Source organism: Cytobacillus purgationiresistens, from assembly GCF_030813235.1.
GTDB classification, from domain to species: Bacteria; Bacillota; Bacilli; order Bacillales; family Cytobacillaceae; genus Cytobacillus; species Cytobacillus purgationiresistens.
The window spans coordinates 1-57,671 of record NZ_JAUSUB010000014.1 but is presented as its reverse complement, the minus strand read 5'-3'; the positions used below and the strand labels follow the sequence as shown (position 1 = coordinate 57,671).

61 protein-coding genes and 14 pseudogenes (1 of these 75 running past the window's edge) are annotated in these 57,671 nt (G+C 37.9%); 70 read left to right on the top strand and 5 right to left on the bottom strand.

Translation table 11 applies throughout. The features are described 5' to 3' along the window. On the top strand, positions 1-5,491 hold the 3' portion of the coding sequence (locus tag J2S17_RS15755) for a DNRLRE domain-containing protein (protein ID WP_307476429.1). It extends 2,900 nt beyond the left edge of the window; 5,491 of the gene's 8,391 nt are visible here — the last part of the coding sequence; its start codon lies off the left edge, out of view; it ends in the stop codon at positions 5,489-5,491. 13 nt (positions 5,492-5,504) lie between these two features. Beyond that, positions 5,505-5,984, top strand: a complete 480-nt coding sequence (locus J2S17_RS15750; RefSeq protein ID WP_307476428.1) for a hypothetical protein — start codon at positions 5,505-5,507, stop codon at positions 5,982-5,984. Positions 5,985-6,304: 320 nt separating this feature from the next. On the opposite strand, the gene J2S17_RS15745 is transcribed toward J2S17_RS15750, so the two are convergent. After that, a complete protein-coding gene (locus tag J2S17_RS15745; protein WP_101579565.1) occupies positions 6,305-6,505 on the bottom strand; it encodes a helix-turn-helix domain-containing protein in 201 nt (66 codons plus the stop codon). A 164-nt stretch (positions 6,506-6,669) separates the two neighbouring features. Here J2S17_RS15745 and J2S17_RS15740 point away from each other — a divergent pair. From J2S17_RS15740 to J2S17_RS15680, 13 genes and pseudogenes are all read left to right on the top strand, one after another. After that, positions 6,670-7,062: pseudogene (locus tag J2S17_RS15740) on the top strand (recombinase family protein); the annotation flags it as partial. 154 nt (positions 7,063-7,216) lie between these two features. Next, complete coding sequence (locus J2S17_RS15735) at positions 7,217-8,458, top strand: IS110 family RNA-guided transposase (RefSeq protein ID WP_307476425.1); 1,242 nt, start codon at positions 7,217-7,219, stop codon at positions 8,456-8,458. A 111-nt stretch (positions 8,459-8,569) separates the two neighbouring features. Next, positions 8,570-8,851 carry a hypothetical protein gene (locus J2S17_RS15730; protein WP_307476423.1) on the top strand — a complete coding sequence of 94 codons (282 nt, stop codon included), beginning with the start codon at positions 8,570-8,572 and terminating at the stop codon, positions 8,849-8,851. 13 nt (positions 8,852-8,864) lie between these two features. Then, positions 8,865-9,236: a hypothetical protein gene (locus J2S17_RS15725; protein WP_307476422.1), complete on the top strand. Its 372-nt coding sequence runs from the start codon at positions 8,865-8,867 to the stop codon at positions 9,234-9,236. A gap of 417 nt (positions 9,237-9,653) precedes the next feature. Further along, positions 9,654-10,442, top strand: coding sequence for a recombinase family protein (locus J2S17_RS15720; protein ID WP_307476420.1), 789 nt, complete (start codon positions 9,654-9,656; stop codon positions 10,440-10,442). Between the two features lie 136 nt (positions 10,443-10,578). Beyond that, a complete protein-coding gene (locus J2S17_RS15715; protein WP_307476418.1) occupies positions 10,579-11,808 on the top strand; it encodes an IS110 family RNA-guided transposase in 1,230 nt (409 codons plus the stop codon). A gap of 81 nt (positions 11,809-11,889) precedes the next feature. Continuing rightward, the gene (locus J2S17_RS15710; RefSeq protein ID WP_307476417.1) at positions 11,890-12,237 is read left to right on the top strand and encodes a hypothetical protein; all 348 of its coding nucleotides are present in this window, start codon (positions 11,890-11,892) and stop codon (positions 12,235-12,237) included. Positions 12,238-12,245: 8 nt separating this feature from the next. Then, positions 12,246-12,554: an immunity protein CdiI family protein gene (locus J2S17_RS15705; protein WP_307476415.1), complete on the top strand. Its 309-nt coding sequence runs from the start codon at positions 12,246-12,248 to the stop codon at positions 12,552-12,554. A gap of 559 nt (positions 12,555-13,113) precedes the next feature. Continuing rightward, positions 13,114-13,431: pseudogene (locus J2S17_RS15700) on the top strand (recombinase family protein); the annotation flags it as partial. 153 nt (positions 13,432-13,584) lie between these two features. Further along, on the top strand, positions 13,585-13,788 hold the full coding sequence (locus tag J2S17_RS15695) for an HNH/ENDO VII family nuclease (RefSeq protein ID WP_307476413.1): 204 nt from the start codon (positions 13,585-13,587) through the stop codon (positions 13,786-13,788). Between the two features lie 29 nt (positions 13,789-13,817). Further along, positions 13,818-14,393 (top strand): suppressor of fused domain protein, encoded by a 576-nt coding sequence (locus J2S17_RS15690; RefSeq protein ID WP_307476411.1) that lies wholly within the window; start codon positions 13,818-13,820, stop codon positions 14,391-14,393. Between the two features lie 133 nt (positions 14,394-14,526). Continuing rightward, a complete protein-coding gene (locus tag J2S17_RS15685) occupies positions 14,527-15,687 on the top strand; it encodes an RHS repeat-associated core domain-containing protein (protein WP_307476600.1) in 1,161 nt (386 codons plus the stop codon). Between the two features lie 5 nt (positions 15,688-15,692). Continuing rightward, positions 15,693-16,079, top strand: a complete 387-nt coding sequence (locus tag J2S17_RS15680; protein ID WP_307476409.1) for a hypothetical protein — start codon at positions 15,693-15,695, stop codon at positions 16,077-16,079. 123 nt (positions 16,080-16,202) lie between these two features. Here the strand turns inward: J2S17_RS15680 and J2S17_RS15675 are convergent, their stop codons facing one another. Continuing rightward, the gene (locus J2S17_RS15675; RefSeq protein ID WP_307476598.1) at positions 16,203-16,367 is read right to left on the bottom strand and encodes a peptidase G2 autoproteolytic cleavage domain-containing protein; all 165 of its coding nucleotides are present in this window, start codon (positions 16,365-16,367) and stop codon (positions 16,203-16,205) included. Positions 16,368-16,592: 225 nt separating this feature from the next. Between J2S17_RS15675 and J2S17_RS15670 the strand changes: the two genes are divergently transcribed. From J2S17_RS15670 to J2S17_RS15460, 43 genes and pseudogenes are all read left to right on the top strand, one after another. Further along, the gene (locus J2S17_RS15670; RefSeq protein ID WP_307476408.1) at positions 16,593-16,856 is read left to right on the top strand and encodes a hypothetical protein; all 264 of its coding nucleotides are present in this window, start codon (positions 16,593-16,595) and stop codon (positions 16,854-16,856) included. Positions 16,857-16,878: 22 nt separating this feature from the next. Continuing rightward, entirely contained in the window at positions 16,879-17,454 is a 576-nt protein-coding gene (locus J2S17_RS15665; protein ID WP_307476406.1) for a hypothetical protein, read from the top strand. Next, positions 17,441-17,890, top strand: a complete 450-nt coding sequence (locus J2S17_RS15660; protein WP_307476404.1) for a hypothetical protein — start codon at positions 17,441-17,443, stop codon at positions 17,888-17,890. The genes J2S17_RS15665 and J2S17_RS15660 overlap by 14 nt, the downstream gene beginning before the upstream one ends. Positions 17,891-17,898: 8 nt before the next feature. Then, positions 17,899-18,270 (top strand): hypothetical protein, encoded by a 372-nt coding sequence (locus tag J2S17_RS15655; RefSeq protein ID WP_307476402.1) that lies wholly within the window; start codon positions 17,899-17,901, stop codon positions 18,268-18,270. Between the two features lie 30 nt (positions 18,271-18,300). Then, entirely contained in the window at positions 18,301-18,765 is a 465-nt protein-coding gene (locus J2S17_RS15650) for a hypothetical protein (RefSeq protein ID WP_307476400.1), read from the top strand. 85 nt (positions 18,766-18,850) lie between these two features. Next, on the top strand, positions 18,851-19,225 hold the full coding sequence (locus J2S17_RS15645) for a hypothetical protein (protein WP_307476398.1): 375 nt from the start codon (positions 18,851-18,853) through the stop codon (positions 19,223-19,225). Positions 19,226-19,233: 8 nt separating this feature from the next. Beyond that, complete coding sequence (locus J2S17_RS15640; protein ID WP_307476396.1) at positions 19,234-19,608, top strand: hypothetical protein; 375 nt, start codon at positions 19,234-19,236, stop codon at positions 19,606-19,608. Continuing rightward, positions 19,604-20,521 (top strand): annotated as a pseudogene (locus tag J2S17_RS15635) (transposase); the annotation flags it as partial. The gene J2S17_RS15640 and the pseudogene J2S17_RS15635, both read left to right, overlap by 5 nt. A 257-nt stretch (positions 20,522-20,778) precedes the next feature. Next, positions 20,779-20,919: a hypothetical protein gene (locus J2S17_RS15630; protein ID WP_307476393.1), complete on the top strand. Its 141-nt coding sequence runs from the start codon at positions 20,779-20,781 to the stop codon at positions 20,917-20,919. A gap of 9 nt (positions 20,920-20,928) precedes the next feature. After that, a complete protein-coding gene (locus J2S17_RS15625; RefSeq protein WP_307476391.1) occupies positions 20,929-21,183 on the top strand; it encodes a DUF7660 family protein in 255 nt (84 codons plus the stop codon). A 392-nt stretch (positions 21,184-21,575) separates the two neighbouring features. Next, positions 21,576-22,153: pseudogene (locus tag J2S17_RS15620) on the top strand (recombinase family protein). A gap of 147 nt (positions 22,154-22,300) precedes the next feature. Continuing rightward, a pseudogene (locus tag J2S17_RS15615) lies at positions 22,301-23,527 on the top strand (IS110 family RNA-guided transposase). Between the two features lie 62 nt (positions 23,528-23,589). Beyond that, positions 23,590-23,907: pseudogene (locus tag J2S17_RS15610) on the top strand (T7SS effector LXG polymorphic toxin); the annotation flags it as partial. Positions 23,908-23,918: 11 nt separating this feature from the next. Next, positions 23,919-24,314: a CDI toxin immunity protein gene (locus J2S17_RS15605; RefSeq protein ID WP_307476389.1), complete on the top strand. Its 396-nt coding sequence runs from the start codon at positions 23,919-23,921 to the stop codon at positions 24,312-24,314. Between the two features lie 123 nt (positions 24,315-24,437). Further along, positions 24,438-24,803: a recombinase family protein gene (locus tag J2S17_RS28895; RefSeq protein ID WP_370875036.1), complete on the top strand. Its 366-nt coding sequence runs from the start codon at positions 24,438-24,440 to the stop codon at positions 24,801-24,803. A gap of 126 nt (positions 24,804-24,929) precedes the next feature. After that, positions 24,930-25,527, top strand: a pseudogene (locus J2S17_RS15595) (IS110 family transposase); the annotation flags it as partial. Positions 25,528-25,628: 101 nt separating this feature from the next. After that, positions 25,629-25,769: pseudogene (locus J2S17_RS29035) on the top strand (hypothetical protein); the annotation flags it as partial. Positions 25,770-25,784: 15 nt separating this feature from the next. Next, entirely contained in the window at positions 25,785-26,249 is a 465-nt protein-coding gene (comJ, locus tag J2S17_RS15585; protein WP_307476387.1) for a competence protein ComJ, read from the top strand. Positions 26,250-26,429: 180 nt separating this feature from the next. Further along, complete coding sequence (locus J2S17_RS15580) at positions 26,430-26,624, top strand: hypothetical protein (protein WP_307476385.1); 195 nt, start codon at positions 26,430-26,432, stop codon at positions 26,622-26,624. Further along, positions 26,621-26,947: an IS66 family insertion sequence element accessory protein TnpB gene (tnpB, locus tag J2S17_RS15575; protein ID WP_307476384.1), complete on the top strand. Its 327-nt coding sequence runs from the start codon at positions 26,621-26,623 to the stop codon at positions 26,945-26,947. The genes J2S17_RS15580 and tnpB overlap by 4 nt, the downstream gene beginning before the upstream one ends. A 96-nt stretch (positions 26,948-27,043) precedes the next feature. After that, positions 27,044-27,223, top strand: coding sequence for a citrate synthase (locus J2S17_RS15570; RefSeq protein ID WP_307476382.1), 180 nt, complete (start codon positions 27,044-27,046; stop codon positions 27,221-27,223). Positions 27,224-27,227: 4 nt separating this feature from the next. Then, a complete protein-coding gene (locus J2S17_RS15565) occupies positions 27,228-27,476 on the top strand; it encodes a YxzC family protein (RefSeq protein WP_307476380.1) in 249 nt (82 codons plus the stop codon). A gap of 596 nt (positions 27,477-28,072) precedes the next feature. Beyond that, positions 28,073-28,645 (top strand): RHS repeat domain-containing protein, encoded by a 573-nt coding sequence (locus J2S17_RS15560; RefSeq protein WP_307476596.1) that lies wholly within the window; start codon positions 28,073-28,075, stop codon positions 28,643-28,645. Positions 28,646-28,733: 88 nt separating this feature from the next. Continuing rightward, positions 28,734-29,333, top strand: a complete 600-nt coding sequence (locus J2S17_RS15555; protein ID WP_307476378.1) for a hypothetical protein — start codon at positions 28,734-28,736, stop codon at positions 29,331-29,333. A gap of 21 nt (positions 29,334-29,354) precedes the next feature. Next, positions 29,355-30,077 (top strand): DUF4272 domain-containing protein, encoded by a 723-nt coding sequence (locus tag J2S17_RS15550; protein ID WP_307476377.1) that lies wholly within the window; start codon positions 29,355-29,357, stop codon positions 30,075-30,077. A 519-nt stretch (positions 30,078-30,596) separates the two neighbouring features. Further along, positions 30,597-31,319: pseudogene (locus tag J2S17_RS15545) on the top strand (transposase); the annotation flags it as partial. A gap of 399 nt (positions 31,320-31,718) precedes the next feature. Continuing rightward, positions 31,719-32,066 carry a transposase gene (locus J2S17_RS15540; RefSeq protein ID WP_307476375.1) on the top strand — a complete coding sequence of 116 codons (348 nt, stop codon included), beginning with the start codon at positions 31,719-31,721 and terminating at the stop codon, positions 32,064-32,066. Positions 32,067-32,287: 221 nt separating this feature from the next. Further along, positions 32,288-32,944, top strand: a complete 657-nt coding sequence (locus J2S17_RS15535; RefSeq protein ID WP_307476373.1) for a recombinase family protein — start codon at positions 32,288-32,290, stop codon at positions 32,942-32,944. Beyond that, positions 32,935-33,531, top strand: a pseudogene (locus J2S17_RS15530) (transposase); the annotation flags it as partial. The gene J2S17_RS15535 and the pseudogene J2S17_RS15530, both read left to right, overlap by 10 nt. Before the next feature lie 66 nt (positions 33,532-33,597). After that, positions 33,598-33,924, top strand: a complete 327-nt coding sequence (locus J2S17_RS15525) for an HNH/endonuclease VII fold putative polymorphic toxin (protein WP_307476594.1) — start codon at positions 33,598-33,600, stop codon at positions 33,922-33,924. Next, on the top strand, positions 33,908-34,405 hold the full coding sequence (locus J2S17_RS15520) for a YxiF family protein (RefSeq protein ID WP_307476371.1): 498 nt from the start codon (positions 33,908-33,910) through the stop codon (positions 34,403-34,405). Before J2S17_RS15525 ends, J2S17_RS15520 begins: the two co-directional genes overlap by 17 nt. Before the next feature lie 3 nt (positions 34,406-34,408). After that, positions 34,409-34,576, top strand: a pseudogene (locus J2S17_RS15515) (IS110 family RNA-guided transposase); the annotation flags it as partial. An 81-nt stretch (positions 34,577-34,657) separates the two neighbouring features. Continuing rightward, positions 34,658-34,948 carry an EndoU domain-containing protein gene (locus tag J2S17_RS15510; RefSeq protein ID WP_307476592.1) on the top strand — a complete coding sequence of 97 codons (291 nt, stop codon included), beginning with the start codon at positions 34,658-34,660 and terminating at the stop codon, positions 34,946-34,948. A gap of 22 nt (positions 34,949-34,970) precedes the next feature. Further along, a complete protein-coding gene (locus J2S17_RS15505; protein ID WP_307476369.1) occupies positions 34,971-35,219 on the top strand; it encodes a MafI family immunity protein in 249 nt (82 codons plus the stop codon). A 505-nt stretch (positions 35,220-35,724) separates the two neighbouring features. Next, positions 35,725-36,514, top strand: a pseudogene (locus J2S17_RS15500) (recombinase family protein). A gap of 136 nt (positions 36,515-36,650) precedes the next feature. Next, positions 36,651-37,876 (top strand): annotated as a pseudogene (locus tag J2S17_RS15495) (IS110 family RNA-guided transposase). A gap of 122 nt (positions 37,877-37,998) precedes the next feature. Next, positions 37,999-38,286 carry a hypothetical protein gene (locus J2S17_RS15490; protein ID WP_307476367.1) on the top strand — a complete coding sequence of 96 codons (288 nt, stop codon included), beginning with the start codon at positions 37,999-38,001 and terminating at the stop codon, positions 38,284-38,286. A 14-nt stretch (positions 38,287-38,300) separates the two neighbouring features. Beyond that, positions 38,301-38,684: a UCP019853 family protein gene (locus tag J2S17_RS15485; protein WP_307476365.1), complete on the top strand. Its 384-nt coding sequence runs from the start codon at positions 38,301-38,303 to the stop codon at positions 38,682-38,684. 9 nt (positions 38,685-38,693) lie between these two features. Further along, a complete protein-coding gene (locus J2S17_RS15480) occupies positions 38,694-39,077 on the top strand; it encodes an Imm50 family immunity protein (protein WP_307476363.1) in 384 nt (127 codons plus the stop codon). Between the two features lie 510 nt (positions 39,078-39,587). Beyond that, positions 39,588-39,716 carry a YuzL family protein gene (locus J2S17_RS15475; RefSeq protein WP_307476361.1) on the top strand — a complete coding sequence of 43 codons (129 nt, stop codon included), beginning with the start codon at positions 39,588-39,590 and terminating at the stop codon, positions 39,714-39,716. A 365-nt stretch (positions 39,717-40,081) separates the two neighbouring features. Then, positions 40,082-40,246 (top strand): Fe3+ hydroxamate ABC transporter substrate-binding protein, encoded by a 165-nt coding sequence (locus J2S17_RS15470; RefSeq protein WP_307476359.1) that lies wholly within the window; start codon positions 40,082-40,084, stop codon positions 40,244-40,246. A 69-nt stretch (positions 40,247-40,315) separates the two neighbouring features. Further along, complete coding sequence (locus tag J2S17_RS15465) at positions 40,316-40,858, top strand: GNAT family N-acetyltransferase (RefSeq protein ID WP_307476357.1); 543 nt, start codon at positions 40,316-40,318, stop codon at positions 40,856-40,858. A gap of 10 nt (positions 40,859-40,868) precedes the next feature. Next, positions 40,869-41,561: a class I SAM-dependent methyltransferase gene (locus J2S17_RS15460; protein WP_307476355.1), complete on the top strand. Its 693-nt coding sequence runs from the start codon at positions 40,869-40,871 to the stop codon at positions 41,559-41,561. A gap of 78 nt (positions 41,562-41,639) precedes the next feature. On the opposite strand, the gene J2S17_RS15455 is transcribed toward J2S17_RS15460, so the two are convergent. Further along, positions 41,640-41,870, bottom strand: a complete 231-nt coding sequence (locus J2S17_RS15455; RefSeq protein WP_307476353.1) for a hypothetical protein — start codon at positions 41,868-41,870, stop codon at positions 41,640-41,642. Between the two features lie 130 nt (positions 41,871-42,000). Between J2S17_RS15455 and J2S17_RS15450 the strand changes: the two genes are divergently transcribed. Further along, on the top strand, positions 42,001-44,379 hold the full coding sequence (locus tag J2S17_RS15450; protein WP_307476351.1) for a penicillin acylase family protein: 2,379 nt from the start codon (positions 42,001-42,003) through the stop codon (positions 44,377-44,379). A gap of 278 nt (positions 44,380-44,657) precedes the next feature. Here J2S17_RS15450 and J2S17_RS15445 read toward each other — a convergent pair whose 3' ends face one another. Continuing rightward, on the bottom strand, positions 44,658-45,614 hold the full coding sequence (locus J2S17_RS15445) for a helix-turn-helix transcriptional regulator (protein WP_307476349.1): 957 nt from the start codon (positions 45,612-45,614) through the stop codon (positions 44,658-44,660). An 81-nt stretch (positions 45,615-45,695) separates the two neighbouring features. Between J2S17_RS15445 and J2S17_RS15440 the strand changes: the two genes are divergently transcribed. The 4 genes and pseudogenes from J2S17_RS15440 to J2S17_RS15425 all read left to right on the top strand — a co-directional run. Continuing rightward, the gene (locus tag J2S17_RS15440; RefSeq protein WP_307476347.1) at positions 45,696-46,607 is read left to right on the top strand and encodes an SDR family oxidoreductase; all 912 of its coding nucleotides are present in this window, start codon (positions 45,696-45,698) and stop codon (positions 46,605-46,607) included. 237 nt (positions 46,608-46,844) lie between these two features. Further along, the gene (locus J2S17_RS15435) at positions 46,845-47,333 is read left to right on the top strand and encodes a hypothetical protein (protein ID WP_307476346.1); all 489 of its coding nucleotides are present in this window, start codon (positions 46,845-46,847) and stop codon (positions 47,331-47,333) included. Between the two features lie 266 nt (positions 47,334-47,599). Beyond that, positions 47,600-49,027: a serine hydrolase domain-containing protein gene (locus J2S17_RS15430; RefSeq protein ID WP_307476343.1), complete on the top strand. Its 1,428-nt coding sequence runs from the start codon at positions 47,600-47,602 to the stop codon at positions 49,025-49,027. A 249-nt stretch (positions 49,028-49,276) separates the two neighbouring features. Then, a pseudogene (locus tag J2S17_RS15425) lies at positions 49,277-49,627 on the top strand (nucleotidyltransferase); the annotation flags it as partial. Between the two features lie 104 nt (positions 49,628-49,731). Here the strand turns inward: J2S17_RS15425 and J2S17_RS15420 are convergent. Continuing rightward, complete coding sequence (locus tag J2S17_RS15420) at positions 49,732-50,190, bottom strand: DinB family protein (RefSeq protein ID WP_307476338.1); 459 nt, start codon at positions 50,188-50,190, stop codon at positions 49,732-49,734. Between the two features lie 369 nt (positions 50,191-50,559). Here J2S17_RS15420 and J2S17_RS15415 point away from each other — a divergent pair, with 369 nt between their 5' ends. From J2S17_RS15415 to J2S17_RS15385, 7 genes are all read left to right on the top strand, one after another. Continuing rightward, positions 50,560-51,675, top strand: coding sequence for a muconate cycloisomerase family protein (locus J2S17_RS15415; RefSeq protein WP_307476337.1), 1,116 nt, complete (start codon positions 50,560-50,562; stop codon positions 51,673-51,675). Positions 51,676-51,751: 76 nt separating this feature from the next. Next, entirely contained in the window at positions 51,752-52,081 is a 330-nt protein-coding gene (locus J2S17_RS15410) for a DUF3870 domain-containing protein (RefSeq protein WP_307476335.1), read from the top strand. Between the two features lie 408 nt (positions 52,082-52,489). After that, positions 52,490-54,148, top strand: a complete 1,659-nt coding sequence (locus J2S17_RS15405) for an SLC13 family permease (RefSeq protein WP_307476332.1) — start codon at positions 52,490-52,492, stop codon at positions 54,146-54,148. A gap of 117 nt (positions 54,149-54,265) precedes the next feature. Continuing rightward, positions 54,266-54,613, top strand: coding sequence for a PadR family transcriptional regulator (locus tag J2S17_RS15400; RefSeq protein WP_307476330.1), 348 nt, complete (start codon positions 54,266-54,268; stop codon positions 54,611-54,613). Continuing rightward, the gene (locus tag J2S17_RS15395; protein ID WP_307476328.1) at positions 54,594-55,229 is read left to right on the top strand and encodes an HAAS signaling domain-containing protein; all 636 of its coding nucleotides are present in this window, start codon (positions 54,594-54,596) and stop codon (positions 55,227-55,229) included. Before J2S17_RS15400 ends, J2S17_RS15395 begins: the two co-directional genes overlap by 20 nt. A gap of 121 nt (positions 55,230-55,350) precedes the next feature. Next, positions 55,351-56,808 (top strand): DUF4153 domain-containing protein, encoded by a 1,458-nt coding sequence (locus tag J2S17_RS15390; protein ID WP_307476326.1) that lies wholly within the window; start codon positions 55,351-55,353, stop codon positions 56,806-56,808. Positions 56,809-56,825: 17 nt separating this feature from the next. Beyond that, complete coding sequence (locus J2S17_RS15385; RefSeq protein ID WP_307476324.1) at positions 56,826-57,332, top strand: GrpB family protein; 507 nt, start codon at positions 56,826-56,828, stop codon at positions 57,330-57,332. The last annotated feature ends 339 nt before the right edge of the window (positions 57,333-57,671 follow it).

Here is a 57,671-nt window from a genome sequence, read left to right as displayed (position 1 = left end):
CGAATGGGATGTTTCTGCCCTGCCGAGAGGCGAATACAACCTCCGAATTTCAGCAACAGATGAAGCCGGACAGACCAATTTGGAGTATCGCACCATTTGGGTAGATACACTTGATAAGGATTGGTATGGCATCGAAGGCTATTTCCCGACTTATTCTGTTCCGCTGTTGACGGGAAGCGGATTTGTCAATTTATATAACGGAAGCCTAAATATCCAGGACATTGATTTTTCATTGACATCCGGCGGCTTTACCCTTAGCGCTGGCCGTTCATATGCCTCAAATAGAAGTGCGAAAGGGCTGCTAGGATCAGGCTGGATGACTGCTCTTGAAGAAAAATTGGACATTCAAAACAGTCAAGTCCAGTATACAGATGGGGATGGAACAATCCATGTGTTTGAAAAGGAAGCAAATAATCAATATCGCTCTCCTGCTGGAACAAGCTATAGCTTAACAGCTGTTGGCAGCGGATTTGAGCTGGATTATAAGGATGGAAGCTTAACTAAAAAAGTATTTGATGCGGCAGGTAAAATCACTAAGGTTACAGAACCGAACGGCAATGCCATTTTATACGAATATGACCAATCGGCTTTGAAAAAGGTTGCCTCTGGCAAGAAATCATTCACGATTCAGTATGGTGCAGATAACCTAATTTCGACGATTACTTACAGTCCCGGAGATAAGATCGGCTTTACTTATCAAAACGGCTATTTAACTGATGTGAAGCTTACCACCAAAAGCGGCAAAGCAAATGGCCATGTGAAATACGAATATAAAGACGGAAAAATGTCGGCTGTTGTATGGGAAAATGGCCTGCGTACAGAATTCACCTTTAATGGAAATCGGGTAGCAAATGTTAAAAGTGCTCAGTCAACTAGAGTCATTGATAAAGATTATCCGATAAAGAAATATGACTCCATTATTGATACATTGAATTACAATTTAAATCAGCGAAAAGTATATACATCCATTCATTCCATTCAGCCTGATAAAACGAGCAAAAATCTTTCCAATGTGGAATATGAGCTGAATGAACATGGCAATATGGCCAAGCAAACACTTATACGCACCTATCTGGAAAATGAAGATCCAGACGCGGCCAACAAGGACAGCAATAATATTACAGTAGCAACAGAATACGGAAACAATCTTGTTAAATCTAGTACCGATGGCTTAGGCAATAAAACAGAATACAAATATGACAGCTACGGCAATATCACTGAACAGATTTTGCCATCTGTTACAGTCAACGGAAAGTCTTCTGTTCATTCGGTGAAAAGTCAATATAACGATAAAGGGCAAGTCACGCAGACGACTGATACACAAGGAAAAATAAAACAATGGAAATATGACAGCAAAGGGAATACGACAGAAAGCGTCGATGAAGAAGGCAATAAGCAGACATTTCAATACGATGGCTTTGGGAATGTAACAAAAACAACAGGTGAACGAGGACCGTTGTATGGCTACATTTCTGATTACAGCATGGAAGGCAAGGACCTAGCTCATTGGACTGTGACCGGAACAGTAAAGAAGAGCACAGCCCAGGCTAAATCAGGCAAACAAAGCTTAGAGTTAAGTGCAAATGCAGCAGCACATACAGAAAAGGTTGCTATTAAAAAGGGGAGACTCCCGGTACTTGCATTAATTGAAGGCATAGCACCTGCTGGAAATTCAACTGCAGAGGTCAAATTGCAATATTTAAAGAATGATAGTGTCGTCAAAGAATATACAAATTCTCAGGCGCTTGATGCAAAATGGAAGAAAGTGAAGGTCAGCGGAGCAGTTCCAGCTGATGCCACACATGTCAGAGTGCAGGTAATCAATAAAGGCGGCGGCACAATCTTTATTGATGATCTTGTGATGGAAGAGAGCAATATTGTTACGCAATATGTTTATGATGCGGATGGCGAGAATGTTGTTGAAATGGTTGACCCCTACGGCAGCAAGACAACCTATACGTATAATGAATATGGTCAGCCGCAAACAGAAACAAATGCGCTGAATCAAGCAAAGACGGTCACTTATGACGATAAGCTCCAAGTGCAAAAAGTGGTAGATCGCGCTGGACGCGAAGAAAGCTTTGAATACGACTTAATGGGCAATCTCGTGAAGGAAAAGAATAGCTTAGGCCAGCAAACAACCTATGAATATAACGAATGGGGACAACGAGTATATACGAAACTGCCAGCAGTAACAATAACTCATTACAAAAACGAGTCGGTTGACAAGGTAGAAGATAAGCAAACACAGCTATATACAGAATATGATGAGCTTGGCAGGGTCATAAAAGAAACAGATGAAAATGGAAATGTGCTCGCACAAGAGTATGACGGCTACGGCAGAGTGGCCAGAGTCATCGATCCGATGCAAAATCAAAAATATTTTGCCTATGACAAAAATGACAATGTACTGCACACCATCGATTATGCGGCAAAGGGAATTGAAAACACTTCCAACAAAGTCCTGATTGCTAAGGGCGAAATGTACGCGACCTATGATGAATGGAACAGACAGCTGACAGAAACGGATAACACTGGTAACCGCAATGTTCTAACGATGACGAATACCTATGACTCTGAAAGCAGACTGGTTCATACAAAGGATGCAGAAGGCACGGAATTCGAATATAAGTATAATGATCTAGGTGAAAATACGTATACGAAGGACAACTCTAGCCCAGTCGTTGAAACTTGGTCATATTATGACGGCCTGGGGACGCCGGCCATTACGATAAGCGGATCAACAATCGAATACTCCGTCACCGATGCCAATGGAGAAGTAATTGAAAGCATTGATCATAAAGGCACCAAAACCGTATTCGAATTTAATGAAGCGGGCGATAAGGTTAAACAAATCAACCCTGATGGAAATACAACAGAATGGACGTACAACAAAGAGGGCCAGATTTTAACAGAGATAGAGAAGGCAGAAGACACTGCTGAATCGACCACCCACCTTGTGACAACCTATGAATATAATGGGGCCGGAGAGGTTGTAAAACAAAAGCTGGATGGCAAAGTGTACGATAAGGCATCAAAGAAAACAACCACTCATCTATTAAAGGAATCGGACCTTACCTATGATGAACTGGGCAGACTGATCAGAGAACAGTCTAAATTCTATGAAGGCGATGGAACAACTGTAAAGAAATCAGATGTCCGCTTCCTCTATGACTTAAACGGCAACTTGATTAAGAAGTGGATATATGACGAATCATCTCATACAATCAATCAATCCGGAGATGTAACACTGCCATTCGTCCGTTCGGAAAGCAAGTTTGAATATGATGCAAATAACCGATTTACGCTGGAAGAAAAAATTGAAAATAAAATCATTACGAAGAAAAGCTATAAGGATGATGAAAACGCAGAAACCATCTCTTCGGCTTTAGGAGCATCTGTCGTTTATTATAACGAAAACGATTTGGAAGAAAAAATCGTTACGCCTAGAAATGAACAATATCTTGTAACCTATACGGCCTCTGAAATGAAGGATATGATTAAAGGGCCTCGTCTCACTGTGGACATGGACTATGGTACGAATGAAAAAATGACAAGAATCCAAACAAAAAAGAAAGACAGCTCAAATGTCATTTTCTCTGAAAACTATACCTACAATGGAGAAGAGCAAATCACATCTGCCAAAAACTCCTTCGGCGGTGATAAATCATACACCTATACGAAGGAAGGCTTCCTGCAAACAGTCAAACAGGGGAATGATACGCTCACTTATTCCTACGATGTGAACGGGAACCTATTGAAAGCCGTCGACCAGACAGGCAAGGTCAAAGTGGAAAATGAATATAGCGCAGGCAATCGCATCAGTACATCCGTTCAATATGATGTCGAATCCCAAAAGTACCAAAAGGTAGCCTATAAATTCCGTACAGATGGTTCCCTGGAAGAAGAAACCTATCATCAGAAAGCAGCGACCGCAGCGGACGCAAAAAAAGCGGCCGTTGATACGAAGAAAACTTATGAATATGCTTCCATTAACCTGCTGCGCAGCATCACAACGAAAAAAGGCAGCGAAACAATAGAAAAAATTGAGTATACTTATGATAGTGAAGACAACCGAACATCCAAAAAAGTTACTAATGCAGACGGTGATAGAACCGAGCTTTACTATTATGATGGCAACGGCGATCTCGTCAGCATCTCGGAAAAATCCGGCATCGATCCGGTACAAAACTTAATTAATATTTACCGAGATTCAAGCGGCCAGCTCCTAAGCTTTGAATATAAACAGAAAAGCTATGACTATGTTTATAATCAACGCGGAGATATTGTCGCCATCACGGACGAGCATCAGAACGTCATTGCCAAATACACCTACGATGAGTGGGGGAATATCCTCAAGGCAGAAGGGTTAACAGACATCGGTGAAGAAGTGGTCAAAGCCAACCCTTTCCGCTACGTAGGAAAATTCGGCGTCCAATATGATGAAGACACCAAGCTCTACTTCATGGGCTGGCGCGAATACGATGCGAAAATCGGCCGTTTCCTAGTCGCAGATGAATACGAAGGGGAAGACGACAACCCAATCTCATTCAACCGCTATCTGTATGCCGAATCGGACCCAGTCAACAACATCGACCCGGACGGCTACGCACCAAAATGGCTGAAAAAGCTCGGTAAAGGCGTCAAAAAAGCCGCCAAGGCAACCTACAACTTTGCCGTAGGTGACGACATCCGCACCTTAAAAAGCAAAAAAACAAAATGGTACCAAAAAGCAGGCGCCGCCATCAGCATCGCTTCCAACTTCATTCCAGGCGGAGGCATTGCATCCAAAGCGATTAAAGCGGCAGTCAAAGGAACATCCAAAGCCTTTAAAGCAAGTAAGGCAGTTAAGAAAACAACCAAAGTAGTCAAAGCACCAGCAAAAAAAGTAGTCGCCAAAATCAACAAAAAACCAAAAACCGTCGCAGCCAAACCGATTCGAACGTCACCTAAGGTGGAGAGTAAGGCTAAGGTGAAAGTGGCGGCATCGGTGAAGTCCGCACCAAAGGCGAAAACAAAGGTGGCACCGAAGCCGAGTAGGGGTGTTACTTGGACTCGGGTAGAGAAGAGCGATGTTACTAAGGATAAAAAGATTGTATCAAGTGGTTCTGTGGATAGTTCTAATATTGAACCTAAACCCAAACTTTTAATGAAATTGGATCTTCAGTTGTTTGCGGGTAAGGGTAAGGGTAAAGTTGATGATTTTGCTAAGGAACCATTCTTACCAGATGAAGCATATGGAAAAAATCTTCCTAAGTTTGTTGAACCAGGAACTAAGAGTCTCAACAAGTATGATGAATTTGGTAACCTTAAACAAACTAAGTATTATGATGATTATGGTAGAGAAAAAGGTTGGGTTGACTTTACAAACCATGGGTATCCTTCAAACCATAGTGTTCCACATTGGCATGAAGTTCAATGGAATGAAAGATATCCAATAGGTGGATACAAGATTGACCACCGCATGGACCCTAACATACCGTTTAAGTAAAAGAGGTGAAATTATGATTAAATTTCAATATTCTGATGGTAATAACAACAGTGATTTTATCAAGGGATTAATTAATGTGATATCAAAAGAACAAAACAATATATATTGGGGGGTAGGAGATTTAGATATTATTCCAAGATATTCTGGAGACTATCCAGGTTCTGGCACCCATAAAAATAAAGAAATTGCATGGAAATTCGGGGAGAAAGTTGAAAATGAAAAAATAGTATTTTTAGAGGGAGCAACTCTTTATGAAGTTTTGGACGATACTCAAACCATTAGGAGAGGGGTATTTGTTTGCTTTTTCAATAATTCCCCCTATGATTATAACTTTCGTCCAAAGGTGGAAGTTACAGAGGTTAATACCATTCAACATTCCTTATCGCATTTAGAAATAAGAATTTTAGATGGTGACATGTTTTTCATCCTAACCAAAGATAGTAAGATGATTAGTAAATTAGAAAATGAATATCCAGAATTTCTTCTTGATTAATCAATACCAAAAACCTTGATTGGCTAATTGCCTTTCAAGGTTTCTTTTTTTTGGTGGGGCTACCTAGTGCCGAGTAAACTAATTTTTATTACGAGAATAAGGGTAATCATCGTAAGCCCTATATGATGTTTTAACAAATAATATAGTACGTACAACACTTCAAAACGTATACCCTATATAATGAAATTCAAATCGAATAAATAACCTGAAAATTATTAGATACTACCATTCTCATCCTCTAATACCCTACCTTTGTTTTCTCCCTGCCTTTTAAATTTTTCGCAACTTTGACGTACATAGAACGATTACTAGAATGAGGACTACTCCACCTCGATTAATTCCTGAATGTCGATGTCTAACACTTTGCATACTGTTTCTAATGTTGATAGGTAAACTCTGTCCACATTGTCTGAACAAAGATGGCTGATTGTATTTGGTCGCAGCCCTGCCATACGTGCCAATTCACGTTGTGAAAGGTCACGTTCTTTAAGAATTTCCTTTAGCTTAATGGATATAGGCATGATATTTCCCTTCCTCTTTCTACTGTTACCTTTACGATACACAATAAAATTGTATCGGTAAAGGGATTGATTGTATCGCTAAAGCCGCATACAATGAATTTATATTAAATATAGCGTCTAAGCGTTACGTTAATCTCAATTAGCGTAACGGAGGGGGAAAAATCATGAATGTTATCGGATATATTCGAGTATCTACGCAAGGACAAGCAAGGGATGGATACAGCCTTGCTTATCAAGAAGATGAAATCAAAGCGTATTGTCAGGCACAAGGATATACGCTTTTACGCTTGTTTAAGGACGGGGGTATTAGTGGGGCTAAAGTTGATGAAGAAGCATTAGAAGTGGATAGAATAGGCTTTCAGGAGATGTTGGAGTATCTCGCCAACCATGAGGTGGATTATGTTGTCACACTGAATACAAGCCGTTTATGGCGGTCAGATATTGTGAAAGTGTTAGTTCATCGAGAATTGAAAAAGTATGGAGTGGACATTCGGAGTATTGAACAACCGCAATACAGTATCCATAAGAAAGACCCTAGTGACTTTATAATCAATGGTTAAACATCAAGCCATTTTATAACGGTTAAAAGATAGAGAATGGATAGGCTTTCGTACCCTTGCGAGTCTCAAAAGACTAACGCTCGACCTAAGGTTGCCGACATTCTCTGTCTTGCTTTATCCGTTTAATCTAATATAGGGGTGAGGTTTTCTGATGAAACGAGATAAACATATTTATATAGGACTAGATTTACACAAGTTCCAGCATACAGCAGTAATATTAGATTGTTGGTTTGAAAAGCTAGGAGAAATGACCTTTCAAAATAAACCATCCATTTTTCCAAGTTTACTAGAATATGTGAACAGGTTTCTTACAGAAGATTTGACCCCTGTATTTGGATTAGAAGATGTGGGCGGTTACGGACGAGATTTAGCGTTATACTTGTTAGAGAAAGGTTACATTGTAAAGTTCGTTAATTCCGTTAATTCCTCATTATCCAATGCAGAACGAAACAGCTATGCCATGACAGAAAAGAATGATAGTTGGGACGCTCAATGTGTGGCAGATGTTTTAATTCGTAAGCTACCGTATTTACCTGACGCTACACCATCAGATATTCATTGGATAATCGCTCAACTTGTAGGCAGAAGAACCGCTTTGGTAAAAGCACAAACAGCTTTGAAGAACCAATTGCATATGCAATTAAACTATCATTATCCAAGTTACAAGGATTTCTTTTCAGAAGTGGATGGGAAAACTGCTTTATCTTTTTGGGAAAGCTACCCTTCACCTTCTCATTTGGAGGGGGAAACAGTAGAGGGATTGAGAGAATTTCTATTAGAAGCGAGTAACAATGCTTGTTCAACTAAAAAAGCAGAACTAATATTATCTTTAGTCCAAGCTGATGGTGAAGTAAAACGAGAATATCAGACATCCAGAGACTTTATCATTCAAAGCATGGTCAGAGATATCCGCTTTAAGAAACAGGAAATTAAGAAGGTTGAAAAAGAAATAAAAGTAACCATTAAAACGTTAGGAATGCAGCTTGAAACTATGCCAGGGATTGATACGGTTACTTCATCCGCTTTAAATGCAGAGATTGGTGACATTCATCGGTTCGCAAACTCTGATAAACTAGCAAGATATGCAGGGATAGCCCCAATTAGAATGGGTTCGGGCGGTAAGGAAACGATGAAAAAAACAAAACAAGGTAATCGAAAGCTATATGACATCTTTTACAACCTATCCGTCCAACAAGTTCAGGTATGTAAAGGGAGTAAAATCCCTCGTAACCCTGTCTTTTACGATTATTATAACTGTAAGCTAAGTGAAGGAAAGTCCAAGTCACAAGCCCTTCTTTGCATTATGAGAAGATTAGTCAGAATAATCTATGGTATGATGAGAAATAAAACGGCTTATATTCTACCAAAAATGCCTGAAACAATAGCTAGTTAATCAATTTGGGTGGCAGTTGAACAAACTGCCATCCTTTCATAAAGTACATTTTTAGATATTCCTAAGGGTACGGGTAATGCTTTCCAATGGACAGGCAAGAACTTTAGCCAAATGGGTAAAAACATATCTCCTAACGAGATGATTAGTAATCTTGAGAAGTCAGGATGGAAAAAGACTGTTGAGCCAGGTGGAAAGAAAAGTGGACCTGCTACTATTCTTACTGACCCAAGTACGGGGACTAAAGTGAGAATACACGCAGAACCTGGGGAAGGTACTCCTTATTTTAGGGCTCAGAATAAGGGTGGCGGCTATCTAGATAACAATGGAGTATTCCCAAGTAATGCAACAAAGCAAGAATTAAGAGATGCGACGCATTTCTATTTTGAAAAGTAGGTGAGTGGAAGTGTTGGCTACTAATTTGCACGATGTTCTAGAAAATTTCGATTTTACAGATAGCATAGTTACTGAAGTGAAATGGACTGACAATTTAATGGATCTAATAGTAGTTGTTGATTATTATTGGGATATTCAAGACGGTCATGACACTACAAGAATATTAAAGATTATTTTCAAAAATTGCAAAAAAGCTGATTTTCAAATTAGCACAGAACTTCCCTTATCTCCTGAAGAAGTAAACAAAGAAAGTCTCTTTACAATTGTTCTTTTCAAAGAGTTGGCAGGGAGTTCGGATAAGCAACAGCATGTGGGGATTTTTACTACAGACTACTCGAAACCGTGGTTGTCGGTAGTATGTTCTAATGTAATGTTGGAGGAATAGTACTGTATATGAACCTTGATTGGCTAAATGCCTTTCAAGGTTTTTTACTTATTTTACATTAAATCAGCTAATATTTGAGTGAGACAATAATAAAATTAATTGTCTGAGAATCGAGAGCTCATGATGGTAGTACCATCATGGAGTTCTGTTTAAATACTTGCTTAGTATGTAAAGTGCAATAATTAAGTGATATGACATGTTACATGGCAGGGGTACTATGACATGGAATGGTTAAAAAACTAACGAGAATGACAAAGCTCGTGGCGATAAATAATGGGTAACGTGAAAGGGCGTTCTTATTTTGCTTTGGTGAATAAATTTAGGGTTGTATTTTTACTAGAGACGGTCGTATAATACTCGCTATTCATTTAAAAAGCGTTACATAAATTTTAATTTTCGTAACGGGAGGGTGAGAAGTTGAACGTTGTCGGGTATATACGAGTCTCGACTCAAGGGCAAGCGAGAGATGGATATAGCTTGAAATATCAAGAAGATGAAATCAAAGCATATTGTGAAGAACAAGGCATGAACTTGATACATATTTTTAGAGATGAAGGAATTAGCGGTGCCAAATTAAATGAGGAAGCATTGGAAATAGACAGGGTGGGCTTACAGGAGATGTTGGCTCACCTTTCGTCTGTCCAAATACAGTATGTGGTGGTGCTGAATACAAGCAGGTTATGGCGCTCGGATATTGTGAAAGTGCTCATTCAACGAGAGTTGAGGAAATACGGTTGTGATATTAAAAGTATCGAACAGCCCTCGTATAGTATTCACCAAAAAGACCCTAACGACTTTTTGGTTAACGGATTGATGGAGCTATTAGACCAATACCAACGGCTTGAGATAGCCCTTAAGCTAACAAAAGGAAGAAATAAAAAGGCGAAAGAAGGTGGTTACGCAGGAGGACGAGCGACGTTTGGTTATCAGAAAAAGAAAGGGGAAAAGGAACTCACCATCCATAACGGGCAAGCAGAGGTAGTGAAACGAGTGTTTGCGTTGAAAGAAGTATACAAGCGTATGTCCTTATCTAAGTTGGCAGAGGAATTGAATAACGAAGGGTATACAACCACACTAGGGAAATCTTTTACGAAAGTACAAGTGAAACGCATTTTAGACAGACAAAGCTTTTATCAAGGGGTTTATACATACGGAAACATACAAGCAAATGGCAAACATGAAGCAATTATTTCAAACATGACTTAAAAATGGTGCTCATTTTCTTATAGGTTGTTGTGTAACAATGAAAATGGATAGGCTTTCGTACCAATGCGCACCGAAAGGTGAACGCTCGAACTAAGGTTGCCGGCATTTTCATTTCATTGAATAGGAGGATGCGTATATGCACGATAAGCAAAAACACTTGTATGTGGGCGTGGACTTACATAAGCAACATCACGTGGCAGTAATCATTAATTGTTGGCAGGAGAAACTGGGTGAAATTACGTTTGAAAATAAACCGTCTGCTTTCTCTAAGTTTTTACTAGAGATGGATAAACGGACGGAAAAAGGGATGACCCTTGCATTCGGATTAGAGGATGTTGGTGGGTATGGGCGATCGTTGGCGCAGTTTCTAGCAGACCATGGGCAACTTGTAAAAGAAGTTAACCCTGCGCTTTCCTACGCGGAACGAAAAAGCCATATGACGACACAAAAAAGCGATAATTGGGATGCGGAATGTGTCGCACGTATATTGGTCAACAAGTTGGACCATTTGTCAGACGCGAAACCAGATGACTTGTTTTGGTCTATCCAACAATTAGTATCGAGAAGGAATGCATTAGTAAAAGCGCAAGGCGCTTTAAAGAACCAACTGCACATTCAATTAAACCACAATTACCCAAGCTACAAAAAGTTTTTCTCCGAGGTGGATGGAAAAACGGCATTAGCGTTTTGGGAACGTTTCCCATCGCCATCAGGTGTCACAATCAAGCAATTAACCACTTTTTTATTAGAAGCGAGTACCAACACATGTTCTGTGAAAAAAGCAACTGAAATAGTGAAGCTAGTGGAAGAAGATGGATTGATAAAGAAAGAGTACCAAGAAACAAGAGACTTTTTAGTGAGAAGCATTGTCCGTGATATATTATTTAAAAAACAGGAAATGGGCTATGTGGAACGAGAATTAAAAGAGTTAATGAGCTTACTAGACTTTCAACTAAATACAATGCCAGGGATTGAACTCGTCACAGCATCTGCCTTAATTGCGGAAATTGGCGATGTAAGACGTTTTCCGAATGCCAACAAATTAGCACGATTCGCGGGGATTGTGCCTGTTTACTTTGGCTCTGGTGGAAAAGGAAAGATGCATAAAAGCAAACACGGAAATCGGGCGCTACACGCTTTATTTTACAACCTAGTAGTCCAACAAGTGCAAGTAGCAAAGGGAAGTAAACTGCCACGAAACCCAGTGTTCCATGCTTACTATCAAAGAAAACAAAAAGAAGGCAAAACAAAGGGGCAAGCATTGGTTTGCATTATGAGAAGGCTGGTGAATATTGTATACGGGTTGATGAAGTACAAAACAGCCTATGAATTGCCGATAAGACGAGAGAAGGAAGAAGTTTTATAGGGTTTCAAAACGGTTGTTTTTTTATTAGCAGCTTTTAAGATTACAACATAGGGTACGGGTAGTCTTAAACCACAGGGTCTTATGGATGAACTTGTAAATAGTGGTGTAAAGTACAATCCTAATGATGTTGTTGCCGTAACAAAGACTGCTGATGGCAAAATAGTATGGCTTGAGAACGGAAATTCACAGGCAGGATTAAATCATATACTTAAGCATGCTGATGAATTTGCAACCAAAGGGATTAACCAAAGTCAGTTGCCTGAATTCATTACAAATGCAGTAAGCAAAGGTAAAATTGTTGGATATCAAGGAAAAGGCACTGGCAGACCCATCTATGAAATTAACTTTAATGGACAAACGCAAAGAGTTGCAATAACTACAGGTAGCAATGGTTTTATTGTAGGTGCAAATCCAGTTTCTATTCCATAGGAGGTAAAATGAAAACGATAAAAATAGAATTAGAGTATCAGTGTTACCCAATGTGGATATATAATGAAAAAGGCGAGTTAATTGATAACAGTATAGCTAATGAACTTGCGAACGAGACTTTGATAGTTAAAGCGTTAGATGAAATTCAAGAGGCGTATGATAACTTATTTGAGGATAACGAAGTGAATTTTGAATATAAGGGATTTGCTCAAGAACAAGAAAGAGAGCAATTTCTACTTTTAGTTAGCGAAACCGTAGATTCTATTAAGAGTAAATTAAGCAATGTTTACAGAGTTGAAAACAAAGTAAATCTTTGAAAGATTATTGAATACCTTGATTGGCTTCAGTGCCTTTCAAGGTTTCTTTTTACTCGAAATTTTATTGTAAAAAAGCAACTGTCATTTGAATCAAAATCATGATGGTAAGCGGATTTTTGAGATTTGTTGTAGAGAAAAAGTTACTAGAATGACAAAGCACGGGGGGAGGGAAAAACCGATATAAAAGGAAATTTTACAAAAAAGAATTAAAGAATTAATGAATAGGACAACATGAACGATCCTTTTTAAAATTCAGACTTCATGAAGGTTGTACCATCATGGAGTAACATTTTAATACTTGGATTGGCTGACAGGAACGAGAATTAGGCGAGATGACATTTTACATGGCATGGGTACTTATGACATGAATGGCTAACAAACTAACGAGAGCGTACAAGCTCGTGGCGATAAACAATAAATAACGTAATAGGGCGTTCTTATTCTGCCTTTGCTTTAATATTTTGGGGTTGTATTTTAACTATAAACGGTCGTATAATACTCGCTATTCGTTTAAAAAGCGTTACGAAAATTACAATTTGTGTAACGGGAGGGTGAAAAGTTGAACGTTGTTGGGTATATACGAGTCTCGACTCAAGGGCAAGCTAAAGATGGATATAGCTTGAAATATCAAGAAGATGAAATCAAAGCCTATTGTGAAGAACAAGGCTTTAACTTGATACATATTTTTAGAGATGAAGGTATTAGTGGAGCAAAACTGAACGAAGATGCACTGGAAATAGACAGGGTGGGCTTACAAGAAATGTTGGCTCACCTTTCGTCTGCCCAAATAGATTTTGTGGTGGTGCTCAATACAAGTCGATTATGGAGGTCGGATATTGTAAAGGTGCTGATTCAACGGGAATTGAAGAAATACGGCTGTGTAGATTTTAAGTTTACAACATAGGGTACGGGTAAGATTGACAAGACATATAGCCGTCCGTCTGGTTATAGAAAAGGCGTTAGGGATGAAGCTTGGGAAAAAGCTAAAGGTGCAGACAGTGAAGTGAGAGACCCGGGAAACGGAAAGATAATGAATAAAGAAGAACCATGGGATATGGGACATAAACCAGGATGCGAATTTAGAAAGCATCAAAAAAGTGCACAAGAAAGAGGCATTTCAAGAAAACAGTTTCTAGATGAACACAATAATCCAGACCACTATCGACCTGAGTTACCTTCTACTAATAGAAGTCATAAAGGTGAAGACTTGACTGACAATTATTTTGGAGATTAAGATTGTAATGAGGTATTAGGAGGGGTATTATGAGTATTTCAAGTGAAAATAAAATAATTGCAAAGTCAGCTTTACAAGCTTTTGGGGGGAAACCACAAGTTTCAAAATACTGGGATGAAAGAAATTTAAGTAATATAGATATACTTACAACCGCTGATAGACCTTATGAAGGTATTACATCATACTCAACAATTGGACTCTCCGACTATTCAATTGAATATACTGTCGATGGAACTCCTTTACGAATAGAAATTGTGGGAGCTAGTGCATCAGAGTATAAACATTTTCCTAATGTGTTGGCAACCTGTGCTTTTTGTATTATAAATTCAAACTTTTTAGTATCTCATGGTAAAATTTTTCGAGATATGATAAAGATGTATTATCCTAATAGCGAAATGAAACATGTTCTATTTGTATCACCATTTTTGTGGGAAGATTTAAAGACGCTTGATTTTTCAAACAAGAAGGTAGCTTGGTTACTCGCTGTTCCAATTTCTGAGAATGAGTATATATTTGCCCGAGAAAAAGGAACAGATTCATTAGAGGAATTATTTGAAGAGAAAGAGATAGATATATTTGATTTGGAACGAAAATCTATAGTGTGATTTTTTGGATGTTAACCTTGATTGGCTAAATGCCTTTCAAGGTTTTTGTCTTTTACAGTTTATAAAAGCAAATTTTTAAATGATCAGTTCATTCCCTAAAATTAACAAGTAAACCTGCGATGGATGGGGAAATATCCTTAAATCAGAAGGATTAACCGACATCGGTGAAGAAGTGGTCAAAGCCAACCCTTTCCGCTACGTAGGAAAATTCGGCGTCCAATATGATGAAGACACGAAGCTCTACTTCATGGGCTGGCGCGAATACGATGCGAAAATCGGCCGTTTCCTAGTCGCAGATGAATACGAAGGGGAAGACGACAACCCAATCTCATTCAACCGCTATCTGTATGCCGAATCGGACCCAGTCAACAACATCGACCCGGACGGCTACGCACCAAAATGGCTGAAAAAGCTCGGCAAAGGCGTCAAAAAAGCCGCCAAGGCAACCTACAACTTTGCCGTAGGCGACGACATCCGCACCTTAAAAAGCAAGAAAACAAAATGGTACCAAAAAGCGGGCGCCGCCATCAGCATCGCATCTAACTTCATCCCGGGCGGAGGCATTGCATCCAAAGCGATTAAAGCGGCAGTCAAAGGAACATCCAAAGCCTTTAAAGCAAGTAAGGCAGTTAAGAAAACAACCAAAGTAGTCAAAGCACCAGCAAAAAAAGTAGTCGCCAAAATCAATAAAAAACCAAAAACCGTGGCAGCCAAACCGATTCGAACGTCACCAAAGGTGGAGAGCAAGGCTAAGGTGAAAGTGGCGGCATCGGTGAAGTCCGCACCAAAGGCGAAAACAAGGGTGGCACCGAAGCCGACTAGGGGCGTTACTTGGACTCGGGTAGAGAAGAGCGATGTTACTAAGGATAAAAAGATTGTATCAAGTGGTTCTGTGGATAGTTCTAATATTGAACCTAAACCCAAACTTTTAATGAAATTGGATCTTCAGTTGTTTGCGGGTAAGGGTACGAGTAAAATACCATCTTCGAACACTAAAGTAATAGAATTACCTGAAAAGACTGCCCCACGGCCAGTAAAACCTCAGGATGCTACAAAAAAATGGGAGGAGTTTTTAGGAGAAGGAGAGTATAGTAATATACATCCTATAAAAGGAACGCCGGACCCTAATAGAATATTTTCTGCAGATGGAAAACGTAGCATTCGATATGGAACTCATGAAATGGGGAGCAAACCAACAAAACATCATTATCATGAAGAAATATGGGATTACGACCCAATCAAAGATACTATGACTTACAGTAACACTATAATAAGAGTTCCAATTCAGAGGTGATGTCCATGAAAATCAAAATTATAAAAAATGAAGGAAAATATAATGAACAGATTGTAGTAAGCTTTACTTCTGAGTTTGGTGGTGGAAAAGCTAGTTGGAATGGAGAAAATCCAATAGAAGGTCGAGAATATTTTGTCGAGCTAGAAATACCAGATACAGTAGAGTGGAGAAAAGATGTTATTAAGTCGGACAAAGAGCAATACTGTATTAAAAGTAATGGAAACTCCACAATAATAGTTTGTGAAGTTGAAACATTTTTTGAGTATGGGTGTTGTGATTTTAGAATTGGATCAAGTATAGTTACTCTTGACATCGAGGGAGAACCTTATCCGAAAGGAACATTTGTTGAGATAAGTTCTCAGAATCTCATTTTGTATGATATAAACTTGTAATTATTTAACCTTGATTGGCTATATGCCTTTCAAGGTTTTTTTACTTTAAGATATTTATGGTAAACAGCAATATGCCTTTTGAATCAAAAACTCATGACAGTTTTAACTGACATGATAGCCAACTTATGATTTGGTCGCAATGCCTTCACCATGTGGTTGGCAGTACCCATCCTCTTCGCACGTTCCATCATCCCTCACTAAGATTTGTCCGATCAGACCAACAGGTATCCATTCGGGGCGTTTTTCACGAGGGACATATTCTTGTTCTGCATTCCACTCTGGATTCATCAAAGGTTTAACCTCATTTTTTACAGGAATGATTTCCTTACCAGTAATAGTACGTTTAAATATCTTCCCTGTTTTTTAGCAATTACAATAACCTCATTTGCAGTCCCGTTCAGAGAACATAAAAGAATACCTATTCTTAAAGGAGATTATTCTAGCAGTGCAAGAGATTTATAAGCAAAAGATATTCGGGATTTAAGGCGTCATACTAATGCGACTTAAAACTAATTGATTTTAACGCAAAAGGTTTCCATTATAGCATCAAGCGGCCAGCTCCTAAGCTTTGAATATAAACACAAAAGCTATGACTATGTTTATAATCAACGCGGAGATATTGTCGCCATCACGGACGAGCATCAGAACGTCATTGCCAAATACACCTACGATGAATGGGGAAATATCCTCAAATCAGAAGGATTAACCGACATCGGCAAAGAAGTGGTCAAAGCGAATCCTTTCCCGCTACGTAGGAAAATTCGGCGTCCAATATGATGAAGACACCAAGCTCTACTTCATGGGCTGGCGGGAATACGATGCGAAAATCGGCCGTTTCCTAGTCGCAAATGAATACGAAGGGAAAGACGACAACCCAATCTCATTCAACCGCTATCTGTATGCCGAATCGGACCCAGTCAACAACATCGACCCGGACAGCTACGCACCAAAATGGCTGAAAAAGCTCGGCAAAGGCGTCAAAAAAGCCGCCAAGGCAACCTATAACTTTGCCGTAGGCGACGACATCCGCACCTTAAAAAGCAAGAAAACAAAATGGTACCAAAAAGCCGGAGCCGCCATCCGCATCGCATCCAACTTCATCCCGGGCGGAGGCATTGCATCCAAAGCGATTAAAGCGGCAGTCAAAGGAACATCCAAAGCCTTTAAAGCAAGTAAGGCAGTTAAGAAAACAACCAAAGTAGTCAAAGCACCAGCAAAAAAAGTAGTCGCCAAAATCAACAAAAAACCAAAAACCGTCGCAGCCAAACCGATTCGAACGTCACCTAAGGTGGAGAGTAAGGCTAAGGTGAAAGTGGCGGCATCGGTGAAGTCCGCACCAAAGGCGAAAACAAAGGTGGCACTTGAAGCCGAGTAGGGGTACGGTTGTTATCAGGGTTGAAAAGGTTAAAAGTGCCAGTGTAAGTAAATCTACGAGTGGCACATCTGTTGGCAAGCCGGCTCCGTCTAAACCACAATCACAGAGTACACAGGTGGCTGATGGTGTAGAGGATGTAAGTGCTAAGGGTAAAGATATAGCAAAAGAACCATTTGTACCTGATGAATATTGGAAAAAGAAAGCACCACAAAATGCTACTCCAGGTTCAAATATAATCCATTACAGGGACTATAATGGTAAAACAGAAAAATCAACCGTTATATATGATGATTTTGGTAGACAGAAATATCGGATTGACCATTCAGACCACAGTATGCCAAAAGACCACTCAGTTCCACATTTACATGAATATAAATATGGGCCTGGATACCATCCTGTGAAGGGGAAGGAGTTTAGATATAATTTTTGGAGGTGAAAGTAATAATGAAAGAGTGGTATAAAGGAACAGAATTAGAAAAGAAAATACCTAATTTCAAATTAACAAACGTAAAGTATATTACGGATTTCCATTATTATATTGGTTATAATTCTTATTATGACCAAGTATCATTCTTAGAAATAGACTTTCTATTAGAAGTGGATACAAGAAAGATTACTTTGAAAATGAAGTTTAGTGATGTTTCTTCTCTTGATTTATTAGGGTTTGGAAACAATTATAACCAATTAATGGGTTTTAGAATTATTGATTTAAGTAATAATGGTTTTGAAAAAAATAAAAAATATTTAGTAGAAGATTATGAGAACAACATTATTAAGTTTTACTGTGCAGGTTTAGAAGTGTTATCACTAGATTAAAAAAATGGAATTAATTACTTAATGTAGGATTTGGGCGGCTACGCACCAAAATGGCTCAAAAAACTCGGCAAAGGCGTCAAAAAAGCCGCCAAGGCAACCTACAACTTTGCCGTAGGCGACGAAATCCGCACCTTAAAAAGCAAGAAAACAAAATGGTACCAAAAAGCCGGAGCCACCATCAGCATCGCATCCAACTTCATCTCGGGTGGAGGCATTGCATCCAAAGCGATTAAAGCGGCAGTCAAAGGGACATCCAAAGCGGTAAAAGCAAGCAAAGCAGTAAAGAAAACAACGAAGGTAGTTAAAGCACTAGCCAAAAAAGCAGTCGCCAAAATCAATAAAAAACCAAAAACCGTCGCAGCCAAACCGATTCGAACGTCACCAAAGGTGGAGAGCAGGGCTAAGGTGAAAGTGGCGGCATCGGTGAAGTCCGCACCAAAGGCAAAACAAAGGTGGCACCGAAGCCGACTAGGGGCGTTACTTGGACTCGGGTAGAGAAGAGCGATGTTACTAAGGATAAAAAGATTGTATCAAGTGGTTCTGTGGATAGTTCTAATATTGAACCTAAACCCAACTTTTTATGAAATTGGATCTTCACTTGTTTGCGGGTAAGGGTACGGGTAATGTATCAAAAATAATTAATTCAAATAACCCAAACGATTACCTTAATGCAGCTTTAAAAAGACAAAACTTAGATAAGGCTCCAAGCAGCTTTAAAGAAAAGTGGTCCGAAGATGGTTTTAATTTTGAAGTAAGGGCACATCCTGCTGACCCTCGTTATGATAAAACAGGGAGTATTTATAGAGTAGCTAGAAGACAACAGGGAACGAATCCTGGCTCTAATCAAGGATACGGATGGGAGTATTTAGGTAGTGATGGGAAATGGTATCATTCAAGTGTTTTGAAGTCTGGTAATGATGCTGCTGCAAAAGCTACTCATATACAATTAAAGTAGGTGTAAAGATGGATATAGAAGAAGTAAAGCTAGTTGTCCAAGAAATTAATGATTTTATAAAAAGTGGTTTATGGTTTGATTTTGAAATAAAACAATATCTTGACGGCGAACTGTCTTTACATGGTGGATTAAGTTTAAGTTATCCAGATATTGAAATAAAATTTAAAGATATATTTTTTGTATCCCTCCCAATGATGTGGAAAACAGACACGAAAGAGACAATCTTAAATATACTAGAAGGAGAGGCTGAAAGAGAAATTAGCGAAAAGTTTCAGGTTGAGTATTTACATTATATTTTTAAATTTACACCTGAAGATTATCCAAGTAATTTTGGATGCATAATTGCAGCGAAGGAAATATCATATAACATTTTAAAAGAATAGCTGGGATGCGGAATGTGTAGCACGTATATTAGTGAACAAACTCGGCCAATTGCCAGACGCAAAACCAAATGATTTATTTTGGTCCATACAACAATTGGTTACTAGAAGAAATGCATTAGTAAAGGCACAAGGTGCTTTGAAGAACCAACTGCACATTCAATTGAACCACCATTATTCAAGCTATAAGAAGTTTTTCTCAGAGGTGGATGGAAAAACTGCATTGGCATTTTGGGAACGTTACCCGTCTCCATCTTGTTTAGAAGGTGTGAGTATAAAACAGTTGACTACCTTTTTATTAGATGTGAGCAACAATACTTGTTCGGTGAAAAAAGCGAATGAAATTTGGAAGCTAGTGAAAGAGGATGGGGGTACAACAAAAGAACATCAGGAGACAAGAAACTTTTTGGTTGAAAGCATTGTACGTCATATTTTATTTGGAAAGCAGGAAATTGGGATGGTGGAAAGAGAATTAAAAGAGTTAATGAGCTTACTAGACTTTCAACTAGACTCCAAGCCAGGGATTGACCTTGTGACGGCTTCTGCTTTAATTGCAGAGATAGGTGACGTACGCCGTTTTACAAATGCCAATAAATTAGCACGATTTGCGGGGATTGCACCTGTTTACTTTGGCTCTGGTGGGAAAGGTAAGGAACAAAAAAGCAAACAAGGCAATCGGGCGCTGCACGCTATATTTTACAACTTGGCTGTCCAACAAGTGCAAGTAGCAAAAGGAAGTAAGTTGCCTAGGAACCCAGTGTTTTATGTATACTATCAACGGAAGCTAAAAGAAGGCAAAACAAAGGGGCAAGAATTGGTTTGCATTATGAGAAGGCTTGTGAACATTGTTTATAGGATGATGAAGCACAAAACAGTTTATAAACTACCTGAAATAAAAGAGAATGAAATAGTTTAATATGGTTATAATTGGCTGACTTTTTTATTTTTAGCTTTTAAGATTACAACATAGGGTACGGGTAATACTCTAAATCCTAAAGACATTCATTTTCAAATTCTATTAAAAATAAAACTGGTAATTATACAGTCTTAGGAAATGCAGATGCATTAAAAGCAGGGACTCTTTCACCAACAGATTTAAAAACAATTAATGTTTGGAAAGATGATGCAGGTAAAGTATGGACTTTAGACCATCGAAGATTAGCTGCATTTAAATTGGCAGATATTAAAGAAATACCAGTCAATTGGGCTACAAAAGAGATGGTTAATAGTCAGATGTGGAAAATGACTACTAAAACAAATGGAACTTCAATAAGATTAAAGCTAGAAGATGGAACGAGTACTTTTATTAAATAGGAGGTAAACATGGAATTATATAAAGAATTACAACAAGTAAATAATAAGGAACAATTTACACAATTTATTTCTTCGTTAACAACAGATTTTAAACTAAAACCCGACGAATGGGAGAATAATGATATCGAGAGCTTTCTGCAAGGAGTAAAATCATGGGTAGAAGACATGGAGGGATATTATGAAAATAATAATCTCCCAATCCCTAAAGATATAGACTGGAATTATATTGCAACTATTTTTTATGTTGGAAAACTATATGAATAATGAATTGGAAAACCTTGATTGGCTATATGCCTTTCAAGGTTTTTTCACTTTAAGAACTTTATGTTTAAAAACAATATGACTTTAGAATTAAAAACTTATGATGGTTAGGAGAATTTCGAGATTGGTTGCAGTGAGATTTAAATATAACTACCAAAATTACTACTCGATTTAAATTTAAACACGAGAATGACAAAGCTCGTTGTGATAAATAAGGAAATACACTTGTACATAAGAAAATGAATGAATCAATAAAAGGAAAAGTTGTATGTTTGGCAGACATTGAATAATGCTTAAGTGAAATTCATAACTCATGAAGGTACAACCATCATGGAGTATGTAATAATGCTTGGAAGAACTGAACAAGAACGATTGACAGGGTGGGCTTACAGGAGATGTTGGCTCACCTTTCGTCTGTCCAAATTGATTATGTGGTGGTGCTCAATACAAGTCGAATATGGAGGTCAGATATTGTGAAAGTGCTGATTCAAAGAGAGCTGAAGAAATATGGCTGTGATATTAAAAGTATTGAACAACCATTTTACAGTATCCACAAGAAAGACCCCAACGACTTTTTGGTCAACGGGTTAATGGAGTTATTAGACCAATACCAACGGCTTGAAATTGCCCTCAAGCTAACGAAAGGGAGAAATAAAAAAGCAAAGGAAGGTGGGTATGCAGGAGGAAGGGTAACCTTTTTGGCTATCAGAAGCAAAAAGGTGAAAAGGAACTAATGATTCATAACTATCAAGCAAAGGCGGTAAAAAGATTATTTGAGCTTAAACAACTACATAAGAAATGGTCACTGTCTAGGTTGGCAGAAGCATAAAATGATGAAGGTTATCAAACAACGCAAGGTAAAGCATTTACAAAAGTACAAGTGAAACGTATTTTAGACCGAGAAAATTTTTATCAAGGGATATATACATACGGACAAATACAAGCAAATGGGGAACATGAAGCAATAATTTAAAAGGTTACCTATAAAAGGGACTCTTTTTCTTATAAGTTCTTCTGTAAGGTTGAAAATGGATAGGCTTTCGTACCAATGCGCACCGGATGGTGAAAGCTCGAACTAAGGTTGCCGGCATTTTCATTTAATTGAATAGGGGATGAGAAAATGCATGAAAAACAGAAACACTTGTATGTTGGAGTGGACTTGCATAAACAACACCATGTGGCAGTGATTATTAATTGTTGGCAAGAGAAACTAGGTGAATTAAAGTTTGAAAATAAATCTGCCGCCTTCTCCACGTTTTTACTGAATATTGATAAACTGATGGAAGAAGGATTAATACCAGTATTTGGTTTAGAAGATGTAGGTGGCTATTGACGATCGTTAGCACAGTTTTTAAACGATCATGGACAGGTTGTCAAAGAAGTAAACCCAGCTCTTTCATACGCTGAACGAAAAAGCCATATGACCATACAAAAGAGTGATAGCTGGGATGCAGAATGTGTGGCACGCATATTGGTAAATAAACTTGACCAATTGCCAGACGCTAAACCACATGATTTATTTTGGTCAATACAACAATTAGTAACTAGAAGAAATGCATTAGTAAAAGCACAAGTAGCATTAAAGAACCAACTGCACATTCCATTATCCAAGCTACAAAAAGTTTTTTTCAGAGGTAGATGGAAAAACAGCATTGGCGTTTTGGGAACGTTATCCTTCACCGTCTTGTTTAGAAGGTGTGAATGTAAAGCAATTGACCAAATTTTTATTAGAAGTAAGCAACAATACGTGTTCGGTGAAAAAAGCCAATGAAATATTGAAGCTAGTAAAAGAGGATGGGAATACAATAAAAGAACATCAAGGAACAAGAACCTTTTGGTAGAAAACATGGTGCGCCACATTTTATTTGGAAAGCAGGAAATCGGCAAGGTGGAAAGAGAATTAAAAGAGTTAATGAGTTTACTAGAATTTCAACTAGACTCCATGCCAGGGATTGAACTCGTCACAGCCTCTGCCTTAATTGCGGAGATTGGTGACGTTAGGCGTTTCCCAAATGCCAACAAATTAGCACGATTCGCGGGGATTGCGCCTGTATACTTTGGCTCTGGTGGAAAAGGAAAGATGCATAAAAGCAAACGCGGAAATCGGGCGTTACACGCTTTATTTTACAACCTAGCAGTCCAACAAGTGCAAGTAGCAAAGGGAAGTAAACTGCCAAGAAATTCAGTGTTCTACGAATATTACCAAAGGAAACAAGAAGAAGGTAAAACAAAGGGACAAGCATTAGTTTGTATTATGAGAAGGCTTGTGAATATTATATACGGATTGATGAAGTACAAAACAGCCTATGAATTGCCGATAATACCGGAGAAGGAAGAAGTTTTATAGGGTTTCAAAACAGTTGTTTCTTATTAGCAGCTTTTAAGATTACAACATAGGGTATAGGTAAAGGGGAACAAGTATTAGATAAAGTCAAGACATATGAACAGGCTAGAAATAAAGCGTTAGACCTAGTTGGGGATTTAGGACCAAATTCAAAGCCATATACAGGAACTCTTAAGTCAAGTGCTGGATATGGTAAAGTAGTTGGTAGGCAGTCTGCTGACGGAAAAGTAAGATGGCGATTAGATTATGACCCTAATAAGGGAACACATATAAACATTGAAGATTTTCGTAATGGTAAAGGGGCTAATGCTCGAAAAATAGTTGTTCCATTTGAGGGTAACGAAAGCACCTTTAAATCTTTATTAAAACATTTGAATAGATAAGGGGAGTTTGAATGAGTTTGCTTGATGAGTGTATTGAAGCTCTTGGTGAGAATGTACACATCTTATCTGATAGTAAGAAAGAGCAAGTACTAAGCAATTTTGAGAGTTCTTATCCATTTACTGAGTGGGGGCGTATAGAATGGGAGAATGTGGTTTTTTATGCTGAAGTGAATACAGTTGATGAGATAGTTTCCTTTTTAAACAAAAACATTGATGATTACAATAATGCTATATATGTAATTTGGGACGAAGGGACATTACCTATAATTCAATCTGATTTAGATAAGGTATTTGAAGTTATAGATGATGTTACTGCTGTAAGTTTTGATACATGGATATTTTCACCATCCTCAGGATATGTTATTGAGATATTTCATGATGGTAAAGTAAGAATAGGATTAAAGTAAAATTGTATTAACCCTCAGAAGAGATTTTATATTTCTCTTTTGAGGGTTTTTTATTAGTGACGGAGTGTCGAATAGATAGCTTTTTACTTAGAGGAGAGATATAACCCTTGTAAGCCCTATATGATGTTTTACCAAAAAAAAAGTACGTACAACACCTTTAAAACGTATGCCCTATTTAATGTATTCTACCTCATGAAATTAATCATAAAATCATCAGTTACCACCATTTCTATTCTTCAAAGCCATACCTTCGCTTTCCCTGCCTTGACCGTACAGCGAGTGTTTGACTTGAAGGAACAGTATTCTTTATGGTCTTTGACCAAGATAGCCGAACAATTGAATAAAGAAGGACATCAAACGAAACAAGGAAAGTTGTTTACCAAAGTCCAGATTAAACGGATTTTAGATAGAAAAGCGTTTTATAGTGGTTCATACCGCTATGGAGAGAAACAGCACATGGCAAACATCAAGCCATTTTATAACGGTTAATAGATAGAGAATGGATAGGCTTTCGTATCCTTGCAAGTCGGTTAGGACTAATGCTCAACCTAAGGTTGCCGACATTCTCTGTCTTGTATTATCCGTTCAAACGAATATAGGAGTGAGATTTTCTTGATGAAAAAAGACAAGTATATTTACGTAGGGTTAGATTTACATAAGTTTCAACATACAGCGGTCATCGTGAATTGTTGGTCGGAAAAATTAGGAGAGATGAACATTTTATATAAACCAATAGCGTTTCCTTTGCTAGTAGACTATGTAAATAGCTTTTTACAAGAAGGATTGACTCCTGTATTTGGATTAGAAGATGTGGGTGGCTATGGCATGATAGTTGGGACGCTCAATGTGTGGCGGACGTATTAAGTCGTAAGCTATCGTATTTACCTGACGCTACAACATCCGATATTCATTGGGTTATCGCTCAACTTGTGGGCAGAAGAAGTGCATAGTAAAAACTCAAACAGCAGTGAAAAATCAACTACACTTGCAATTACATTATCATTATCCAAGCTATAAGGAGTTCTTTTCAGAAGTCGATGGCAAAACGGCTTTAGCGTTTTGGGAAAGGTATGCCTCTCCTTCTGATTTGGTGGGGGAAACGGTAGAAGATTTACGCACATTTCTGTTAAAAGTAAGTAACAATACATGTTCGACTAAGAAAGCTGAACAGATACTCTCCCTCGTCCAAGCGGACGGAGCGGTAGAAAAGCAGATCATCCAGATATATTAACCATTGACCGTTCAGGTGCAAAATTACGAAGAAAAGATAGCTTAAGCGGTCTTGATTAAGTTCCAGGGAAGGATTTAGATGAATACCCACCAGCAATGTTTAAAGAGGGTGGTATGGGCGCAAGTGTAAGACCTGTTAGTCCATCTGATAACCGAGGTGCAGGTGCTTATTTAGGGAATAAGTTAAGAAATTATCCAGATGGAACAAGAGTAAGGCTTAGATAATGGAGGGATTATATAATGAGTGAGTTTTCTTTTGTGACTGAAATATATTATTCACAGATTGCATTGTTTCAGTATGGACTTGATAATCCTTTTAATGATTGGAATGAAACTCATGTAAATCAAGGGTTTTCGTGGAGAGATGGTTCAGTTTCCTTTGGGACGCTATCTAGTGATGGTGATTGTAAGATTATTGTGAAGTTGACTAAAAAAATAGAAATTGATGATACAATAAGAGCGATTGTTGTTCCTTTCAAAGTTGAAAAGGGTGGCATAGAGATAGGTTCAGTAATGGAAACAGTTGCAATTGATATACCTGAAGGGAATTATGAAATATTGTTTACAGCTAAAAGTGCAAATAGTACAGAGCACTATACATTTTCATTTATAGAATGTGAAAATCCTACTGCAAGAGTTTTGAAAGAAGATGATGAATTAAATTTACCTGATAATTTATTAATGGAAGCAAATCCAGCTATATAAAATTTATTGGACGGCTAATTCGATGTTAGCCGTCCATTTTTAGTGTAGTGCTGAATAAATAGCCTTTTATGTAAGAGTTAGAGTTAGGGATTGTACGTAAGCCCCCAATCAAACAACGCATATTAAACACGTAGCACCTCTTGGTATGATACTTAAATCAATCAAAGGAGGTGTATTTCTATGCCACATCAAAAATTAACCATCGTCCCCGTTACATTACATGCCGAAAACAAAAAATCTTTACCATCCTCTTCTTCTAAAGAATCCTTAGCTAGCATTTGTACGATCAAAACGGCTAACGCTGAAATATCCTTCTTTGGCGGCGTAGATGAGCGCATTATCCAAACCGTTATGAGGGAGATGAAGCATCTGTGAAATACGATTATACTAGTGTGGAAAATATCTACATCATTTGTGGGAAGACCGATATGCGAAAAGGCATCGATTGCCTTGCCACACTAATTCAGGATTCTTTTCAACTGGATCCGTATGGCGACTCCATTTTTTTGTTTTCTGGATGGAGTAAAGACCGTTATAAATGTTTGTATTTTGATGGTGATGGCTTCGCCATGCTTTATAAACGTTTGGATAACGGCAAACTGCAATGGCCAAAAGATGTAGTATCTTATTCTTCCATCCGACAGTTCTCTTACTCCTGCCTTACCATACTTTTCTGCCTGCTGATAATGTGTTTTTAATTTATCAAATTGAGCTGCACTATGTGCTGAATCCCTGTATCCTTAAGCATTGACCCAACATTAGGTGAGATAACTCCAGCTTCAAAAGCTGGGGAAATGGCAGGACGGCGAGTAGTAAGAGAATGGAACCCGTCAACAGGCCTAAAGAGAACATGGCATGAAACTGTAGACCATAATGGTACGATTAGACAAGTGAGACCTGATGTTAAATTTACTGGTGGAACAAAGGTTCATTACAGATTTGATAATAGTGGAGATTATATCGGAAAGTGGTGAGAAAATGAGACAACCAACTAGAGAAGAGATAATTAGTAAATTAAAACTTATTTTACAAGGAACAATATCTAGAGAAGAAGTTGCGGATTGGGCTTCAGAATATGTAATGCAGGATGAACCAAATATAACAGATGATATTATTTGGGAGCTCCTTCAAATTGTTTCGGGGGTGGACTTAAAAGCTAATCCAGATGAATATTTACATGTAGAACAAGATATTAAGGATTGGATAGACAAATATACTATTAAATAATAATGGATAAACCTTGATTGGCGATTGCCTTTCAAGGTTTTTTATTTCTTTTACAGTTTTAAATAGTAAGTAGGTTTACGAGATTAGTTACCAGTGTTTAAGATAATAAACGATTACCCTACTACTCAATTTATATTTGAAAACGAGAATGACAAAGCTCGTAAATGCTAAAGGTGGTAACAAACAGGTATATAAGGCAAGTGAATAAGTAGATACATGTGGTTTTTAATGAGACAAAACGAAGATGATTTTTTTCAGAATCGAGAGCTTATGAAGGTAGTACGATCATGGAGTAAATGTTTTAATGTTTGCATATTGTGAAAAGTACGATAATTAGACGAGGTGACATTTTACATGGCAGGGGTGGTTATGACATTACATAGTAACCAAAATGACAAAGTTTGTAATGATAAAAATGGGTAACGTGAAAGGATCATTTGGTGAGATAAGTTCTCAGAATCTTATTTTGTATGATATATACTTGTAATTTTTAAAACCTTGATTGTACTAAACGCCTTTCAACGTTTTTTTCTTGTGCTGAAGAGTTGTTATAGACCACTATCTAAACCTAATTGATCTTAACGCAATGAGCTTCCATTATAGATTCAAGCGGCCAGCTCCTAAGCTTTGAATATAAACACAAAAGCTATGACTATGTTTATAATCAACGCGGAGATATTGTCGCCATCACGGACGAGCATCAGAACGTCATTGCCAAATACACCTACGATGAATGGGGAAATATCCTTAAATCAGAAGGATTAACCGACATCGGCAAAGAAGTGGTCAAAGCCAATCCTTTCCGCTACGTAGGAAAATTCGGCGTCCAATATGATGAAGACACCAAGCACTACTTCATGGGCTGGCGCGAATACGATGCGAAAATCGGCCGATTCCTAGTGGCAGATGAATACGAAGGGGAAGACGACAACCCAATCTCATTCAACCGCTACCTATACGCGGAATCCGCCCCAGTCAACAACATCGATCCGGAAGGCTACGCACCAAAATGGCTGAAAAAGCTCAGCAAGGGCGTCAAAAAAGCCGCCAAGGCAACCTACAACTTTGCCGTAGGCGACGACATCCGTTCCTTAAAACTTCATCCCGGGCGGAGGCATTGCATCCAAAGCCATCAAAGCGGCAGTCAAAGGGACGTCCAAAGCTTATAAAGCAAGTAAGGCAGTTAAGAAAACAACGAAGGTAGTCAGAGCACCAGCCAAAAAAGTAGTCGCCAAAGTCAATAAAAAACCAAAAACCGTGGCAGCCAAACCGATCCGAACGTCACCTAAGGTGAAAGCGACGGCATCGGTGAAGTCCGCACCAAAGGCGAAAACAAAGGTGGCGCCAAAACCGAAGCGAACCGTCGTTACCAGGATGGAAAAAGCAAAGATTGTCCAGGCATCAAAAGGCTCGCCTAAGGGTGGTTCATCAAGTGCAGGTAATCCATCTTCATCAAATAAACAGATTATGGACGATGCGGATGATGGTGGTAAGGGTACGGGTAACTCTATAGGAAATGGGAAACAATACAGCACTTTATATGAGGCAAATATAGGTAATGGTGCATCAAGAAGTGCCCATCGAAATGCAGCTAATAAAGAATTTTATAATCAAATGGCTAATGACGCTCAATTTAAGAATGCAGTAGACGATTTCTTTGATTATGATGTAATGGGACATATGAAGAGTGGTAAGAGTGCATTGAAGAATCCATCTAAGGATTGGGCTTGGCATCATTCAGCGGACACACCAGGTGTAGTTAGACTAGTTCCTAAAAATCAACACCAAAGCCCATTATTGCAAGATATTTTACATCCTGGTCCTAATGGTCAAGGTGGATTTGGATTATTTAAATAGAAAGGAAGATGAGGAATTAAAATGAAAAATGCTAAAGAAATTGCAACTAGAGCTATTATATTATTGTGTCTCTCCGACAGATGTGCCTTAGAAAGAACGACAATTGGAGGAAGAGTATACACCTTAAAACAAAGAGACGAGCAGAGGAAAGCTATATATAAATGGTTGCAAGATAAAGGTTACAATACCTCACTGACTTTGGATGAAAAATTGTTATTTGAGCAAGAAGTAGGTAAAGGAAATAAAGATGAAATTCTCTCAAAACAAATTCAATATGAATCAATTGAACCTTGTTTATGGTCACTGGGACTTGTAGATAAACTATCTGAATATGATAGATTAGTTTCGGAGGATTTTCATCCTTTGTTAGAGATAGGTGGGACGCATTCATTAGAAAAACTTTTAACTAAATGTCGTTTAAGGGTGTTTGATGATATAGTCCTACAAAATGAAATATCTATGCTTTGGCATTGGAGAACAAGAGAAGCAAATAATTCAATTTTTAACCTAAAGCCTGCAAAGGAGACAATAGTATCTACTTTTGGGAGACAATATATGCAGGTTATAGATAGCATGCAAGCATTTAAGAATGATCAGGATGATTTTATTGTAAATAATAAAGCTTTTAATGATTTAAATTCAGAAGAGATGAATCGTATGAAATTTATTGCACAATGGAGACATCATGCTTTTGAATGGATAGTGGGAGATAAAGCATGGGATGAGGTAGAGTTGAATACGTAAAATTATGTTTAAAGACTACCTTGCAAAAGACCTTGATTGGCTATATGCCTTTCAAGGTTTTTTAAAATTTATTTTATATTAATTCAGCTGATATTTGAGTGAGACAAAAAAAATGATTTGTTTGAGAATCGAAAGCTCATGAAGGTAGTACCATCATGGAGTTTGGTTTTAATACTAGGATAATGTGACAAGTCCGATAATTAGGCGAGATGACATTTTACATGGCAGGGATAGTTATTGTATGGAATGGCTAAAAAACTAACGAGATTGACAAAGCTCGTGGCGATAAACAATGGGTAAAGTAAAAAGGTGTTCGTACTCTGTGTTTGCTCATAAAATATTAGGTTGTATTTTTACTAGAGACGGTCGTATAATACTCGCTATTCGTTTAAAAAGCGTTACATAAATTTTAATTTTTGTAACGGGAGGGTTAAAAAGTTGAACGTTGTTGGGTATATACGAGTCTCGACTCAAGGGCAAGCTAGAGATGGATACAGCTTGAAATATCAAGAGGATGAAAGCTACAAAAAGTTTTTTTCAGAGGTGGACGGGAAAACAGCATTGGCATTGTGGGAGCGATATCCTTCACCTCCATGTTTAGATGGTGTAAGTACAAAGAACTTGACCAATTTTTTATTAAAAGCTAGTAACAATACCTGTTCGATGAAAAAAGAAAATAAGATAGTTAAGTTGGTGAAAGAAGATGGATGCACAACGAAAGAACATCAAGAAACACGGGATTTTTTAGTTAGAAGTATTGTCAGAGACATTTTGTTTAAAAAGCAGGAAATAAGCTATGTAGAAAAAGAATTAAAAGAGTTAATGAGTTTACTAGACTTTCAATTAGGTACAATCTCAGGTATTGAACTTGTTACAGCCTCTGCATTAATTGCAGAGATAGGTGATATACGTCGTTTTCTAAATGCTGGTAAATTAGCAAGATTTGCGGGTATTGCGCCTGTTTACTTTGGTTCTGGTGGGAAAGGCAAGGAACAAAAAAGCAAACAGGGAAATAGGGCGCTACATGGTTTATTTTATAATTTGGCAGTTCAGCAAGTGCAAGTAGCAAAAGGAAGTAAACGGTCACGGAATCCAGAATTCTATGCATATTACAAAAAGAAACTAAAAGAAGGCAAAACAAAAGGTCAGGCATTGGCATGTATTAAGAGAAGACTTTTGAATATTGTATATGGGATGATGAAGCATAAAACAGCCTATGAACTACCTGATATAAAAGAGTAAGAAGTAGTTTAATAAGGTGATAAATGGCTGACTTTTTTTATTTATAGATTTTAAGATTATAACATAGGGTACGGGTAAATATCAAGTTGGAGCTCATAAAGATATTAAAGGAGTAGAGGGACTTGATGCACATCACGCAGGACAGAAGGCAGCAATAAAGAAATTTGTAGATAATTATGATTTAAATACTGCACCTGCAATAAATGTTCCAAAGGTGGGTCACACCAAAAGGGCCTAATGGAATAGTTTCAAGAAGTACATAAGGAATAGATAATCCTAGACAGTTATTGGCAAGAGATATTAGGGAACTTAGAAGAGTCAATGATGACATACCGAATTCAAAATTAAAAGAACTAATTGAGTTAAATAAAAAAATGTATCCAGAAATGAGGAAATAATATGAATGAAATTTTTGTTAAGTCACTTTATGAGTCTGTAGTTAAAGAGAACCTTCAACTATACAAAAATTTGTATGAGACAACGAATGTTACTCCTAAAACAGATAATTATTGGAAAGAAGCTGGTTTTTACAATAGTTTATCTGATGAAAATAAAGATATTTTAATGACGATAATTGAACAAACCATGATTGATACCATTTCAAACATGCTAGGAATAATTGATGGAAGCTCAACTTTAAAAGGTTGTTCGTTAGAACCAAAACTACTGCTGGATTCTATTGATACAGAAGGAGAACTACAAGATTCGTTTTTAGAATTCATAGAAGAAAGAGATAGTAACAGCTAATTGGAATTATATAACAGAGGTTCGCATAAAGAGCACAATAAAATATTTAAATAGTTAAACAAGCTCGTGGCGATAAACAATGGGAAAAGTGAAAGAGTGTTTTACATGGCATCGACTTTTAAATTGTGGTTGTATTTTTACTAGAGACGGTCGTATAATACTCGCTATTCGTTTAAAAAGCGTTACAACAATTAAAATTTATGTAACGGGAGGGTGAAAAGTTGAACGTTCTTGGGTATATACGAGTTTCAACACAAGGGCAAGCGAAAGATGGATACAGTTTGAAATATCAGGAAGCTGAAATTAAAGCATATTGTAAAGAACAAGGCTGGAACTTGTTACATATTTTTAGAGATGAAGGAATTAGTGGAGCAAAACTGAATGAAGAAGCATTAGAAATAGACAGGGTGGGCTTACAAGAAATGTTGGCTCACCTTTCGTCTGTCCAAATAGATTATGTGGTCGTGCTCAATACAAGTCGATTATGGCGGTCAGATGTTGTGAAAGTGCTGATACATCGAGAGTTGAAGAAATATGGCTGTGATATTAAAAGTATTGAACTACCATTCTATAGTATCCATAAGAAAGACCCGAACGACTTTCTGGTGAATGGCTTAATGGAGTTATTAGACCAATATCAACGACTTGAAATAGCACTGAAGCTAACAAAAGGAAGAAATAAAAAAGCGAAGGAAGGTGGTTATGCAGGAGGAAGGGCAACATTTGGCTACATGAAACAAAAAGGTGAAAAAGAACTAATGATACATGATAGTCAGGCAGAAGCAGTTAAACGGGTGTTTGAGCTTAAGGAACTACATAAGAAATGGTCTTTATCCAGGTTAGCAAATGCCTTAAATGAAGAATGCCGTGTTCAGTGAAAAAAGCGAATGAGATACTAGAGCTAGTGAAAACAGACGGGCTAACAAAGAAAGAACACCAAGAAACACGTGACTTCCTAGTGAGAAGCATTTTCCGAGACATTTCTTTTAAAAAGCAGGAAATGAGCTATGTGGAAAGAGAATTAAAAGAGTTAATGAGCTTACTAGATTTTCAACTGGACTCCATGCCAGGCATTGACCTCGTAACAGCTTCCGCTTTAATTGCAGAGATAGGTGACGTAAGAAGCTTTCCAAATGCCAACAAATTAGCACGATTTGCGGGGATTGCGCCTGTTTACTTTGGCTCTGGTGGGAAAGGTAAGGAACAAAAAAGCAAACAGGGAAATAGGACGCTGCACGCCTTATTTTATAACTTAGCCGTACAGCAAGTGCAAGTAGCAAAAGGAAGTAAACTGCCAAGAAACCCAGTATTTCATGCTTATTACCAACGAAAGCTTAAAGAAGGTAAAACAAAAGGACAAGCATTGGTTTGCATTATGAGAAGGCTTGTAAACATTATCTATGGCATGATGAAGCATAAAACAGCCTATGAATTACCTGAAATAAAAGAGAAAGATTTAGTTTAATAATGTTATAAATGGCTGACTATTTTATTTATAGCTTTTAAGATTACAACATAGGGTACGGATGAAATTGATAAGGTATTAACAAAAAATGGAGCATTTAGGGATGCAAAGAGAAGGGCGGGAATACCTAACTCTACTCAGCACAAGAAACCTGTCGATGTTTATGATGGAACAACTGAAAATAGAAGAGTATATGAATTTGATGTAGATGGTAAGAAAAAATATATCATAGAGCACAGAGAGGATAAATTCGGGAGAGGTCCTCACTTTCATGGTGCTGACGATTTGAAGGGAACCCATTGGAAAAAGGAAGATATAATCAGTATCCTAGACATTCCCCGGAAGATTTTGTTGATAATAAAAAGAAGGATCGACCATGAGAAAGGTGTTTAATTTGAGTGACGAAAGAAAAACAAAAATGGAGCTGTTAAAAAGAAAAAGTAGAAGAAAGAATTTGGTAAAAGAAATAAACTTCATGAATCTTACAGAGGAACCATTTTTAGATATTGAAGATAACGATTTATTTTTTAAGAATGTGTTTTCGTTACTTAACACAAGGGAAAATAAGATTCAATTGCAAGGAGATAACTATAAAGAACATATTCAAAAATCTATACATTTGTTAAATGAGACTATTAATAGTATCGAAGTAACCCCAAAACAAGGAAGACTATTGTTTTTTAGAGAAAATGAAATAGAAGCAGTGTTGGTTAATGTTAATGAAGTATTTAGTCACTTAAATGAAATTATTGAGTTAACAAAGTTTTCAGTTGGATATGGAGATTTTATCCTAATTGCAGAAGATTTTAATTTTGGTTTGTGTATTGAACGAACGGAATATTTTTATGAGCTAAGTGTTTGGGGACTATCATAATGAAAAAACCCAGTGTTTCATGCATACTATCAAAAGAAACTTAAAGAGGGCAAAACAAAAGGACAAGCATTGGTGTGCATTATGAGAAGACTAGTGAACATTATATATGGAATGATGAAGCATAAAACAGCTTATGAATTACCTGAAATAAAAGAGAAAGATTTAGTTTAATAATGTTATAAATGGCTGACTATTTTATTTATAGATTTTAAGATTACAACATAGGGTACGGTAAAAAGTGATTTTGTAAATATAGCTAGTGAACAACGGACAAAGCATATACTTTACGGAGATAAAACAGGTGGTGGTCATTTATGGCCTGGAACTGGAGACCCTAAAAAAACACTATTCCCTAAAAACTGGAATGCAGACAGGGTAATGCACAATGTTTCAGATATTGCTACTGACCCTAAACTAAATTGGAACAAGGGAAGAATCGTCAAGGGTATACAAAGATATGAGGTAACAGGAATTAGAGATGGAATTAACATAAAGGTAATTACAGATGGAAGAGATATAATTACTGCATTCCCTATTAAATAATTGATTCAAGGATGTGTAAATTATGGAGTTAAATAATCTTTTAAAAGAAATAGTAAAAAATATTACCAATTTTCCTTTGAAAGATGAAAAGGATATACTAGAGTTTATAGAACACGAAGAGTGGGGAATAGCTTTAGAAACAATATGTAGTGTGATTGAACAAGAGGATATATCCGTTCATAAAGATATTTTTAGTAAAATTGAAGAAACTGGAATATACATGGAAATGGATAAATCAGTTTGGGAAGAAATAAGTAAACAAATTAGATAAAAGGTGTTTGTGTTAAGAGAAAAGTATTTTTCTAGTAATACCATATTTTAATGAGGGTGTCCCAAAGGTCTTTTTTAGGGGCACCCCTTTTTTGATTAAAAGAGTTTATGGTTAAAAATATCTAATATGTGAATAAAAAGAGTATGGTGGGAAGTAGACGTACAAGTGGGAAAAAACGAGCAAAGAATTTTTGAAGATAGAAAGCTCATGAAGGTTGTACCTTCATGGGTTATAGTTTTACTATTTGGATAGGGCGAGAAGAACGAGAATCGGGTGAGATGACATTTTTCTTGGCAGGGGTAGTTATGACATGGCATAGGCTAACAGACTAACGAGATCGTACAAGCTCGTGGCGATAAACAAAGGGTATCGTGAAAGAGTGTTCTTATATTGCCTTGGCTTTTATATTTTGGGTTGTATTTTTACTAGAGACGGTCGTATAATACTCGCTATTCGTTATTAAGCGTTACAAAAATTAAAATTTATGTAACGGGAGGGTGAGAAGTTGAACGTTGTTGGGTATATACGAGTCTCGACTCAAGGGCAAGCCAAAGATGGATATAGCTTAAAATATCAAGAAGAGGAAATGAAAACATACTGCGAAGAACAAGGATGGAACTTGGTACATATTTTTAGAGATGAAAGAATTAGCGGTGCCAAATTAAATGAAGAAGCATTAGAAATAGACAGGGTGGGCTTACAGGAAATGTTGGCTCACCTTTCGTCTGTCCCAATTGATTATGTGATAGTGCTTAATACAAGCCGATTATGGCGGTCGGATATTGTCAAGGTGCTCATACAACGAGATTTAAAGAAATATGGTTGTGAGATTAAAAGCATTGAACAGCCTACTTACAGTATCCATAAGAAAGACCCAAACGACTTTTTGGTCAATGGCTTAATGGAATTTTTAGATCAATACCAACGGCTTGAGATAGCCCTTAAGCTAACAAAAGGAAGAAATAAAAAAGCGAAAGAAGGTGGTTATGCAGGAGGACGAACAACATTTGGCTATCAGAAACAGAAGGGGGAAAAGGAACTTACTATCCATCATGGACAAGCAGAAGTGGTGAAACGAGTGTTTGCGTTGAAACAAGTATACAAGCGTATGTCCTTATCTAAGTTGGCAGAGGAATTAAATAACGAAGGGTATACAACCACACTAGGGAAATCTTTTACAAAAGTACAAGTGAAACGCATTTTAGACAGACAAAGCTTTTATCAAGGGCTTTATACATAGTGGAAACATACAAGCAAATGGCAAACATGAAGCAATTATTTCAAACATGACTTAAAAATGGTGCTCATTTTCTTATAGGTTGTTGTGTAACAATGAAAATGGATAGGCTTTCGTACCAATGCGCACCGAAAGGTGAACGCTCGAACTAAGGTTGCCGGCATTTTCATTTCATTGAATAGGAGGATGCGTATATGCACGATAAGCAAAACCACTTGTATGTGGGCGTGGACTTACATAAGCAACATCACGTGGCAGTAATCATTAATTGTTGGCAGGAGAAACTGGGTGAAATTACGTTTGAAAATAAACCGTCTGTTTTCTCTAAGTTTTTACTAGAGATGGATAAACGGACGGAAAAAGGGGTGACCCTTGCATTCGGATTAGGGGATGTTGGTGGATATGGGCGATCGTTGGCGCAGTTTCTAGCAGACCATGGGTAACTTGTAAAAGAAGTTAACCCTGCGCTTTCCTACGCGGAACGAAAAAGCCATATGACGACACAAAAAAGCGATAATTGGGATGCGGAATGTGTCGCACGTATATTGGTCAACAAGTTGGACCATTTGCCAGACGCGAAACCAGATGACTTCCAACAATTAGTATCGAGAAGGAATGCATTAGTAAAGGCACAAGGTGCTTTAAAGAACCAACTGAACATTCAATTGAACCACCATTACCCAAGCTACAAAAAGTTTTTCTCCGAGGTGGATGGAAAAACGGCATTAGCGTTTTGGGAACGTTACCCATCGCCATCTAGTTTACAAGATGTCACAATCAAGCAATTGACCACTTTTTTATTAGAATTGAGTCACAACACATGTTCTGTGAAAAAAGCGACTGAAATAGTGAAGCTAGTGGAAGAAGATGGACTGACAAAGAAAGAATACCAAGAAACAAGAGACTTTTTAGTGAGAAGCATTGTCCGGGATGTTTTATTTAAAAAGCAGGAAATGGGCTATGTGGAACGAGAATTAAAAGAGTTAATGAGCTTACTAGACTTTCAATTAAATACAATGCCAGGGGTTGAACTCGTTACAGCCTCTGCCTTAATTGCGGAAATTGGCGATGTAAGACGTTTCCCGAATGCCAATAAATTAGCACGATTCGCGGGGATTGCGCCTGTTTACTTTGGCTCTGGTGGAAAAGGAAAGATGCATAAAAGCAAACGCGGAAATCGGGCGCTGCACGCTATATTTTACAACCTAGCAGTCCAACAAGTGCAAGTAGCAAAGGGAGTAAACTACCACGTAATCCAGTGTTCCATGCGTACTACCTTCACAAACTTGAAGAAGGGAAGACGAAGGGGCAAGCATTAGTTTGCATTATGAGAAGGCTGGTGAATATTGTATACGGGTTGATGAAGTACAAAACAGCCTACAAATTACCGATAATACCAGAGAAGGAAGAAGTTTTATAGGGTTTCAAAACGGTTGTTTTTTTATTAGCAGCTTTAAGATTACAACATAGGGTACGGGTAACTTTGCTAATAAGAATTTTGCTTCTAGAGATTTACTAGAGTCTCATTACGAAAAACATGCAGTGAAAAACAATGAATTCCATGGTGCTTATAATAATGCAGGTGAATATATGCAAGGTGCTAGGGATGTGATGAGCAATTGCACAAAAGTAGGATATCAATATAAAGGTGAAACTCGAACAGGTTACGTGAAGTTTATGGGTAACTCTCGTAAGGGGGAAGCAAAATTTGAGTTTGTAGGAACAAATGCCAATGGTGATGTTACAACGTATCATGTCAAACGCGGTGAGGATTTATGGAAATTGCTAAATAACAATAAACGGGATAAGACAATTAACCCTATGGAATAAGGAGGTAGCTTTTCATGCAATATACTGCAAAATTAATAGAATTAAGTCCTTTAATTGAAGAAGAAGCTGTACTTGAAATTAATGGACAAAGATTAGTTGCTTTTATCAATAACCGTCCTTTTGAGATAATTCAAGGAGGACAGTACCTAGTTGAAATGGAATTGGCTATACTTGATGATTTCGTAATTTCTAAGATTGATTCAGATGAAAAAGGTATTGAACAGATAGGAGATAATTTTTCGTATTTAATTAGAGGTACCTTGAATATTGATACTGGTAATATAGACGCAGGCATATTATTTGAGGTAGATAGTGAATTTCTTTTCGACTATGGATATCTTCATAATCAAAACGTACAAATTCGGGTGGATAGATTAAGCGTTGATTGTATTGGGTGATATGAGGAAATGTGGTATGAAGCTTTGGAGAGAAATAATTTTTTAGTTAATTTATATAATAAGCTTCCCGAATTGGAAGATGTCCGTATCTCAGAAATTAATATTCATGACGAGGGAAGGATAGTTGCTATTAGATTTGATATGCCAAGGTATGCTGAGAGGCCACCTGAAAAGTGGGAGGACTTAGGAAATAATACAGTTTGTGTAAGAGTGGATTTATCAGCAGTAAAAGAAATTACATTGAATTCGGGTTCATCTGATTACAAAGGGAATATTGAAATATTTAAAAATGATCCAGAATCTATTATAGTAAAAATTACTGGAACTGTTAATGCTCTAATTAAGGCAGAATCGGGATTTATTCAATCAGTCACTGGCTATTTTAATGAATAGATGAAAAGTTAAGCTGGCACCTTCAAGTAAAAATTGGGTAGAAAAATACCTGATGGCCACTTGGAGGTGTTTTTCTTTGTGTAAGAGAAATAGGTGTAAAAAAACGAAGAATTTCATATATGTCGGTGCTAGGCGTTGTGAATAAAGTTAAACTAGATGTCTATGTACGAAGAAGGCTGAAGAAAGTTAAACAAAGGTTCAAAATAGACGTTTGAATAATCTTACAACTCCATCATATGTGTGACGATATCCGCAAATATCCGCAACTTCTATTGTAGTCCCGTTCAGAGAACAAAAAAGAAAGTAGCTTTGACTGAACTCGGGGTTTGATGAAGTTTTTAAAACACTAAAGTAACTAAATGCGACAACTATATTGACAAACACCGATTCCTTTTGCCATTATATCCCCATCTCTATACTAATAATATGTAATTTATTCTTGTATTCAATCATTGTTCACAAGAATAAAATCTCAAGCATCTAGAGAGATTAATTGGGGGAGGTGTCAAAATGGGAAAACGTAAAAAAGATGCTTCAAAGGCTGGTCTAAGTTCTCCAGAGGTAAAAGGACAGGGAACAACTAATCGTGAAACCGGGTCGATGAGTATTTCATCCACCCAACATAAAACGAAAAAGTAGGATTTGAGAAAGAGGCTTGTTGAGAAAAGACATATTTTCTTAACAAGCTTCTTTTTTAATGAGCAATCCTGATAAAAGGAAAATAACTTCCACTCACTGCATTTTGGATTACTGAAACTTTCTTCCAAATTATTCGTATATCTTATCATCAAGAAGGAGGTGTATTGAATACCTCTTATTCTTACATCAGAATTGCCTTCTGACCAGGTGTATACCGGTCACTAATCGATACAGCAGGATTTTCAGCAGATTCGTTTCTATATTCGCTGTGAATTATTGATAATCAGTTTCTGAAAAAGATAAAGTGACTGTGAAACTTGTATAGCGGAAAATCGAAAAAAAAGCGGTAGTGGAGGTACTTAAATTTGTTCTCATTGAAACCAAAATGTACAGTGTGTAAAAGAGAGATAAAGGAAGATGAATGGGTCTATATCAAAATGCGTTATCCTAAGCGAAAAGGGTTCACGGAAATAAAGGCGTATTTAAATAATGAAGGTCAATTTATTTGTGAAAACTGTTTTGGGAATTAACGAAATTTTGAGAAAGGATGATTTAATCATGCTATAATTGCTCTTATTTTCAATGAAAAGGGGTTTAGCATGATGAGGCATACAGTAAATGAAGAGATTAGTCTAAGAACGATTGAGCAAAAAGACGCTGAAATAATATTTCAGATTATTGATGAATCTAGAACATACTTGAGAGATTGGCTCGGGTGGGTGGACGGAACAAAAACACTTGCGGATTCAGAGGCATTTGTAGAAGGCTGTTTGGGAAGGGAGAAAGACGAGAAAAGCTTGACAGCAGTCATTGTCTCTCAGGAGAAAGTAGTTGGGATTGCCGGTTTTAATGAAATCAATCACTCGAATAAAACAGCCTATATTGGTTATTGGCTCGGGGAAAGCTATCAGGGGAATGGCATCATGACTAAGGTAGCACGCGCATTGACCGATTATGCTTTTCAACAATTGGACTTAAATAAAGTAGAAATCAGAGTAGCTGTGGAGAATATGAAAAGCAGAAGCATCCCTGAAAAATTAGGATTTAAAGAGGAAGGCTGCATCAGGCAGGCGGAATGGCTGTATGATCATTATGTGGATTTAATTGTTTATGGAATGCTTGCAAGCGAATGGAGAGAATAAATGAAAAATTATGCTGACATCAATTCTAAGATGTGGGATTCATGGGCTTTTTGAGGGTGGAGAATGGTCGCTGCCTATAAGCCATCAGGATTTTGTGAAAGGGTTGGACGGACAGTTCGATATGTATTTGACTCCATACAAGCCGGTGCCGCAAAACTGGTTTATTCCACTAGATGGGACTAAGGTGCTCGGACTGGCAAGCGGCGGTGGGCAACAATGTCCTGTATTTGCTGCACAACAGGCGGATGTGACCGTATTTGATTATTCGAATCAACAGCTCGAGCTTGAAAAAATGGTAGTGGAGAGAGAAGGATCTGCCATTGAAATCATCAAAGGGGATATGAGTAAGAGGCTTCCTTTCGAGGACGAGTCATTCGATATGATTTTCCATCCTGTATCGAATGGCTATGTTGAAGATGTTGAGCATGTGTGGAAGGAATGCCATCGTATTTTGAAAAAGGGCGGGGGTCTGCTGGCTGGGTTCACCAATCCAGCATTGTATTTGTTTGGAGAAGGTGAAAACAGACTGACAATCGTAAATAAACTGCCTTTTAAAGGGCACACAGATCAATCAGAGGAAGAGCTTGTTCAAACGGGCGGCATTCAGCTCAGTCATTCGCTTGAAACACAAATTGGCGGCCAGTTGAAGGCCGGTTTTCAACTGCAGGAGCTGTATGAGGATCATCATCATAAGGTTGACTAACTAAATATATGCCTTGTTATGTTGCGACAAGGGCGGTTAAATGAATGGAAGTGAGGGCGCGATTAGGCACCCTGATTGTTAATTCGTAGTTAAAATTACTTTTGCCTTTGCTATAAATAGAATGGAGATCAATAAAATGAGGCTTCCGCATAAAACCATAATATTTGATATCGATAGACTCATAACAATAGCAAAGGAGACAAAAGCATAGGAAAGCGGCACGAGCCCATTTGAAAAGGCACTCACAAGGCTCATTACTCTGCCGATTTTTTCTTTACTGCTTTTCTCTTGAATGGTTGTAATAAGCATTACATTAATAATAGATGAAAATACATCTATCTAGAATAAAGATGCAGAATATTTTTATGTTTCCGATAGGGGATAAGCACTACTGTCTCGAATTTATTTATCTTATACAACAAAATTAGGGGGCATAAGTGTGGAGACAGTTGTGGCAAAGAGAAAACAGACAGCAAAGTGGAAGAAAATTTCTTTATGGGCAGTTGCATCAATTGTAGCGCTTTTATTAATTGTATTGATGGCAGCAAACTATTATTTGAATAGATCCTTGCCTGCTCTCGATGGGGAAGTGTCTTTATCTGCCTTAAGTGAATCAGTGACAGTGGTTCGCGATGAATCTGGTGTTCCGCATGTTCAGGCAGAAAATGAACATGATTTGTATGTGGCTCAAGGATACACACAGGCTCAGGATCGATTGTTCCAAATGGATCTCAGCCGCAGACAGGCTTCAGGTCAATTAAGTGAAGTCATTGGTGAATCCGCATTGGATACAGATAAATACTTTCGTACATTAGGGCTTCGTCGGGCGGCGGAGGCATCTGCAGATAGCTACTCCGATTTAGGGATGGATGCCTTGAAAGCGTTTGCTGAAGGGGTTAATCTTTATATTGAAGAGCTTCGCGATAATGGGAAGTGGCCGGTAGAATTTACGATTCTTGGTTATGAACCAGAGGACTGGACGCCGGTCGATTCCTTGACGATTGGAAAGTATATGGCCTTTGATCTGGGTGGTCATTGGCAGAATCAGGCGTTTAGGCAATACTTGCTGCAGGAATTCCCTGAAGAAAAGGCCTATGATTTATTTCCAGAGTACCCTGAGGATGCTCCGTATATCATCAGTAAAAGTGATTTAGATTTAAGCAAGGCCTTTGCTGGCGCAGTGATTCCTCATGAATTTAATGGCAGCAATAACTGGGTCGTTAGTGGAGAAAAAACGGCAAGCGGGAAACCTTTATTGGCAGACGATCCGCATCTTGGGCTCGCAACTCCGTCCATTTGGTACCAAATGCATCTTGAAACACCAGACCTAAATGTGAGCGGTGTTATTTTTGCAGGGATTCCAGGGATTATATTAGGACATAACGAAAACGTTGCATGGGGTGTAACAAACACAGGTCCTGACGTACAGGATTTATATATTGAAAAAAGAAATCCGGAACAGGCGAATCAATTTTTATACAATGATGAATGGGAGGATGCTGAGGTCATTCCTGAGCCTATCAAAATTAAAGATAAAGATACATTGGATTATGAGGTTACCGTGACCCGCCATGGTCCAGTGATCTCAGATTTTGCAGCAGATGCAGGCAGTGATACAGTACTTTCATTACAATGGACAGCACTGATGCCATCAGCAGAGCTAGAAGCCATATTAAACATGAATAAAGCAAAAAATTGGGATGAGTTTGAGGAAGCTTTATTGCAATTTGAATCACCTGCGCAAAACTTTGTAGTAGCCGATCAAGATGGAACCATTGCTTACAAAGCGAATGGAAAAATCCCTATCCGTAAAACAGGAGATGGGCTGCTTCCGGTACCAGGCTGGACAGATGAGTATGAATGGGTCGATTATATTCCATATGATGAACTTCCAAAGACAGTGAATCCAAAAGAAGGATTTATTTCTACAGCGAATAATAAAATTATCAGTGATGACTATCCATATCATATTAGTCATAATTGGGCACAGCCGTACAGGCAAATGCGAATTCAAGAAGTGCTAAAAGCAAATAACAAGCTGACAGCTGAAGATATGATGGAATTGCAAATGGACGAAAAAAATCTGCAAGCTGAGGAGTTTGTCCCGCAATTTGTTGGATTATTAAAGGGCGTGGATCAAGAGCAACAAAGAAAGGCCCTTGATCTTCTATCAGAATGGGACTTCTATGATCGAAAAGAGGAAGCAGCCCCGTATATTTTTAATATATGGATGACGAAAATTGGCGATGTGTTACTCGCTGACAGTTTTTCAGAAGAAACACTCGAGCTATTCAGTGGAAGAAAAGCGGCAATTGATCAATTATTGCAACGAGCATTAGACGGTAAACCAGGGCCATGGATAGAAGAAAAAGGCGGTTTGGAAGAGGTTCTGATTCAATCTTTAGATCTAACCCTTGCACAAATTGAAGAGGCAGAAGGCAAGGACATGGATAAGTGGGCTTGGGGAGATTTCCACCAGGTACGTTTTAATCATCCACTTTCCAGTGTATCACCATTAAACTATTTATTTAATCGCAAAGGCGGTATCCCAGTAGGTGGAAGCAGCGTCACTGTTAAAGCGGCAGCATTCGAAGAAACTGGTCTTGTTAATCATGGCGGATCTTGGCGATTCGTAATGGACATGACCAACCCTGATGATGCCTACCACCTTGTCGGTCCTGGGCAATCAGGCAACGTAAAAAGCCCATGGTACCATGATCAATTAGAGGCTTGGGCAGATGGAACCTATCACCAAACAACATTGAAAGCTCCTGCGGGAGAAAAACTTATTTTGAAACCGGGAGGGAGCGGAAAATAAGTTTTAGAGGAGGCTGCTTTGTGTGTAGCCTCCTTTTCTATTTAGCTTAGAGCAAACAGAGATTGATATACAAGAAGTAGATTGGTAGAACTATAGAATTATAACTTAATGCCCGTACGTATTAGATGATGATCAAAAGGGAACTAGATGATCTAACTAATGAATCGAAAGGGGAACTATATAATCGACCTAGTGCCCATGCATGTTGGATGACCTTCAAACGAGAAACTAAATGATTGATCAGCGAAAGTGGAATCATACACATTCAACTTATAAAATCAACTATAAAATCTAATCACAGCCTCTGCCGACTCCCTCACCCTTTTAACAAGTGATTGTGGATGAAGGATCTTAATCTGATTGCCAAACCCAAGTATATACTCGGATGCCTCTTGTTCAGTATCAAACCGCAGATCAGCTGGGATCCAGCCATTTTCTGTTTTGTCATTCATGTGGAGAACCTGTACAAACCGCCCTGTAAACTTTATTCGGTTGATAATGGCTGGTGAGATTTCTAACTTCACGTCAAAGGTTGGCAAGCTGCTAATAAAGTTTTGCTTGGATTCATCCCAATAATCAGCGAGGCTAAAGTCTATGGGTCTAATGAATATTTCTTCTGTAATGGTTGCGGTAATAATCCTTGATGCTCTATAGCTTTTAATCTTTTGGTTTTCGGCAGCGATTAAGTACCAAGTACGACCTTTAGCGACCAAACCTAACGGCTCGACTGATCTTTTGCTCGATTCTTTATCTGCACGCTGGTAGTCGATTTCGATTTTCTTTTCCGCCCAAATAGCTTGTTGCAGAGTGGAAAAGGTGCTTATTTCTTCTGATGAAGGTCTCCATGTTCCAGTATCGATATGGATGCGATTCCAAACATCAATTGCCTCCTTTTTAAGCATATCTGGAATAGAAGCAAGTAATTTTTGCCTTGATTCTTTCCAATCCTGGGCGATCCCGAGGTCGGAGAGAAGTTGGAAGGATGGTGACAGGAATAAAGCTTTTATTTCTTCAGCCTTTAATCCTGTCAGCTTTGTTTGATAGTTCTCGAGCAATTGCCAGCCACCTAGTTTTCCTCTCTCTGCAAAAACAGGGATGCCAGCTGCACTTAATGCTTCCATATCCCGATGAATGGTTCGCTCAGATACTTCCAATTCCTTTGCTAATTCATTTGTTGTTACTTTTTTAGTGTTTTGTAAAAGCAATAAGATGGTTATTAGTCTATCTGCTCTCATTCATTTCTCCTTTTAATATGACATAAGATGTCAACATTATGGTTTAAACTAAAGATACAATAGTAAGGGAGGCGAAGGCAAGTGAAGTCATTAAGTGGAAAAGTAGCTTTAGTAGCTGGAGGAACAAGAGGAGCAGGCCGTGGGATTGCCATGGAATTAGGGGCAGCAGGTGCAACGGTTTATATTACTGGCAGAACCACACGGAATGAAACATCTGAATACGGACGGCCTGAGACAATTGAAGAGACAGCCGAGCTGGTAAATGAGTTAGGGGGAATTGGTATCCCTGTCCAAGTAGATCATCTTATACATGAACAAGTTCAAGCCTTAGTCGAAAGAATAGAAAAGGAACATGGCAGGCTTGATGTGCTGGTAAACGATATTTGGGGTGGAGAATATTTAGCAGAATGGAATACACCTATATGGGAGCATTCTTTAGAGAAAGGCTTCAGAATGCTGCGTCTGGCCATTGATACTCATATTGTAACCAATCATTACGCACTCCCGCTGTTGATAAAGAATAAAGATGGATTAGTTATTGAAGTAACAGATGGTACCGAAGAATACAATCATAGCCGCTATCGTCTATCACTGTTTTATGATTTAGCGAAAAGCTCAGTCATTCGAATGGCTAAAGCATTGGCCCAAGAACTGTCTCCATATGAATGTACAGCGGTTTCCTTAACACCTGGCTGGATGCGCTCAGAGATCATGCTGGAGGAATTTGGCGTGACCGAGGAGAATTGGAAGGATGGAGCAAAAACCGATCCCCATTTCATTATTTCGGAAACACCAAGATATATCGGGCGTGCAGTGACCGCAATCGCTCTAGACCCTGAGAAACATAAATTGAACGGTCAGTCTTTATCCAGCGGTCAGCTCGCCAAAATGTACAACTTCTATGATGTGGATGGCTCACAACCTGATTGTATGAGGTATTTGGTAGAGGTGCAGGAAGCAGGAAAGTCTGCGAATGCAGAAGGATATAGATAAAATAAGATGCGCGATACCATTGAGGTATCGCTAATTTTTTTAATAGACTGGATCTCACGAATAGATTATTTATGGACCATTTGGAAAGGTGAGACATATGAAGCAAGCTCGTGGCAACTGGCGAGTAAGGTACTCAGTGTAATGAGTTAAAGCTTATTGGAAAATAGTGCTGCTCATGTTGTTCAGTAGTAGATCATTCCCTGAATAAATAATAAAATTTAGAAGGGAGAATGACGCATGTTATATCAAGAACAAATAATAAAGACAGTAACATTAAAAAGTAAATTAGACGAAAAAATAAGTGCGTGTATGATGTACGGTTCTTTTACGAAAGGTGAAGGAGACCAATTTTCAGATGTTGAGTTTTATGTATTCGTTAAAGAGGAACAGTTTTCATCATTCGATTCATCTCATTGGATTAATGAAATCGCTCCAAATGATCTTTTACTTGAAAATGAATATGGGACAGAAGTAGTTATATTCACTCATTTAGTAAGAGGAGAGTTTCATTTTTTACCAGAATCAAAAATGGATATCATTGAAAGCTTTAAACCTACCGGAGTCTTTCCAAATACAGATTCGATGTTCATTTATGATAGGACTGGAAAATTGAAGCCATTGCTTAAATTCCTTGGGGGTAGCGGTCCATATCGTTCAACAAATGAAAACGTAAATTATGCTTTCAATTGTATAATGATAATAAAGTTATTGAACTTTGATTATTAAAAGCTAAGAGCCTTACTACATTCTACGTAGCAAGGCTCTTTAAAGTTGTTTCAAATTACATCCATCTGTTTATATAATACTTAAAAAATGAATAATAAAGTTGTTTACTTCTTATTGAACTAACGCATCTGTTCGTTTAAGTGTAACTCTTCACAATTACTTGATATTATATAGGTGAATAGAAAGATAAATTAAAATTTAGTATAGTAGTTGTAAAAGTAGGTTATTTATATTATTCTCTTATAATTTTTCAAAAAGGAGAATTTATGAAAAAGATTATTGTTTTTGTATTAACGATATTTATATTATTCTCAGGATTCGCAACACAAAGTTATGCGTTGTCAGATTCGAAATCTGCGGCAATACAAGCGTTGCTAGATGATGCCTGTCGTATATCAGGTGTGCCGGGAATGTCAATCTCAATACTTGCTGATGATGAAGTGTTATACTTTTCTTCAGGGTATGCAGACCGTGAAAAGGGGTTGTCTGCAAGTGAAAATACACTCTATGAGTTAGCCTCGGTCAGTAAAGCTTTTACCGGTATGGGTATTCTGCTGTTGGAAGAGCAAGGGCTGCTCTCAATGACTGACCCTGTCCAAAAATATTTACCTTGGTTTACGTTAATGTATCAGGGGAAACCTGTTGATATGCAAAGCCTTACACTAAATAATTTTCTTCACCATACCAGTGGTCTAACAAATATTAGGCATACTCAAAATATTCCACAAGGCAACACACCGGATATGTTGCAAAAGACTGTGGAAATGCTCGTAGATGCTGAATTGGCGTTCCCTCCCGGTGAACAGTATAACTATGGAACCGTTAATTATGACGTATTGGGTTTGGTTATTGAGATTGTGTCGCGACAAAGCTATGAAGACTTTATGAGGAAACAAGTATTTCAGCCGTTAGGTCTTCACCAGACGTATGTTTATAAAGAAGATGCTCAAGCCACTGGACAGTTGGCACAGGGCTACCGTTCTTCCTTTTTTATGACAACTCCATTTAAAGCTCCGGATTATGCTGGGAATAAACCCGCAGGCTACATCATTTCTAATACAAAAGATATGGCGCGTTGGATGGGCATACAGATGGGTATCGTGCAGGACATACCCAAAATATTTCACACGGTTATCGAAAAATCACATAGGGGTGATATGTCTGTTTCGGCTGTCAACGATATGTATTATGCGGCAGGCTGGTCGGTAAACGCCGACCAAACGATTATAGAACACACTGGGGGCAATCCAAATTTCAGAACCGAAGTAGCCATACTGCTAAGTGAACGAACAGCCGTCAGCTTGCTGAGCAACGGCGCAAATACCAATATAAACCTGGTACTAAAAGTTAAAGATATATTAGACGGCAATCTAACTCAGTCATATGAAATAAGCGGCACACAGCTTTTGGATATCATTTTGTCGTCTATCACTATTATTCTTTGCCTATTGGCCGTTCTGCTATTTCTCTTAGGATTACGCAGAAGGAAAACGAATGAGCGGCAGCCAATGACAAAAAAGAGAATAATCGTAACAGTTATTTTCCTGATCGCTACGATTGCCCTAGGTATACTGTGCTGTGCTTTCGATTGGTCAACGATACTTATTTGGCAAACATATAGTGTTCTTACAGCTTTGATTTCGTCAGCATTATTAACAGCAAGCATTACATGGTTTGTATACACTCACCGATAAAATACCTCGCTCCCAAGATAAACATAATGTTAAGTAATTAAATTTCAATTTATCGGTATGCTTAATTTGAAAAACATAAGACACTTCGGTGTCTTTTTTAATATCATCGACAATTTTCCCAGTCAAACCTAATTACTATTGCTTCCACTAACCTGCTCCGTACGTGGAATAAGGATTTTTAAACAATTATATTATTTTTTAAATGACTTTATTGTAAATTAAACAACTTTATTATTTCTGCACATCAATAACTTTGCAAATGCGTGGTTAATGGAGCTTAATGTTTTAAAAAGGGGAGAGTTTGCCCGTTCATTAGAAGTGCTTTCACATGTGCAAAAATATATCCTCCAGCTTATTAGAATTAAAGAGCAAAATGTTGAACGCTGGTTGAACAGTACAAAGAACTTAGAGAGAGATATTAGTAAAGAAAGTTACCTGAAATACACTGCTACTACAGCTAAGCTAGATCAATCAGAATTGCAGAGTGCATACGGTAATTCTTTATCTGTCATTCAGGAATTATTTGATCAGCTAAAAGGTCTATATCAAATAGAGATTAGTCAAGATCTTCTGAGAAAATTCCAAGAATATCTTGATTGATAAATTGAGCAAGCATTGGTTTATCAACCAATGTTTTTCTTTATGGAAGAAAGGAGTTTCTGCGCATGGATATATGAAGAGTACTCCCTATCCCACAATAGAAATTAAAGTAATTTCCGTATGTCCATGATGGCTTGTAAGTGCATGCCTTCATGAAAAATGGTGCGAATGAGCACCTGTTCAATGGTATGCATGCCCATTTCAGTCGGTGTAAATTCCTCTTCCAAACGATTACCATAGAGTTGCTTAATACGGTTTGGCTGCTCCTTGAGTAAAAGCTTTAATTCATGGAATGTGGGTGTTTCAGAAGTGAAATCAGCAGGGGCAGTACCGAACCCGAACCATGTGTTAAATTCTTTCAAATGGCTATTTCTCTCACTTGTCACTGCCTGAATCCATAAGTATTGATCAAGGTAAATATGGCCCATATTCCAGCGGATATTATTTTTAAATCCTTTTGGAACTATGTCGGCCTCTTCCTCCGATATCTCTTCCAGTATGTCTAAAATATCCTGCCGATAGGTCTCTAACTGCGCAAATAAAACTTCATGACGCTGATTCATTTTTATCCTCCTTTCAAATAATAGAATTCTAGCAGGAAGGGTGGAATACCTTTTGTGAGATAACTTCCAATGAATAGACAATAAATCTATTTTGAAAAAATGATTGAATTGAGAGAAGAATTATTACATAATAAAGAAAACGCATACAAAAGCCTGTTTATTAACTATTAAAAATCACCGTTTTTAATATACCTTAATAAACGTAACGGCCTTTTAAAAATGAGAGATTACATTTGTTTTGTCATGTAATCTGCCATTTTTAAAGGGCCTTTTTTATGCGAAAAATGGGGTGTTAAGAGCAATGCTAGCGTGGGAATAATCCATTAGAGTTATCCGTAAAGACAAATCAAAAGCTTAGGAGATGACAGAATGAAAATACGTTCGATTGATATATATATTTTAGATATCCCTACAGTACGCCCGCATCAGCTGGCCATGCATACGATTGTGGCACAGACGATTGTTGTTGCTCGAGTGACAAATGAAGAGGGCCTCGAAGGGTGGGCTGAGGTGGCAACAATTGGCGGCGCTTCCTATGGGGAAGGTACCCCTGAAGCAATTAAGGCTAATATCGATCAATACATTAGGCCACATTTAATCGGTAAAAACCCAGTCTATTTTTCTAAAATCATGTTTAATATTTCTAAGGCTGTAAGAGGCAATCAATTTGCAAAGGCTGTTGTCGAAGCAGCTATGATCGATTTACTTGCAAAGGGGAAAAATGTGCCGGCATATGAATTATTAGGCGGGAAAGTTCATGATTCATTACCGCTGGCATGGACATTAGCGAGCGGTGACACGGGCAAAGATATTGAAGAAGCAAAAGAATTTTTACATCAAAAACGCCATAAGATCTTTAAATTAAAAATAGGCAAAGGTGATCCGTATAAAAACGTTGATCATGTTTTGAAAATTATTGCGGCAGTGGGCGATCAAGCCCGAGTGACTGTCGATATAAATCAAGCATGGGATGAAACCACTGCCAATTATTGTATTGAAGCTTTACAAGAGGGCGGCGTATCGATGGTTGAGCAGCCATTGCCTACGTGGAATTATGAGGGGATGGCTCGTTTAACAGCAAGGTTTAAGGTACCGATTATGGCAGATGAGTCGGCAAATTCTGTGCATGAGGTCTATCAAATTGCCAAGCATCGCTATGGAAATTCAATGGCACTGAAGCCTTGTAAGCACGGCGGATTGCTTGAAACGAAAAAGGTAGCTGCGATTGCGGAAGGTGCTGGCTTTGGCTTATATGGCGGGACGATGATTGAATCCAGTCTTGGTACGGCTGTATGTGCATCTGTTTATGCTACAATCTCAGAATTTGAATTTGGTACAGAGCTGTTTGGCCCGATGTTATTTAAGGATAAAATCACAACGAATGATGTTCAATTTGAAAACTTTGAAATTATCATTCCAGATGGACCAGGCTTTGGTATGGAAATAGATTTTGAGAAGGTAAAGCATTATTCCAGAGAATATTAAAAACATTTCATTCAGTAATCAGGAGATTTTGATAGAATTAGGATAGATATCTTACTTCTTGAAGGGGTGTTGAATAATGGCAATGGCAACGGCTTTTATTACTGCTTATGCAAAGGCTCCGCAAAATACACCAATGTATGAAAATAATAAACAAATTGGTGTGATGCTTGAGGTTAATAAGCAGAGTCATATTGTTGTAAATGTAGATTCGACTTTTATGACTGATTTAGCAAAGGATTATTTAAAGAGAATGATTGTAGGAGCTGATTTTAGTGGCGATATCTCTGTTTTGCTTGAGGATGTAGAAACGAACTGTATCATTCCCTCCCAGCAGGCACTGACCGTTGCCTTAAAGGTAGCTCATCAAAAGTATCATGATAATTTTTTGGCTAAAATGAAGGTTTAATTTAATTAACGTGCTTAAGTGAAGGTTCCTAATTAATATTGATTCTTAACATCGCATAAGTAAAACTAAGCCACTTGCCGAAATGACCTGGTGAACGGCAGTTTTTCTAATAATAAGTAGTTTTATTTTTTTAAAATAATGTTGCAGAATATTTTAAAATATTTATATAATAAGTGTAAGATATCGCTAACAATTACATTGCCTGTTTATTAACGATTAAAAAATAACCTTTTTTAATTTACCTTGATAAACGTCTGGCCTTTTAAAAAGTGTGAAGCCATTTATGTTTGAATGGATTCCCCTTTTTAAAAGGCCTTTTTTGTATAAACCGTCAAAAGAAAGCAGACAGCGAAGCAGCAATGAAAAATGTAAGCGCTCTTTTCAGATCATAAATGAGGAGGATGGAATATGGAAAAATCATTTCGCACACTTAGCCAATCATTATGGTCATCCCATGAACGTACAAAGGATCTTCTGACCTTTGCAAGTCTGAGACAGACCAAACCGGAATCAACAAGCAAGGGAAGGAAAAGTGTTGACGCTGCTGCTTCAAACGGGGGAAATAATAAGCAGGAAAAGCCATCATACACCAAAAGCCAATTAGTAGGACTGCTGCTTGGGCCATTATTATTTCTTATTACTATATTTTTATTGCCACTACCAGGATTGAGTGAATCGGGAAGAGCGGTTTTAGCCATTACACTCTGGGTATCAACTTGGTGGATATTAGAAGCAATGCCTCTTGGCATTACATCGTTAATGCCGATTATCCTATTGCCTTTTATGGGGGCAATAACTGGTGCAGAAGCTACTGCAAGCTACGGGGATCCAAATATTTTCCTGTTTTTAGGCGGGTTTGCCATTGCTTTAGCATTGGAGAAATGGAAGCTTCATGAGCGGATTGCTCTGACGATTATCAGCTTTGTTGGTACAAGTACATCCGGATTAGTATACGGTTTTATGTTTGCAACTGGATTCCTATCGATGTGGATTTCCAACGTGGCCACCGTCATGATGATGATTCCAATTGGAACCGCCATTGCCTTCAAAGTTGTTGAACTGATGAAAAAGGAAGGTACCTATACTCAAGAGGAGGATAAAAAATTTACGAAATCAATCGTTTTTGCAATTGGTTTTGGTGGAATCATTGGCGGGAGTGCGACACTAATCGGAACGCCGCCTAACCTGATTTTAGCTGGCCTGATTAAAGAGATGTATGGGATAGAAATATCCTTTGCTAAATGGTTTATTTTCGCTTTTCCTCTTACTTTAATCTTGGCTATCTTTGCAGCATTTTATCTAACAAAAATCGCTTTTCCAATGAAAGTGAAAAGATTGGAGCGTGGCAGACAATTTGTATTAGATGAAAAAATAGCACTGGGAAGAATGACATATGAGGAGAAAATCGTATCTTTCGTATTTGGTTTCACAGCTTTTATGTGGTTAACAAGAACCTTTATTTGGACGGATATCATCCCAGGGATTAGCGATACTATGATTGCTATGACTGGTGCGATATTGTTATATTTGATTCCCGCATCAAAGAAAAATGGCGGAAGAATTTTGGAAAGTGATTCTTTAAAACATATGCCATGGGACGTACTTTTATTGGTAGGTGGAGGACTTGCGATAGCTGCTGGATTTAGCGGAACAGATTTATCAAACTGGATTGGCAGCCAGCTATTATTGCTTGAAGGAACGCCATATATCATCATTTTGGCAATCACGACAATATTAACGATCAGTATCACGCAAATTGCACCGAACACAGCAATCACGACAATCTTTGTGCCAATTGCTGCAACTCTGGCGCTAGCAATTAATGCTCATCCTCTGCCGTTAATGACTGCTGCTGCGTTGGGGGCAGGCTTTGCTTTCATGCTACCGATAGGAACCCCTTCACAAGCCATTGTATTTGGTACTGGAAAAGTTACGATCATGGATATGCTAAGAAAAGGTACTTGGATTACGATACTAGCTACAATATTAATTATTACCTTTGTTTATTTCTTATTCCCAGTTGTTTTTGATCTTAATTTATTGGAATTCCCAACTGAATTGAAATAGTTTTCACATGAGAGGAGCATGATACATATTTGCTCCTCTTTTTCAAAAATCACTTTACTTTTTTTAAATATGAGTATAGAATCCCTATATACCTAAAAAAACTATGTAGGTGATTGAATGTTTAATCGTGAATTAGTAAAAGGGAGCTCTTCTTTATTGTTGCTTCAATTGCTGGAAGAACGGGATATGTATGGCTACGAGCTTGTGAAGGAACTGGAAAAGCGCAGTGAAAATGAGTTTTCGATTAAAGAAGGCACACTGTATCCAGCCCTCCATAAACTTGAAAAGCAGGAATACATCGAATGCTATTGGCAGGAGCAGGAGAAAGGTCCAGCTAGAAAGTACTATCGCATCACAGCATCTGGTAAAGAGATGCTGCTTGAAAAAACGCGCGAGTGGAATGAATTCGTCTCAGTGATGAACAAGATGGTAGGGAGAAAAAAGCATGGAACGGCTGAAGAATGAGTTTTTAGCTGAACTGGATAAAGGGCTAGGCAATCATCAGGGGAAGGCTTCCATCTTAATGGAATATGAAGCCCATCTTGATGAGCTTCTTCTCAGTCTTTTTCATATGGAAGAGGCAGAAGTGAGAGATCAGATTTATTCGCGACTGGGCACACCTGCAGAGATTGCAGAGATATGGAAAGAAGAATTATCCGTAACGCCAAGCAATATGAAATGGCTGTTTATTGCCGTGAATATTATTTTCTTTGTTGGCGGTGCATTATTAACTCTTGCCCATAACCTCTTTAATTGGGGTTGGCTCACATTCTTATGGACACAATTGACGTCATTTCCGATGATTATTGCTATTGTGTATTTGTTTTTTTGGGCGCTGCTTGGCTATGAAATCGGCAGAGGCTTTGGCTATAAGGGGCGAAGGCTGATGAAGGCTACCTTTCTCCTGGCATTAATTCCAAATCTAATCTTGATGCTGCTAACCGTTTTTAATATTATTCCACATGAATGGTTCAGCCCTTTGTTGACAGAAACTTTTATTGGTATATGTATTGTATTTACGATTCTGCTCTATCCAGTTTGCTTAATTAGCTATAGATGGGGGAAAAAAGCTTCTATTTGAGGTTTTTTTTACCCATATACATAGAATAGCTATGTAATGAGTGATGATAATTAATAAATAAATGGCTTTTTTTAGTCTTATACATAGAATTTCTTTGTATATAAAAATGGAGGTAGTATTAATGGAATTTAAAATGGCAAAAACAGATTGGCTCTTTTTAATATTGTGTTTAGTTTTAGGTATTGTTGCGGAACAATCCTTTTGGCGATATGAGATTGGTGTCTCCTATTTTGTATTCTTGGCTATTTTTTACTCAATTTTCTTTTGGAGGTTTCGCAAATTTTCATTTTCCCATCAACGTTTAGGTTATCTTATTCTCATCTCCATTTGGGTCTTGGCTGCGAGTTATTATCTATATGATACAACGCTGTTTTATAGCTTAAATCTGATTGTTATTCCAGGTTTGGTTATTTTTCACCTTGCCCTCATTACTTCACCTAAAAAAATGGAGTGGCATAATCTTGCGTTTATCGGATTTGTTTTTCAACGGTTAGGTAAAGGCATTCACTTTGGTGCCCAGACTACAGGCCATATCCCTAAGCTATTGAAGAGAGAGCAACATGAAAAACATTATAATATAGGGAAAAAGATTTTGATTGGTGTACTGATTTCAGTTCCATTCTTGTTTATTATTCTTAACTTGCTAATATCAGCTGATGACCGATTCGCCAGCATGATTTGGAACTTGCCAAATTTAGTCCGCTTTGACGCCGAGACTATTTTCCGCATCGTATTAGTACTTATTTATACCATTGGCTTCTTTGGATTTATGCAGGTTTTATTGCAAAAGCCAATCCAGGAGATGAAGGAGAAAATGAATCAGACAATGGTCATGGATGGGGTCATTACGCTGACTGTGCTCTTCCTGCTCAATAGCGTATATATCGTTTTCGTTGCTGTGCAATTCCAATATTTTTTCAGTGATACACTAGCACAAAGCTTCACTTACGCAGAGTATGCTCGCCGCGGATTTTTTGAGCTTTTACTTGTAACCATGATCAATTTAAGTGTCATAACTGCAGTCATTCAATTTACTCGAGTTATTCAAGGAACAATGAAGTTGCTCATTCGCTTAACATTAAGCTTGCTCGTCGCACTAAGCGCTGTTCTCCTACTTTCTGCCTTTGATAGAATGATGATGTATGAAGAGGCTTATGGTTACACCTTTACAAGGGTGCTCGTATTATCTTTTATGATTTTCCTGTTTGTTATTTTTGCCTATACACTGGTGAGGATTTGGCTTGAAAGGCTCTCATTGTTCCATTTTTACTTTATTGCTGCGCTTATTTATTATGTTGGCATTAATATTGTTAACCTAGATAAAATCGTCGTCGAGAAAAACATTGCCCGCTATGAAGAGAAAGAGAAAATAGATGTGAACTATATGAGCTATTTATCAGCTACAGGTGTACTCGGACTAATCGACCTTTATGAAAAGGACCCAAATGTTCCTGGATTGAAAGGTGTACTACGAGAGCAAAAATCGAATAAAAACTATTTTAAGCGTGAGTCATGGCAATCCAGTAATCTTACAAGAGAAAAAGCATATGAAAAACTAACTAAACTGGAATTGAAATGAAGGGAGAGGGTCTTGGAATGAGTGTGCCAGTAGTGGAATTAAGTCTATACCAATCGAATTGGGAAAAACTCTATATAGAAGAAAAGGGTAAAATCGAGTCTGCCCTTGAACAAAAAGTGACTGCGATCGAACATTTCGGAAGTACATCCATCAAGGGCATGGAAGCCAAACCAATCATCGACATACTTGTTGCGATGAAGGATTTGAACGACGCAGTTACAATGATCGCGCCACTGAGTAAGCTTGGCTATAAATATGTAGCGAAACCAGAGCAGAGGGAACGTTATTTCTTCAATAAGAATAGTCGATTTCATCTCCATATTTGTGAAATCGACAGTAAGGAGTGGACGGAGAAAATCCTATTTCGAGATTTTCTGCGCGCCTACCCAGACGTGGCTTCGGCTTATATCACAATGAAAAAAGGCTTAGCCGCACAATATAAATTCGATCGTCCAACCTATACGAAGCATAAAGAGCCTTTTATTAGAGAGGTCATCAAGATTGCAGAGGTTTGTTGGAGATAGGGAAATCGGTTTGTAGCGAGAAATAATCGGATTTGGACCGGGGGGGGGTGGGGGTTATTGCTGATTTGAAAGTTATGGCCGATATAATCAAAAAGCCGCTGATATAAATAGATTATCGCTGATAAATCCAGATAATCGCTGATAAAAGGGTAGCTACTTCTTTAAAGTCGATTAAGAGGTGGTTTGAGTGTAGAATTCGGGTTCTTAGGTACCAATTTCTGCGAGAAAAGCGCAGTTTAATACTGGAAAAAAGGAAATCGCTGATATATTGAAATTTATCGCTGATATAATCAAAAAGTCGCTGATATAAAAAGATTATCGCTGATAAATCCAGATAAT

Coding starts and splice junctions, on each gene's coding strand:
- J2S17_RS15750 (WP_307476428.1), top strand. CDS start 5,505: ATGATTAAATTTCAATATTCTGATGGTAATAACAACAGTGATTTTATC.
- J2S17_RS15745 (WP_101579565.1), bottom strand. CDS start 6,505: ATGCCTATATCCATTAAGCTAAAGGAAATTCTTAAAGAACGTGACCTT.
- J2S17_RS15735 (WP_307476425.1), top strand. CDS start 7,217: ATGAAACGAGATAAACATATTTATATAGGACTAGATTTACACAAGTTC.
- J2S17_RS15730 (WP_307476423.1), top strand. CDS start 8,570: ATGGGTAAAAACATATCTCCTAACGAGATGATTAGTAATCTTGAGAAG.
- J2S17_RS15715 (WP_307476418.1), top strand. CDS start 10,579: ATGCACGATAAGCAAAAACACTTGTATGTGGGCGTGGACTTACATAAG.
- J2S17_RS15710 (WP_307476417.1), top strand. CDS start 11,890: ATGGATGAACTTGTAAATAGTGGTGTAAAGTACAATCCTAATGATGTT.
- J2S17_RS15705 (WP_307476415.1), top strand. CDS start 12,246: ATGAAAACGATAAAAATAGAATTAGAGTATCAGTGTTACCCAATGTGG.
- J2S17_RS15695 (WP_307476413.1), top strand. CDS start 13,585: ATGAATAAAGAAGAACCATGGGATATGGGACATAAACCAGGATGCGAA.
- J2S17_RS15690 (WP_307476411.1), top strand. CDS start 13,818: ATGAGTATTTCAAGTGAAAATAAAATAATTGCAAAGTCAGCTTTACAA.
- J2S17_RS15680 (WP_307476409.1), top strand. CDS start 15,693: ATGAAAATCAAAATTATAAAAAATGAAGGAAAATATAATGAACAGATT.
- J2S17_RS15675 (WP_307476598.1), bottom strand. CDS start 16,367: ATGAATCCAGAGTGGAATGCAGAACAAGAATATGTCCCTCGTGAAAAA.
- J2S17_RS15665 (WP_307476406.1), top strand. CDS start 16,879: ATGGGCTGGCGGGAATACGATGCGAAAATCGGCCGTTTCCTAGTCGCA.
- J2S17_RS15655 (WP_307476402.1), top strand. CDS start 17,899: ATGAAAGAGTGGTATAAAGGAACAGAATTAGAAAAGAAAATACCTAAT.
- J2S17_RS15645 (WP_307476398.1), top strand. CDS start 18,851: ATGAAATTGGATCTTCACTTGTTTGCGGGTAAGGGTACGGGTAATGTA.
- J2S17_RS15640 (WP_307476396.1), top strand. CDS start 19,234: ATGGATATAGAAGAAGTAAAGCTAGTTGTCCAAGAAATTAATGATTTT.
- J2S17_RS15625 (WP_307476391.1), top strand. CDS start 20,929: ATGGAATTATATAAAGAATTACAACAAGTAAATAATAAGGAACAATTT.
- J2S17_RS15605 (WP_307476389.1), top strand. CDS start 23,919: ATGAGTTTGCTTGATGAGTGTATTGAAGCTCTTGGTGAGAATGTACAC.
- J2S17_RS28895 (WP_370875036.1), top strand. CDS start 24,438: ATGTTTTACCAAAAAAAAAGTACGTACAACACCTTTAAAACGTATGCC.
- comJ (WP_307476387.1), top strand. CDS start 25,785: ATGAGTGAGTTTTCTTTTGTGACTGAAATATATTATTCACAGATTGCA.
- J2S17_RS15580 (WP_307476385.1), top strand. CDS start 26,430: ATGCCACATCAAAAATTAACCATCGTCCCCGTTACATTACATGCCGAA.
- J2S17_RS15570 (WP_307476382.1), top strand. CDS start 27,044: ATGGCAGGACGGCGAGTAGTAAGAGAATGGAACCCGTCAACAGGCCTA.
- J2S17_RS15565 (WP_307476380.1), top strand. CDS start 27,228: ATGAGACAACCAACTAGAGAAGAGATAATTAGTAAATTAAAACTTATT.
- J2S17_RS15550 (WP_307476377.1), top strand. CDS start 29,355: ATGAAAAATGCTAAAGAAATTGCAACTAGAGCTATTATATTATTGTGT.
- J2S17_RS15540 (WP_307476375.1), top strand. CDS start 31,719: ATGAATGAAATTTTTGTTAAGTCACTTTATGAGTCTGTAGTTAAAGAG.
- J2S17_RS15520 (WP_307476371.1), top strand. CDS start 33,908: ATGAGAAAGGTGTTTAATTTGAGTGACGAAAGAAAAACAAAAATGGAG.
- J2S17_RS15505 (WP_307476369.1), top strand. CDS start 34,971: ATGGAGTTAAATAATCTTTTAAAAGAAATAGTAAAAAATATTACCAAT.
- J2S17_RS15485 (WP_307476365.1), top strand. CDS start 38,301: ATGCAATATACTGCAAAATTAATAGAATTAAGTCCTTTAATTGAAGAA.
- J2S17_RS15480 (WP_307476363.1), top strand. CDS start 38,694: ATGTGGTATGAAGCTTTGGAGAGAAATAATTTTTTAGTTAATTTATAT.
- J2S17_RS15475 (WP_307476361.1), top strand. CDS start 39,588: ATGGGAAAACGTAAAAAAGATGCTTCAAAGGCTGGTCTAAGTTCTCCA.
- J2S17_RS15465 (WP_307476357.1), top strand. CDS start 40,316: ATGATGAGGCATACAGTAAATGAAGAGATTAGTCTAAGAACGATTGAG.
- J2S17_RS15460 (WP_307476355.1), top strand. CDS start 40,869: ATGCTGACATCAATTCTAAGATGTGGGATTCATGGGCTTTTTGAGGGT.
- J2S17_RS15455 (WP_307476353.1), bottom strand. CDS start 41,870: ATGCTTATTACAACCATTCAAGAGAAAAGCAGTAAAGAAAAAATCGGC.
- J2S17_RS15445 (WP_307476349.1), bottom strand. CDS start 45,614: ATGAGAGCAGATAGACTAATAACCATCTTATTGCTTTTACAAAACACT.
- J2S17_RS15435 (WP_307476346.1), top strand. CDS start 46,845: ATGTTATATCAAGAACAAATAATAAAGACAGTAACATTAAAAAGTAAA.
- J2S17_RS15430 (WP_307476343.1), top strand. CDS start 47,600: ATGAAAAAGATTATTGTTTTTGTATTAACGATATTTATATTATTCTCA.
- J2S17_RS15420 (WP_307476338.1), bottom strand. CDS start 50,190: ATGAATCAGCGTCATGAAGTTTTATTTGCGCAGTTAGAGACCTATCGG.
- J2S17_RS15415 (WP_307476337.1), top strand. CDS start 50,560: ATGAAAATACGTTCGATTGATATATATATTTTAGATATCCCTACAGTA.
- J2S17_RS15410 (WP_307476335.1), top strand. CDS start 51,752: ATGGCAATGGCAACGGCTTTTATTACTGCTTATGCAAAGGCTCCGCAA.
- J2S17_RS15405 (WP_307476332.1), top strand. CDS start 52,490: ATGGAAAAATCATTTCGCACACTTAGCCAATCATTATGGTCATCCCAT.
- J2S17_RS15400 (WP_307476330.1), top strand. CDS start 54,266: ATGTTTAATCGTGAATTAGTAAAAGGGAGCTCTTCTTTATTGTTGCTT.
- J2S17_RS15395 (WP_307476328.1), top strand. CDS start 54,594: ATGGAACGGCTGAAGAATGAGTTTTTAGCTGAACTGGATAAAGGGCTA.
- J2S17_RS15390 (WP_307476326.1), top strand. CDS start 55,351: ATGGAATTTAAAATGGCAAAAACAGATTGGCTCTTTTTAATATTGTGT.
- J2S17_RS15385 (WP_307476324.1), top strand. CDS start 56,826: ATGAGTGTGCCAGTAGTGGAATTAAGTCTATACCAATCGAATTGGGAA.